Raw genomic sequence first — 42,152 nt, 5'->3', positions numbered from 1 at the left:
AACAAAGCAATCATGGGCGAGAAATCGATGGGAGCTCCTCCCCGAGGCATAAGTCGGCGAAATGGCGCTAAGATGGGTTCTGTAATCTCATAAATGAAACTAGTTAGTGGGTTGTGGGGATTGTGAGGTATCCAGGATAGCAATACCCGGATTATTATTAGAATCTCCATCACTTGAAAAGCAACTCTTACAACTGAATCGATTAATCCCAATGCCTCAACACCTTGCTTTCTTATTCGGGGCGACTCAGTTCCTGGGAACGCATAGTTGCCCGCTCGACCGCCCGCATTAATGCCCCCCTGACCCCAGAGGTTTCCAATTCGCTTAGTCCGGCAATAGTTGTGCCCCCAGGGGAGGTAACCTGATTCTTCAAAATCCCGGGGTGTTGTTGAGTTTGCTCTACCATTTTCGCAGCGCCAATAACTGTCTCCGTGGCCAAGGCAAGGGCTAATGAATGGGGTAGACCAGCTAATACCCCGCCGTCTGCCAAAGCCTCGATAATCAGATAGACGTAAGCAGGCCCGCTTCCGCTCAACCCGGTTACCGCGTCCATAAGCTTCTCCTCTACAGTCCAGGTTTTTCCCATAGAACCCAACACTTTTTCAGCCAATTGGTGATGTTTGTTCTCCGTTTTGCTTCCCAGGGCAATAGCAGTAACCCCTGCGCCAATAATGCAAGGAGCATTGGGCATAGCCCGAATAATGGGTATGCCAGGAAGAATCTTTTCTAAATGATTTATGGTAATTCCAGCAGCAATGGAAATCAAAAGTTGATCCCCAGAGAAAAAGGAGGTGAGCGGGCGGAGTACAGTATCTACTACAGCCGGCTTAACCGCTAAGATTACGCAGCTGCAAGATTTGACCAGCTCTGAGTTATTGGTAGTACCATTTATGCCATAAAGCTCTACCAGCTCCTGGATCCGTTTTGGATCTACGTCGCTTACTTGAATCTGGTTAGGGGCAAATACACCTGACCTTATCATTCCACCAACTAAGGCCCCTCCCATAGTGCCCCCACCAATGACTCCTATTGTGTACAATTACTTTGGCACCTACCTTACTTATTTCGCCCGGTCAGATAGCTCCAAGCGCCGGATTTCCTTTTTAGCTTCAGACGCATGCGGTATAACGTCTCCAGAAATATCCACATTATTCGGAGCGAAGAGGAAGATCTGGTTGGAAATCTTCCTGGTGTACCCATTGATAGCATAAGTGACTCCGCTAATAAAGTCCAAGATTCTTTTAGCTTCTTCCATCTCGAGTTTTTCCAAATTGAGTATCACTGGACGCCGATTCTTCAAGTGGTCAGCAAGGTTACGCGCATATTCAAAGGAATTTGGAGCGGCTACCACCATTTTTACCTGCCTAGCGGTTGGTAAATCAACTACATTAAGTCGGCCGGGAGGTTGCACCTGCCCTTCCTCAGCTGAAAACTCCTCTTGGTCCATGCCCAAAAATCCCAATATCTTATCCCAAAACCCCCTACCCAACACCATCACCTCCCGCGTTCTCCAAATAGAGCTCGTCCTATTCGTACCAAATTAGCTCCTTCTTCCACTGCCACCCAGTAATCATTGGTCATACCCATAGACAAGAATTGCACCTCCACACCTGGCAAATTTCGCTTACCAATTTCCAAGGCCAGTTGCGAGAGCTTTCGAAAGACCGGGCGCGCATCTTCGGCATTCTTAAATTCCGGGGCAATAGTCATAAGACCCCTGACTCTAATATAAGCGAGCTGGGCCACTTTTTCGGTAAAGGCCTCGAGTGCATCAGGGCTTACTCCATATTTAGATGCCTCGCCGGAAACATTGACCTGAATCAAGACTTCAACGGGCCTTCCCAAACGCTCTCCCCATTTATTGATTTCTTCGGCCAGCCTGAGGCTATCCAAGGAATGGATCAAGTTTACCGCTTGGACAACTGCCCTAACTTTGTTCCGCTGCAAGTGTCCTATGAAATGCCGCTCAACGCACGAATCTAAGTAAGGAAACTTAGTCATTGCTTCTTGGACTCGATTCTCTCCAACTATCCGAACCCCTGCCTCTATAGCCTGCCTCACCACATCGAGGGGAACATTCTTAGTCACAGCTACAATCCGTACTTCTTGTGGATCTCTCCCTGACTTCGCCGCCGCCTGGGCAATTCGTTCCTTGACTAGGTCTAGATTCGCCTTTACATCAACAGCCATCCTGAAGCTCTCCTCGATTAAATCACGGTCGCAACATTGGCCCTCCAGTTGGGTTAGACACCAGGTGCTATCCTGGTAAGAACGTTCTCTCTAGGCCCAAAAAATCCTGCTTTCGCTGTTGGTCGAAATTCGACGGCCTTCTCGAACCAGGCTCGGATTGAGAATGATCCTGGTACCGGGCTCCAAGCCATCGATAATCAGCTCTTCGCCCCAATCGGCAATCACCTTAATGCTCTTCCATTTAACCTTGCCTTCGTGGACAACATATATACCTTTGGCCATGTCTTTTTCGACTATGGCCGACTGTGGCACAAGGATCCCATATATCCGGCTATACACCAGCTCGACCTCAGCTTTTCTTGTCTCCTGAAGTTGGCTATTCCAGCGAGATAGCTTGAGGACTACTGCCTTGGGAGTAACCGTTACCACCTCTGCCTCTTCCAGGCGATCCTGTCCACTAACCCGGTACCAAAGTTGTTGGGCTGGAGCCACTGTAGGCTGGCCCTCCTCATCGCGGGGAATGTAGAGAAATAAAGGAGACAGATTGTCAATTATCTTGGCAAAGGGTTGACCTGAGTTAACCTTGGCCACAGGCTTGACTTCTAGAGTCCGATTAAGCAACTGATCAGGAACTATCTTATCTAAATTGCCTGGAGTCAGGATCTTTTCCAGGCCATCAGGGTGGAAGCATATGTAACCACTTGAGTCGACCATAATGTTGAGATGCAGCGGGTTGCCACGGCTATCTAACCCACCTTCAACCACAGCTATTTTGTCGCCAACCCTAACTCGTTCACCATCATTGATCAGTGGTTTTACCACCCCGCTTATCGGCGCAACGATGGTCTTTTCCTTACGCACAACCCAAGCAGTTGCAGGCACCTTTTTTTCGGCCCACGCGGGACGTACAACCTCGGTTCTGATGAGCAAATCTTTAAAGCTGGAGACTATTGAGGTGACAATCCAGACGGCAGCAACAATGACCACTACTGTGGTGAGCGCCCGCATTACCCACCTCATGCTTTTCACTGTGGACCCCTCCGCAATCAATAACTTTAAGTGCCCAAAACTAAAACTGCCGCCATTCTCCCTGTTTTTCCCTTATCCCGTCGATGAGAATAAAACCACTCAGGCAAACAAGACGTGCATAACCTACTCTGGATGATCCGGTCGGGCTCAAGTCCATAGAATTGCAGTATCCCGGCAATAATCAGCTTTAGATCCAAGGAATATCTGTCCGAGCTTTGATTCTTTGCTGCCGCCTTATCAAACGCCTTAACCGGTGAAGGTACATTTTTGGCTAAAGCACTTACAACTTCCGCTCCAACCTGGTAGCAGCACGGACCTATACTAGGCCCAATGGCAGCAATGCAATCCTTAGGCTCCGATCCCCAACGAGCTGCCATTGCTGCTAAGGTCTTTTCAACGATACCAGCCACTGTTCCCCTCCACCCGGCGTGAATCATGGCGCCAACATGCCGCACAGGGTCAACTACATACACAGGCACACAATCGGCATGGCTAGTACACAGCCCGGTTCCCTCCTGATCGGTGATTAACGCGTCACCGACCAGAACTTCACCGCCGGTATAGGTGTAAGAATATCGGAAGGGAAGAGAATCAATGATAACCGCCTGGTCACTATGCACCTGCCGTAACCAAATGATCGCATCCACAGCTAGGCCCAGCGCACCAGCGAAGCGCCGCCGGTTCATTTCCACATTCTCAGCGTCATCGCCTACCGACCATGACAAATTGAGCTGATCATAAGGAGGCTCACTTACCCCACCTATACGGGAGGAAAAATAAGCATAAGCTGAGCTTGAGCCCACAGCCAGCGGCAAGGCCAGAAAGTCTACTCCTCCGGAGCTTTGCCATGACCACGCATCCGCAAGTAGATGGCGCAACATGGCGAAAATCCTCCTTCACCCCACAAGGAGGTTCTTGCCCTCTATATTAAAGCAATCATACCGTTGGAGCAAGGGGAACAACGGCATGGCTCAGTCTCAAGTTGCCTATTCGGAGCCCGAACGGCCAAAGGCAGGTGACCAAAAGAAAAGAGGAGATAAGAAGGGTTGTTCACTTAGCCAGAATACGCTCATGCTTAGGCTCGGTCACTGTAGGTACCTCTACTAATATTACATCCACACCCACCACCTTAACCTTGTCCCACGGAACCTCCAGGTCATCGTTTTTACCCCAAAGACTCCAAAAACGGCTGGGAGTCGGAAGGATGAGGGATTTGATTTTGCCTGCTTCAACATCCAGGTCCACATCCTTTATCGGCCCTAGGCGTCGCCCATCAACCACGTTGACCACATCTAGCATCCGCAAATCAGAGACTCTGATCAAGCCCTCACCCCCTGCTTTTCTTTATTACCAATTATATGAGGGCTTGATCCACTTATTACTCCTGGTATCCCTCCTCATCAGGTGATGATTGCCACCCTAGCACCTGTTCTAAGTGCTGGGCTGAAGCCTGCAGCCAATCCCATAGCTTAAACCGAATAGTGAAGGCTGGACTACCCTTCCCCCCGGCGGCATAGGTTGGTTGTGTGGTCGCGTTTATTGATTCATTAGCCGCGCGAGCTGCGCTCGATTGCTCGCTGACTCCGCCGGCAATATCAACTAAGCATAACGGCGGAAAAATAACGCACCACCAGTTTTGCCCTTCCCCATTACCTATAGTAACCCGAACAGCTTCATAGCTTCCGGCCGGTAACACTAACTTACCGTAGCAACGCGTCGGGAACTGCCAACGCCCCATATCAACCTGAACCGGATAGTTATAACCGTGCGCCCGGATAACCTTTTCGGCGCTGACCCTCATAAGCTCTCGGTTGTCAGCCAATTTACACCAGGCCTCTTCGGCCGAACGCGCTTGGTTTAACTCTGGCGCTACCACTTTGAGAACTTCATCTCGCACTAAGAGCTTGAGTTTCTGATCGTCGGGGCAGTCGCTATTGGCCACTACATGAAAACGTATAATGTTCCGGCATTGAAGCGGTTGATCGCCACCCTCAGACCAGCCAAACGCACTATACATGACTAGGCCGCTCAAGCCTAGGAGGAGAACTGAGAGTAGTGCTACCTTCCATTTCCGCATAACCTGTAACCGTGCCTCCCTGACTACCAGCACATCTACATGTGCTTTTGCATATGCATCAGCGCTGCTTTCTCGAGTCTGGATACTTGAGCTTGGGAAATGCCAATCTCTTCAGCTACTTCCATCTGAGTCTTGCCCTCAAAGAAACGTAAGGTTAGAATTAATCTCTCTCTAGAATTGAGCTTCTTTAATGCCTCCCGCACCGCGATGTTTTCCAGCCAATTGATGTCGAGATTCTTTTCATCACCAACTTGGTCCATAACGTAAATCGGGTCTCCTCCATCGTGGTAGATGGGCTCGAACAATGAAACTGGCTCTTGGATTGCGTCTAAAGCAAAAACGACTTCCTCGCGCGGAAGATTTAGTTCGTTAGCTATTTCTGTTATTGAAGGTTCACGAGAATGCTTATTGATTAGGGCATCGCGAACCTGTAAAGCCTTGTAAGCAATGTCTCTTAATGATCGGCTAACCCGAATCGGGTTATTATCCCGTAGATACCGCCTGATTTCACCTATAATCATAGGAACAGCATAAGTTGAAAACTTTACATTCTGACCTAAGTCAAAGTTGTCAATAGCCTTGATAAGACCAATACACCCCACTTGAAACAAATCGTCAACGTACTCCCCGCGGTTGGCAAACCGCTGGATCACGCTCAGCACCAGCCGGAGGTTGCCGTTAATGAGCTTATCACGGGCACTCTGATCGCCATTATTCATGGCTTTAAATAGGTGGCGCATCTCGTCGTTGGTCAATACCGGTAGCTTGGAGGTATTCACACCGCAAATTTCTACCTTGTTGACCACATGCAACCTCCTTTCCTTGCAAGGCATTTTTCATTATTGCCAACGGCATATACTTTTATACTGCAAAGGAAAGGAGCAGAATTGCCTTCAGGTCCAAGCATAGCGAACATGGCAAGAACATACTCAGCCTCTTAGGAACGCAGGAAAAAGATCTTTGAAGAGGGAAGTGAAGGAAGAGGCAACGGCAGGAGATTTAAGTCAAGAAAAAGGTCCGGCAAAACCGGGCCTTAACTTACTCCAACCGGATAATCTCTCGGCGCAATCGTTTAATGATCCTTTTTTCTAGCCGAGATATATAAGATTGCGAGATGCCCAAAAGGTCAGCTACCTCCTTCTGAGTTTTGGCCCGACCACCCTTTAACCCAAAGCGGCATTCCATAATCTTCCTCTCACGTGGAGAAAGCTTGCTCATAGCTGCCTGTAGGAGCTTCTTATCCACCTCTTCTTCTACGGAACGGTATGTTGCATCGGTGTCCGTTCCTAGAACATCAGAAAGCAAGAGCTCATTCCCATCCCAATCAATGTTGAGCGGCTCATCAAAGGAGATCTCAAGTCGATTGCGACTGGTCCTCCTGAGGTACATGAGAATCTCATTTTCTATGCACCTAGAGGCATAAGTGGCCAGTTTAATCTTTTTGCCCGGATCAAACGTATTCACGGCCTTGATCAGCCCAATAGTTCCTATTGACACCAGATCTTCTATTGCTACTCCTGTATTCTCAAACTTCCTAGCAATATAGACCACTAGGCGCAAGTTATGTTCGATCAATGAGGCCTTGGCATTTGTATCTCCATTTCCCAGCTGATCTAACAAGGCAGCCTCTTCCTCGTTACTTAGTGGAGCCGGCAAAGCTTCACTGCGGCCAATATAGTAGATGTCCTTGAGCAAGCCAAGCCAGCGCAGTACCTTGAGTAGCCAATGCGGTAGCTCGACAGTTCTCATTGGTGGTACCCCCCTCCGAACAACCATTTACTTCCAGCCGCCAACCCTGCCCCCCTACCCTTGCGAACCTCGGTAGGGCTAGGTGGGCAGAGGCGGAATGGCTAATTTTTCGTTATATCCGGTTGTGCGGCCTGGCCGCATGGGGCGCTCCTCGCCCCTAACTATTAGGCTCCCATGGCTAACTCCAATATCTGAGGGTGAAGCAAGGCCCTATATTCGCCGCTGGGTGATAACTTTTTCCTGTAAACTCCAATAATCACCCCCCGAATCTTAATGGGCCTCCGATCATGAACTACTACTACCTCGTCTGGCCGAAGACCAAGGAGTAAACCCTGCGGTTTACCTATAGAACTAAAAGGAATAAGTCGAACTCTTGACGCCAAGCTCGTCTGGCCTAAAATGGCGGCAATCTTTTGGGCATCAGGCTCACCATCCGTTTCAAACAGCCTGCGAACTTCCTCAGGCAATATGGGACCAAGCAAATCGTACTCAACGATCATAACTGGTTTTTGGGTTAAAGGGTCCTTGAGGTTGTTTCCGGTATCTACCAGCGCGTAAGTTGGAAAGGCTTGCTTCCCAAACCGTAAAATGATCGGAACCCTAAATAAGCTTTGAAATACATTTTTTTGAAGAAAGGGAATGCCCAGGCGAGCAAAAAACCAGGCAGCGATGATACCCACCACTAGCCAAGGGTACTTCACATCAACCAAAAAAGAAGAAACCCCGCGAATGGCTCCTAGCCGATAGAATGAACTTGAAAACATGGAAATAGCACCCACTATAGCGCCGCCGATGAGAAAAGTCACCAAGTAAAGATAACCAATGCCGTAGAGAGCCTGTATCCATCCCAAGGGCATAAAGGTTACCAGTGTCATCACGGCAGAGACTATTACCTTCCAGTAGAGAGATTCCGGTCCCCAGATAGGAACTAACCCAGTTATGCCCAAAGCTGAGAATACTGATCCTACCAAAGCACCAGCTAGTAGACGGGTAGCCGAGACCCGAAACCGACCCAGTTTGGCCACCGTCCATAGGATGACATAGTCCATAGTCAGATTAATTAAGAAATATACATCTAGGTAAACAACTGGCGGCACTAAACCACCCCGTCCACACAGGGCTACCGTTAATTGTTACCATTGTATGAAGGTAGATGACCTTTGATAACACCATTGTACCTGTCAGGCTGGCAAAAAATTGTCGCAATCCCTTACCCGAAAACGAAAAAACCAGCAGTCACCCTGCCGGTTATCTCGCATAACCCAATATATTTGTTTAAGAATGCGCCCTAGCGCCGGCGTAGAAACGCTGGTATGTCCAGCTGGTCTGTGTCGAAACCCTTAAGTTCTAGTTCAGGCAGCTCCACTTTTTTGGAAGGCTTTTGGTCGAAGCCCGTAGCAATTACCGTAATGCGGATTTCATCGCCCAAAGTCTCATCTATTACCGCCCCAAAGATTATGTTGGCATCCCGGTCGGCAGCCGAGGCAATGATCTCTGCCGCCTCGTTTACCTCGAACAACCCCAAATCGTTACCTCCGGTGATATTAAGAAGAACTCCTTTGGCTCCCTCAATCGAAGTCTCTAGCAATGGACTCGAGATGGCCATGCGGGCCGCCTCTGCCGCTCTTTTTTCTCCGCTAGCTCTACCAATACCCATGAGGGCCGATCCAGTGTCCAACATAATAGCCTTGACATCGGCAAAATCCAGGTTGATGAGACCGGGAACGGCAATAAGATCGGAGATCCCCTGCACTCCCTGCCGCAATACGTCGTCGGCAATTCGGAAAGCTTCGGTTATGGAAGTTTGCTTGTCCACCACTTGAAGCAGACGATCATTGGGAATTACGATTAGAGTGTCTACTTTAGTTCTAAGTTCAGCAATTCCTTTCTCCGCTTGCTCGGCTCGTTTGCGGCCTTCAAAGCTAAACGGGCGGGTGACCACTCCTACGGTTAGGGCCCCAGCTTGTTTGGCTAACTCAGCTACCACTGGTGCAGCGCCAGTCCCGGTTCCGCCGCCCATGCCAGCGGTAACAAAAACCATGTCCGCATTTCGAATGGCCGCCATGATTTCATCGCGGCTTTCCTCGGCTGCCTTCTTTCCAATTTCAGGATTAGCCCCAGCCCCAAGACCCTTCGTCAGCTTAGCTCCGATCTGCAGCTTGCCCTCGGCTTGGCAGAGTTGCAAAGCTTGGAGATCGGTATTGACGCCGATGAATTCTACCCCTTGCAATCCCGCCTTAATCATCCTATTAACCGCATTATTTCCGCCTCCTCCAACCCCTACTACCTTAATTCCGGCGAATTGCTCCCCGCTCACTTCCTCCAATTCTAACATGGCAAAACCTCCTTCTCACCAAACGCTCAAACTGAAATCAGCTCTCTAAACCAACTAGAAATCTTGTCCCACATTCTTCCCAATGAAGAATGCTTCTCATTAGTCAAATGCAACTGACTTGAACGCTGAGCTCCATATACAACCAACCCACAAGCTGTCGCCAGCGAAGGAAGGTTAACCATATCAGCCAAGCCACCCACATCTACCGGTCGACCCAAGCGTACCGGGAGGTTGAGGTCACGAGCAAGCAGATCAGCCAGACCCCGCGTCTGTGACACACCGCCAGTAAGCACAATACCCCCAGGCACCAACTCTCCATATCCAGACCGCTGGAGCTCTTGCTTGATCAAGCCGCAAATCTCTTGGGCTCTCGGTTCCAGAATGCTGGCCACCATCTTTAGCGAAACTTGCCGGCGCTCCTGCATCCCAATGCTGGGCACTTCAACAAAATCAGCATCTGAGGTTTCGCTTACTAGTACAGTGCCGTGCTCCTGTTTGAGCCTTTCAGCTTCACTAAGTGGCGTTCTTAGCCCTACCGCCAAGTCGCTCGTCAGGTAACTTCCGCCAACCGGTAGCACCGTTGCAAACCACAAGCTGCCCTCATGGAAGATAGCAATATCAGAAGTCCCGCCACCAATATCAACCAAGACGACCCCTAGCTCACGCTCAGCTGGCATCAATACCGCCTCGGCTGTGGCTAGTGAGCTTGCTACTAGCTCTTGAACTTCCACTCCACCCTTATAGACGCTCTTCAACAAGTTCTGAACAGCGTTGCTTGCTCCAGTTATAATCTGGCTTTCTACTTCTAGTCTATTTCCGTACATTCCAACCGGGTCAACAATGCCTCCATAGCCATCAACCGTATAATGGCAAGGAAGAACATGGATTACCCTCCGGTCTGGCGACAGTGGTATTAGCTTAGCGGCTTGTAAGACTCGTTGGGTATCCTCACTTGATATTTCTTGATCCTCTCTCGACACCGCAACTACAGCCCGGTTTCTGGAACAAGCAATATGAGGCCCTCCAATGCTGACAAAGGCAGATTCGATTTCAATGCCGCTCATTTGCTCAGCCTTTTCTACAGCCGACCGTATGGCCTTGGCCGTTGCCTCGATGTCTACTACCATTCCTTTTCGTATACCTAGAGAAGGGGTCTGGCCAAGCCCAATGATGTTTATATGGCCATCCTCCATTACCTGGCCAACAATCGCGGCCACCTTCGTTGATCCCACATCCAGGCCTACTATCGTATTACGCTTGGCCAACCACTACGCCCCCTTGGCTGCTGAGCAGGATGTTCAACAATTCCACGTTCAACCTAATTTTCCCTGCAAAAGCCTAACGTCCACGCCAGCTTTTAAGGATTTCCCTTCGCATAATGGCCAAGTTTTGAAATAGGCGCACACCAAAGGCAAATACCGCCGCTAAGTATAGCTCCACGCCCAATTGATCGCCAATGTAGGCTAGTATCCCTGCTAGGAGAGCGTTAGTAAAAAACCCGGTAAGAAAAATAGCATTATCAAAACTGTCTTCCAGCCCAGCTCGAAGGCCGCCAAAAACTGAATCCAAGGCCGCTAAAACCGCTACTGACATGTATTTAGCATAAGCTACCGGAACATGAAACGGAAACAAAAGTCCTAACATGATTCCTACTACCAGTCCAACAATCGGTAACCACATACCCCTCACCTTCCTACTCCTTTAAGCTCACTTCACCCAGCGTCGGGAAGCCCTGGTGGCCAACATCAATGTACCGGGTGGTAGGAGGAAACTGCCCTTGGCGCCACAAGCCAATGATTTTCTCTACCATATTGACCTTTTCCGTTATTACTTCCGGATTTAAGGACCCAGCTTCCCCCAGCCTAATCTCAGGACCCCACAATAGGTAAATGCTGAGGTGATTAAGCTTGTCCAAACGTATCTCGCTGATTTGGCCTCTACTCGAGTCGGACACCTTAGCCGCTATGTTGAGCAGGATGTCCCATCCCTCACCGCGTAAGCGCCCCCCTAAACTCAAGTTCTCAATATCATTGGTGCTCTGGCGACTTAGAAGCGGCAATTTTAGAGAGCTCAGCCTATCAGCCTTAGCTATACAAAATCCCTCCTGGTCTAACGCCAGCAGACCGCTACTTCCCCTGACCACTGCTACTGGCCGTCTCTCCTGAACTTCCAATGTAATAGATGAAGGAAGGTGACGCTCAATGCTTACGCCAGCAATAGCTGGCAGGGTGAGAAGCCGACGCTTAACCTCCTCGGTCCGGATGGCAAAAATATTGGTGCCGGGTTCTATACCAGCTAGCTCAACCACTTCGGGCCCGCTTAAGGTTGATACTCCTACTACCACTACTTTTTGTACTGCAAAGAATGACGATTGTAGGAACAAGTAGATGCCCCCGCTTAAAAAGATTAGTGCAAAACCTATGATAGCTATTTTTGCCTTCAATTCCATCACCTTAAAAAGCCTATCTTGCTTCGTCTCGCCGCGATCAATTGGTCGCCAATCGCTCTATCTCGGCCCCGAGACTTTTCAGTTTGCTTTCGATGTCACTGTAGCCCCGATCTAAGTGCTGGATCTGTTCCAGCACGGTAACCCCCTCGGCAGCCAAACCAGCCAGGAGGAGGCCGGCCCCAGCACGGAGGTCAGTAGTTGTAACCGTGGCCCCAACCAACTTTTTTACACCCCGAACAATGGCACTCTGGCCCTCGGTTACAATCTGGGCCCCCATCCTTCGGAGCTCATCCACGTGTTTAAAACGGCTTAAAAAGATGCTTTCGGTAATCGTACTTGTCCCCTCAGCTAGAGATAGGAGAGCCATAATCTGGGGCTGTAGGTCTGTGGGAAAACCAGGATAGGGCAAAGTCTTTACATCTACTGCCCTGGGCCTAGCCGGTCCCACAATCTCAATATAGTCCGGACCAATCGCCAATACAGCTCCCGCTTCGCCTAACTTAGCAATCAGTGCACTCAAATGCTCAGGTACGACGTTTTCTACCCTTAGAGTCCCTCCGGTAATGGCTCCTGCAATCAGATAGGTTCCTGCCTCAATTCGGTCAGGAATGATTTCGTGCTCTGCCCCGCTTAATCTTTCAACTCCCTCAATTTTAATGGTGTGAAGTCCAGCCCATGGAATTCAAGTAATTTTGTAAATCTACTATCTCGGGTTCCTTGGCAGCATTGTGTATCAATGTTGTACCCTTGGCCAGGCTAGCTGCCATCATAAGATTCTCGGTAGCGCCCACGCTAGGAAAATCTAGGTGGATATTTGCACCTACGAGTTCTCTTGCCCTCGCACTAATGTACCCTCCCTCCTGGGAGATCTCTGCCCCCATAGCTGCCAAGCCTTTCAAGTGTAAATCGATGGGACGAGGCCCAATATCACATCCACCGGGATAGCTTATGCATGCCCAACCAAACCGACCCAGCAAAGGCCCAAGGCTCAAGCAAGAAGCACGGAGCTGCCGCATTAGCGGCGACAAAACCTTCCGAGGCTGTACGTCGCGGTTATCAATTAACATGGACTCTCCATTGTGAGTCACTCTAGCGCCCAGCAGCTCCAGAACATGGCCCATAACCATTACATCGCCCAAAGCGGGCACTTGGTTGATACGGCACTTCTCCTCGGTTAAGAGAGTAGCTGCCATCACAGGAAGCGCAGCGTTCTTGGCTCCGCTAATTCTAACGGTCCCGGAGAGGGGTATGCCTCCCCTGATCCGAATGGCATTCAATTAGAACCCCCCCTGGCTTTTAGTGTCAGCTAGCCAAGAATTTGAATCTCTGTTTCCAGGAGGATGTTAAATTGTTTTTGGACTAGAGCACGAACTTCATCGATAAGCCCTAATATGTCTGAAGCTGTAGCCCTGCCAGTATTAACGATAAAATTTGCGTGTTTGGTTGAAACGCTAGCTCCTCCTCGAGTCAGTCCTTTGCCGCCAGCCTTCTCGATCAAATAGCCTGCTGCCCAGCCCGGAGGGTTAATGAAGACACTTCCTGCACTAGGAGAGTTCAACGGTTGCTGTTTTCGGCGCATAACCAGGTTTTGTCGAGCTCTCTCGGTGATATGTGCACGATTTCCCGGTTTCACTCCTAGTTCGGCTGCCAGAACTATTTTTTGGGTACCCATCAAAGACGAGCGGCGATATTCAAAGTTGAGATCTTTCCGCTGGTATTGCCTAACAACCATATCAGGATCTAGTACCTCTACTGCTCGGAGTATTTCGCCTATGCATTGACCCATGGCACCAGCATTCATGATGGTGGCCCCACCGATGGTAGCAGGAATACCCGCTAGAAATTCGAGTCCCGCCAAGGAGTGACGAATGCAGTACCCAATCAGGCTTCCCACCATGGTCCCGGCATTGACCCGCACCTTGCCTTCGCCTATAGCTTCAACTCCCGTTAGCCCACCAGCAGTTCGTATGGTAAGTCCGCGAATTCCAGCATCCTTCACTAATATGTTGGAACCGTTCCCAATTACAGTGATGGGAAGGTCATACCTTCGTGCCAACTGGCAGGCATTGAAAACGTCTTCGGCATCATATGGAATCAACAAGATGTCAGCCGGGCCACCAACCCGCCAGGTTGTATACTGCACCATAGGTGCATTACACATCACCTGGCCGCGTACCATGCTCCGAAGCTCTTTGACTGCAAGAGTATTATTGCGCACACCATTCCCACTTTCTCTTCCAACGCTAATTCATTTCGAGAAACTCTTTGCCTACTGTATAGACATCTCCCGCACCTAAAGTCAGCACCATGTCGCCCGCCTGGCAGTTATCACGTAAATAAGGGGCTACCTGACCCAATTCAGGAATATAGTAAGCGCTGGGATGACCATTTTCCTTGATAGCTTTCCAAACCAACTCGCCAGACACACCAGCCATAGGTTTTTCCCCGGCACCATAAACATCGGTAACTATTACGATATCCGCTTGGTCAAACGCTTTTCCGAACTCTCGGTAAAGATAAGCAGTCCGGGAATAGCGGTGAGGCTGAAAAACCGCAATTACGCGGCGAGGAGAATCCTGCCGTGCCGCTAGTAGGACCATTCTAATCTCAGTCGGATGATGCGCATAGTCATCAATGACGGTCACTCCCCGCGCCACCCCTATTCGGTGATAACGCCGCTTCACCCCTTTGAACAAAGCCAAGGATTCTCGGGCTACGGAAAATGGTACTCCCAGGCGGTGGGCAACAGTAACAGCAGCTAAGGCATTAGCTATATTATGACGACCACGGAGAGAGAGTTCCAAATCACCAATCAGGTCTCCATGGTAATAGACATCGCACCTGGATTTGCTTGGGGCAAATTCCAAATTTCTAGCCACATAATCAGCTTCAGCATCGATACCGTAGAGGAAATGAGGCACTTGACAATGCCTAGCGATTCGAGCTACTACGCCATCATCTGCACACAGTACTGCAAATCCCCCGGGTCTGGTTTGACTCAAAAATCTTCGGAAGGCCTCCTCGATCGTATCCAAAGAGCGATAATAGTCCAAGTGATCGGCTTCAATGTTGGTTACCACTGTAACCCAGGGGGATAGCAAGAGAAAGGAACCGTCACTTTCGTCTGCCTCGGCAACCAAGTATTCACCGAGGCCTAGTTCACCATTGGTACCACTATCCTGTGGTTGCCCCCCCAACAAGATGGTAGGGTCTGCCCCCCAGGCCTGAAGGATCCTGGCAATCATGGAACTGGTAGTAGTCTTTCCGTGAGCTCCAGCCACGGCAATTCCTTTCTTGTTTTTCATCAGCAACGCTAAAAGCTGTCCCCGTTTAATGACCGGAAGGTTCAGCTCACGAGCAGCCTGAAGCTCAGGATTATCCTCACCAATAGCCGAGGAGACTACCACTAAATCAGTATCTGCAGGCAGATAGCTATGATGGTGCCCGATCCTGACCTTGGCACCGGCAAGAACCAGTTCGTTTATGATTGAGCTAGCTTTCAGGTCAGAGCCGGATATTTGATAACCATCTGCTAACAGTACTCTAGCCAAGGCGCTCATGCCAATACCGCCGATACCAATAAAGTACACCTTGGCACCTCGGGATAACAAAGTTCCCGCCCCTTTTTCCCCTGCCCTCAATTCAGCTTCTACTTTTGCTGACATCATTTTTCCTTGCGACCTCCACAATTAAATCCAGTATTTGGTCCAAAGCTTCTGGCTTGCCCAAGTTCAGCGAAGTTTGGCGCATCTTCTCAAGCTTATACTCGTCGTTGAGCAGGTTTTCCACTTCCTGCAATAAATGCTGCCCAGTCACCTGTCTATCGGGAATCACCACCGCTGCCCCCTGGGCAGCCAGGGCTTTAGCGTTATACTCCTGATGGTTATTGGTGGCATAAGGGTACGGTACCAGCACGGCGGGCACCCCCCGTACTAAAACCTCCGCCAAAAATGATGCCCCCGCCCGACCCACCACCAGGTCAGCGGCAGCTAATGGTATATCCATATCATGAATGAATGGTTCAATCCTAATATTACCTAAGTTGGTAACATCTATTCTATTTTGTCGCAATAGTTGGTTGAACTGAAGAAATCCCTTGCTCCCAACGATTAAAATGAGGTGTCTATCCTGGCGCTTTTGCCAAGCCCGCACTAATTCAATCGCAGCCTCATTGAGGGTTTTTGCGCCTCGGCTTCCGCCTACTACCAAAGTAAGACGGTCAGAGGTTCTCAGCCCCAACCTTTGTCGGGCTTCGTTTCGATTTCGCGCGATTATTTCCGGTCGAACCGGTAGACCTGTAACTTCAGTACGAATCCCGGCAGGCAAAAACCGTCGGGCCTCAGGGAAGCTCAACATTACCAGGGCAGCTCCACGAGAGAGAATCCGGTTGGTAAGACCCGGAAAAGCATTCTGTTCGTGCAAAACCAGAGGCACCCTCGCCAATAAGGCCGCCAACCCCACCGGGCCACAAACATATCCTCCCGTCCCAACCACTATATTAGGGCGAAATCCCCGGATCAACTCCCAGGCTTGAAAGAGCCCTCGGGGAACACGAGATAAAGCCACCAGGGTTGACCAAGAAAGCCTCCGTTCCAAGCCGGAAACAGTGATAGGCCTAAACGACAGACCCTCTCGCCTGACTAGGCTAGCCTCCATTCCCCGATCTCCGCCAATAAACAGCAGCTTTATTTCCGGGAAACGGTTTTTCAACCCTCTGGCAATGGCAATAGCTGGGTAGATGTGGCCGCCAGTACCGCCGCCGGCAAGTATTACCCTCACGTTCCGCACTTCCTCAATGCTTAATTGCAAAACGAGATATATTTAGGAGCATCCCCATCCCTGCTAAGGTAAATAACAACGATGAACCTCCATAGCTTAGAAAAGGTAAGGTGATACCAGTCACCGGCAAGGTGCCGGAAACTACTCCAATGTTAATGACAGCCTGGAGAAGCACCATGGTAGTCACCCCTGCAGCCAGCAGGGATGCAAAATGGTTGGGGGCGTTGATAGCGATCCGAAAGCCCCGCCAAGCCAGGACCGCAAATAATCCTATAATCAACATGGCCCCTAGGAACCCCAGCTGCTCCCCCAGAATAGCAAATATAAAATCAGTATGCCGCTCGGGAACGTAAAAGGCAACCCCTATGCCTCCTCCAAGTCCAGCGCCGAAAAAGCTGCCAGAACCCAAGGCTAAGAGTGATTGCAAAGTCTGCCATCCAGTGTCAGAGGGGTCGGCATGAGGGTTAAGAAAGGCTGTAAGCCGCTCCAGGCGGTATGGTGCAGTTATGATAGCTGCCATACCCACCGCAATTCCTAATAAAGCTAAAAGGGTGAGGTGCCCAGACCTAGCCCCGGCTAGGAACAACATGAAATACATGGTGCCGGCAATCGCCACTGCTGTCCCCAAGTCAGGTTGGGCCAGAACCAAACCACAGATTAAGCCTAGAACAAGCAAAAAGGGAGCCATGCCCTTGACAAACGACCGCAGTTGTTCTTGGTAATTGGTCAAATACCAGGCAGAGAAAATTACCATTGCTGGCTTGGCTAGTTCTGAAGGCTGAAACCGTAGAGGGCCAAAGCCAAGCCACCTGCTAGCACCCTTGATTGACAATCCCACGCCCGGAACCAGGACTAGGACCAACAATAATATAGTCATCGCAAGTATGGGAATAGATAGGCGCTGGATGCGATAGTAGTTGACGTTGGCTAACCAGAACATCACAACCAGTCCCATCAGCGCCCAAACTAGCTGTCGTTTTAGATAATAAAAGCTGTCGTTGAATTCCCACCTGGCACTATAAGCACTGGAACTAAATACCATGACCAAACCAATGCTTAAAAGAGCACCGACAGTCAATAAGAGGCCGAGGTCGATATTGCCCCTTCTTTTTTGCGGCACTGTTTGCCCTCCCGCAAGTTTGATACCAATTCCTTAAATTTATCTCCCCTTTCCTCATAGCTGCGAAACATATCCCAACTGGCACAGGCAGGGGATAATAGGACCACGTCACCCGGTTGAGCTAGCTGGTAAGCCTGATAGACTGCCTCCTCCAGACCAGAAACTGATATATACTGACGGTAGCCCACAGCATCTAAGGCCTCGATGATTTCATGAGCGGATTCTCCAAGTACTATTGCGTAACGCGCCCGTTTCTGCACTTCCTTCGCTAGCAACTCAAAGCTACTCCCCTTGTTCCTCCCCCCTCCAATCCATATGATAGGGCGCTCAAACGACTGCAAAGCCTTGATAGCAGCATCAGGGTTGGTTCCCTTGGAATCGTTTATAAACTCGATCCCTCCAAGGTTATCAACTGTTTCCAATCGGTGGGCCACTCCCGGAAAAGTTGCCAGAGTATGGGCAATAATGGCCGGGTCAATCCCTGCTGCCACGCCAACGGCAATGGCGGCCAAGCAGTTTTCAACGTTGTGGCTGCCCCGCAGCGAGAAAGAGGAGGTTGAAACGACTGAGTAGCTTTCGCCACCAAAGTTAACCTGGGCCCAACCCTGTTCGATATACACAGATGGAGCAGGGGGTATCGTTTGCCGGCTAAAATAGATAACTGTACCCTGAGTTCGATCCCTTAACTCACGTACGATAGCATCATCGTAGTTGAGAACGGCATAATCCGATTCGCTCTGATTTCTCAGGATGTTAGCCTTACAACGTACGTACTCTTGTAAGGAACCATGGCGATCTAAATGGTCAGGAGTTATATTGGTAATAACCGCAATCCAGCAGTGGAACCGGTCAACGGCTTCAAGTTGAAAACTAGATGCCTCAAGCACTGTTACCCCACCCACAGACACATTCCTTAATAGGGTAGACAGAGGAACGCCTACGTTACCAGCTACAATCACTGGATAACCTGCATCACGAAACAGCTGGCCCAATAAATGGGTGGTAGTAGTTTTGCCGTTAGTACCCGTCACCGCTACCACCTTGCCTTTCAGGTACCGAAAACCTAGCTCGAGTTCGCTCCATATGGGAATGCCAAGCTTCTTTGCTTTAGTCAGAAATGGAAGGGTTAACGGAACTCCAGGGCTAACCACTACCAACTGAAAACTATCAATTTGGTCCTGAAGGCTGTGCTGAGGAATGAAGTTAACTGCTTTGAGCCAGGCCGGCTTGTCGCCAAGCACGCTCGCCCCCTGGCTGTCGGTTACCGTCAAGTCAGCACCTAGTTCCCTTAGCAAGTGGGCTGCCGCTAGACCACTCTTACCTAAACCAACTACTAGTACCTTAGTTTTGGGTGCTACTAGCATCTATTGATCTCTCCTAACCATAAAGAAAGCACCAAGATTAGGTGGGAGTCGTGCCCCGCATCACCATTATGCTTACAACAGCAAAGACTATGGCCGTGCACCAAAACAAGTGAACTACCTTTCTCTCTGGCCAGCCTAGCAGCTCAAAATGGTGATGCAACGGACTCATCCGGAAGACCCTTTTTCCCCAGACTTGAAAGGCTATCACCTGAATGATTACCGATAGAGCTTCAATGACAAATACGCCGCCTAAAAGCGGCAGAAGCAGCTCGGTCTTGGTAGCTAAGGCCATGGTCCCCAGCGCTCCCCCCAGAGCCAGCGAGCCGGTATCGCCCATAAACACTTTGGCAGGGTAATAATTGTAGACCAAGAATCCAATACAACCACCCGCTATGGCGATGGCAAACATGGCCCATTCCCAATTTCCCGAACCTCCTACCACTACCGCCAAACCGACCATGGCTATGACCATCAGACCTGCAGCTAATCCATCTAAACCGTCGGAGAGATTGACAGCATTGGTAGTCCCCGAAAGAACTAATACTGCAAAAGGAAGGTACCACCAGCCTAACTTCCATTCGTAAGCTGTCCCTGGAAAGATGATTTCAGTGCCCCGCCCCAGGTTTCCGGCTACCAAAAGACCAAGTAATGCACCCAATAATACTTGTGCCCCCAGTTTATACCGCGCTTTTAACCCCAATGGTTGCCGGCGGACAACCTTGATATAATCATCCATTAATCCAATTAAGCCATAACCAAGGAAGCCTAAAAGTCCTACATAAAGGGCAGCAGCATATTGAGCTGCAGCAAATATGCCAATACTACTCCCCACCAAAAATAGCAGACCGCCCATAGTTGGCGTACCGCTCTTGGCCAAATGGGTCCTCGGCCCATCGTCGCGCACGCTCTGTCTGATTTTAAGCTTCCGCAAAAACGGAATAAGAACAGGACCCAATGCCGCAGTTATAAGGAAGCTGATTACTAAAGGCTTGAGCTGGTCCGGACCCATAAACGAGACTCTCCATTCGCTAACTATTGGACCAAACTGTCAACCAGCTTCTCAAGCTGCATAGCTCGAGAAGCCTTAACCAGGATTATAGCTTTTGGGCGGTTGAATTGCTGCAGGAAATTTCTAGCCTCCTGCCAAGTTGCCGCCCAAAACACCTTTTCGGGCTTCATTCCTACCTTTATTGCCTCATCGGCGATCCAACGGGCTCGCTCCCCGATGGTGACCAGGACATTAACCCCCACCTCCCAAGCATACCTTCCACAGGCACGGTGTGCCTCCTCCTCTCGCACTCCTAATTCCAGCATATCTCCCAACACTGCAATTCGAAAGTCTCCAGGAATTGTAGCCAAGAATTGCAAAGCTGCTTTGACAGAATCTGGATTGGCGTTGTATGCGTCATTGATTACCTGGGCCCCGCTGGCGCCAGTCAACCTTTGTAGTCGCATGGGTGGCAAAGCAATGCTTTCCAAGCCTGGCTCGATTGTTTCGGGTTCAAAGCCAAGCCCCCAAGCTACGGCTATAGCTGCCAAAGCATTATATACGTTGTGAAGACCAGGTGCTCCTATCCAAAACTCTCGCTCCCAACTGGGAGTCAACACCTCAACTCGGCTCCCGTGGATCTCAGAATCTATCACTTTTCCCCTGATATCGACTGGGCTACCTATCCCGTACCACATGATCCGGCCAGGATAGAGTTTGGCTATGCGGCGACACCACTTGTCGTCACCATTTAGGACAACAAAACCTCCAGCATCGGTTCCCTCCAAGAGTTCACCCTTGGCCAAAGCTATGGCTTCCTGACTGCCCAAAAGTTCCATGTGCGCCATACCAATATTGGTTATCAAGCCAACAGTCGGCCGGGCAATCCGGCAAAGCTCTTTAATTTGCCCGCGGCCACGCATCGCCATTTCCAAAACCACGGCTGAATGATTGGCTTCCAAGCCCAGCAGAGTTAGTGGCAACCCAATCTCATTATTGAAACTTCCTACCGACGCTAGCACTTTCCATTTAAATCTTAGAACTGAGGCTAGGATATCTTTGGTGCTAGTCTTGCCGGTGCTGCCAGTGACTGCTATTACCGGCCCATTAAACCTTTGCCGAACTGAATGAGCTAATGCCTGTAGTGCAATTAAAGTATTGGGAACTAAGATGGTGCGGGCCTTTTCCTCGCTAGTTAGCCCAGACCTGCTTTCTGGGTTGGAGATGACAGCAGCACAGGCGCCTGCCCTTAAGGCTGCCGCTACATAGAGGTGTCCATCGGTGTTTTTGCCTGGTAATGCGAAAAACAATTGGTTGGACCGGACTGTTCGACTATCAATGCTGACCCCTTTGGCCACCAAGCTGGATAGGTCCGGCCTTATGCCAGTACCACCTATAGCCTGAGCTATTTCCGCCAGTGTCAGATTCAATATTGGCTACCCCTTCCAAAAAATTCCCGTACCACTTCTCGATCATCAAACGGTAGTACTTGATCTCCAATGATTTGGTAGGTCTCATGCCCTTTGCCGGCAATAAGCACTAAGTCCCCAGACCGAGCACCCCGCAAGGCTTCATGTATGGCTTCCCGTCGGTCTTTGAGGACTTTCACCTTGGTATCGCCGGATCGAGCCAGTCCAGAGAGGATATCGTCAATAATTGCTATCGGATTTTCGCTACGGGGATTGTCCGAGGTAACTATTACTTGATCGGCATACTTGCCGGCTACCTCACCCATCAAAGGGCGCTTTCCCCGGTCCCGATCGCCTCCGCAGCCGAAAACACAGATCAGCTGGCCTGAAGTAATTTGCCGCGCTGTCTGCAATGCTTTCTTCAGGCTGTCGGGAGAGTGGGCATAATCAACGATGACAGTGAAATCTTGGCCACAATCCACTCTTTCGAATCGTCCAGGTACCCCGGGCAAACTTTCCAAAGCTGCCACCGTCACACCCAGGTCAAGCTGCTCCAGGTAGCCTACCGCCATAGCCGCTAAAGCATTGTATACGTTGAACCAACCAGGCAGCTGCAGATGAACTTCAACCTGACCCCAAGGACCATGGGCAAGAAACGTAGTCCCCTGAGACGAAAGAGAGACTTCGCCTGCCCAAAAATCAGCCGATTGGGTTTTAATCCCATATTTCCACACCGGAACCCGGCAATGATCGTGCATGAAATGGCCCCAGGGATCATCAGCATTGATGATAGCGTACGGCAAAACTCCAATAGCAGGATATAAACTAGAAAACAACAATGACTTGGCCTTAGCATATTCCTGCATGTCGGAGTGAAAGTCCAGATGGTCTTGAGTAAGGTTAGTAAAAACGGCACCAGAAAAATAGCAGCCAGCAACCCGGTTAAGTTGAAGCGCGTGGGAAGACACTTCCATTACCGCATATTTTGCTCCATTTTCAACCATCAAGGCCAGCAATTCCTGAAGATCGGCCGATTCGGGGGTAGTGTGGATCGCAGCCAGATGTCGATCGCCGATGCGGTTGGCAATAGTACCAATCAGACCCGCTCTTAAACCAGCTTTTTGCATAATCCGCTCAATCAGGTGGGTAGTAGTAGTCTTCCCGTTAGTTCCAGTTACCCCTATAAGCCGAAGTCTATGTGATGGGTGTCCATAGAAATTAGCAGCTAGCAGACCCAAGGTTGTTCGGCTATCCTTCACCTTCACTCCTGCTATGCCCAGGGGAACCTCCAGATCCTTTTCAAAGACCAAAGCTACGGCCCCACGTTGAAGGGCCTCGCCAGCGTATCGGTGGCCATCGGTCCGATACCCCTGAATACACACGAAAACATCCCCGGGTTTGACTTTGCGCGAATCGTAAGCAATGCCATTTACAACCGGATCTGCGCCACCGATCTTTTCGATTATCTTGACACCTTCCAGAACCTCGCTGAGCCTTGCGCCTTTACCCATCAACCAACTTGCCTCCTAGAGCTCACCATATGCCAGCTTACTTGTCTATCACTATTTATAACCATCCTGGCAAGATCTGAGAACTCCTCCTAAAAATTAGTACCTTCCAATTATCCATGCTGAAGGTCCAGCTGCTAGGATACTACTTCAATTAAACTCCCCGACTTGTTAAGGCTCTTTTAGTTGCTTCGACTGAGGGCCAAACCCTACCTGGATACTGCTCCCAACAGGTACTCGGCTTCCTGGTTCAGGGCTTATCTTTTGGGCAACCCCATCTCCGGTTGAAACCATACGCAAGCCCATAGCTTCCATTATTTCCGCTGCTTCTCGCAAACGATATCCGGTAACATCAGGCACCATAACCCAAGCACCAGGACTACCTTCGCCCAAAGACAGGATGACCTGAGTACCCAAAGGTTTCCTCTTTAACCCTTCTGGCGCCTGGCTGACAACGACCTGCCCTTTGCCAGTGAACTTGGGGAGCATGCCCGCCGCCCTTATAGCTATTTCGGCTTGCTCTTTGTTAAGTCCTATTACTGGCGGTATAGCAAAATGTGGAATTAGGTTGACATTCCCACTGGCAGGCTGGTCTTGCGGCAAAGTCGGCACCTGCTTTGGAACCTGTAAGTATTTGAGGGTATCCTCCACCACCGCTCGAAAAATCGGGGCAGCTACCGTTCCTCCAAAATAGGGGTAACCTTGGGGCTCGTCTACTATAACTATGGCAGCCACCTGCGGATCATTAGCGGGAGCAAAACCTAAAAATGAGGCTATGTACTTACCTTCTTGGTAGCCGTGAGGTCCAGCCTTCTGCGCCGTACCGGTCTTGCCAGCAACCCGGTAACCTTCAATGTAAGCATTGCGGCCAGTACCGTTACTGACAACCCTTTCCAGATCTAGACATAATTCTTTGGCTGTTTGGGAAGATATAATTTGGCCAACCGGTTCAGGATTAAAACTTTGAATCACTTTTCCCGATGGATCTCGGATTTCCTTTACCAGGTGCGGCCGGACCATTATTCCACCGTTGGCTACTGTGCAAGCTGCACTGAGCAGCTGCAAAGGAGTTACAGCTATGCCCTGGCCTATGGAAATAGTAGCAATATTAATATCCTTGATCTTATCGGCCGGTATCAGAATCCCATACTCTTCCCCAGGAAAATCTACCCTGGTTGATCGACCGAAACCAAAGGCTTGAATATACTTATAAAGAAGGCCTTGCTGTTTCTCTTCCAAACGCAGGCCCAAGGTTACAAACACCGGGTTGCACGAGTTTTGCACCGCCTCTTCGAAGGTCTGGCTCCCATGGCTATCAGGGTATAACCAACATTTGATCATATCCGAACCAACCCGGATATAGCCAGGATCATAAAACCGCTCTCCCGGCTTAACTACACCCTCCTCCATTGCTGCTGCAGCCGTTACAATTTTAAAAGTAGAACCAGGCTCGTAGTTTAGGGAGGTAGCTAGGTTGCGCCGGTTCTCCTCGGGATAGGCATTATAATCATTAGGATCAAATGCGGGGCGGCTAGCCATAGCTAGAATCTCGCCGGTTTGAGGTCGCATAACTACAATGGCTGCCCGCTTGGGACGCCGCGCACTCTGCATCAGCTTATCCAGTTCCCGCTCGGCAAAAAACTGTATATTCTGATCTATGGTCAAAACCAAAGAGTTCCCATCTTTGGGGGGAACAAACGATTCCCTGGTTCCCGGGATCTCATGCCCAAAAGCATCGAACCGAGCCATAATGCTCCCGTCCACGCCCTGCAAGAACCGATCATAATAAGCTTCCAACCCTCCCAACCCAATGTTATCTATCCCGACTATACCGAGAACTTGAGCAGCCAGCGTGCCATAGGGATAAAACCGCTTGCTCTCCTCGTATACCTTTATGCCGGGAAGTTTTAAGGTCTTGATTCGGTTGCCAGCTTGGAAATCGGTAAGTTGGCGCTTGACATATACAAAAGCCTGGTTGGAGGTAATCTTACTCAGCACTTCCTCTGTGGGCATCTTGAGAATACCAGCTAGCTGCTGAGCAATTTCAGTAGCTTTGCCCGACTTTTTTACTTCAGCTGGAAAAGCACCAACAGAATCAGAGCTTACGCTCAAAGCAAGCTTTCTCATCTTGGCATCATAAATGATGCCGCGCCGGGCCTTGACCGGTACTTTCCACGTACTTATGTTCTGGGCCCGTTCCTGTAAACGACCTCCTTCAACAAATTGAAGCCACCCCACCCTAAATAGCAAAACAAAAAGAATGGCCGAAAACAATATCCATAGCCCGGCAATTCTCTTTCGCAGGAAAACCTTAGTTTCCATAAGGCCAATATGCCTCCAGCCGAGTCAGAGTTAGTTCTGGACTGCTATCACCTCTGAAACCAAGCTCAGCTTGTGGAGAGCTGCAGCCAGTTTGTGGCTAGCCTGAGCCCGCGGCGGGGCCAAATTAACCACTTGCACCTGCTTGGAAGGTGGTTGTTCCTTTGGTGTCGGCGCTTGGCCGGCAACATAAACGTAATCTTTGGCACCAGGAGGTTGCATACCTAATTTTTGGCGAGCCAACTGGCTAATCCTCTCAGGGGATTGCAGCTGGGCTAAGCTCAGCTCAAGTCGCTCATTCTCCACCCGTATCTCGTGGTTAGCTCCTTTCAACTGGTTAATCTGGTACCCTTTCTCAACCAAGGCAGCGTGAATTGAGGTAATAACTAAACCTATCCCCAACGCTAATAGAATTTCCAACGCTAAGAGCAGGCGATCTCCTTTGCGTTTCTTCTTGGGCCTGGGTAATGGCTGGGAAGCTACAGGCAGTCCGGCCAAGGCTTTTCGTGCTGTTACCAAAATTATGCACCCCCTGTTTTACTTAGAACCCCTCAACCTTCTCGATTACCCTTAAGCGAGCACTCCGAGCCCGAGGGTTAACCTTGGCTTCCAATTCTTGCGGGCGAATCGCTTTCTTGGTGACCATTCTCATCTTTAATCCCGGCAGAGGTTCAACTGCAGCCCCACGAGAAAGTTCTTGAAAGTACCTCTTTACTATCCGGTCCTCCAGAGAGTGAAAAGATATCACGCAAATCCTCCCGCCCAAAGCCAAGTATCTTACAGCTACCTGTAGGCCCAAGGGTATCGCGTCCAGCTCTTGGTTCACGGCTATCCTTAGAGCCTGAAAGGTTCGTTTGGCCGGGTGCGGACCCCGGCGGCGGGCTCGAGCCGGAATAGCTTCCTTAATTATGTCCACTAGATCCTTAGTGGTAGCGATGGTTGCCCGATTCCGCCTTAGGGTTATTTGGCGCGCAATCCTCTTGGCCCACCTTTCTTCTCCATACAGCTCGATTATTCTAGCCAACTCATCTTCTGGCAATTGGTTGACCAGATCGTAGGCGGTCACTGATAAGCGCTGGTCCATGCGCATATCTAAGGGACCAGAGTGCATATAGCTGAATCCGCGACCAGCATTATCTAGTTGGAGAGAGGACACTCCTAAGTCAAAAAGAAAGCCATCAACTTTGCTAACACCCTTATCGTCGAGGACTATCCTCAGGTCGCGAAAATCGGCTCTTACCAGCTCTACCCGGTCCAGGAATCTGGATAATCTTTTTCGAGCTACTTCTATAGCTTCTTGATCGCGGTCAATGCCAATTACTCTACCTTGGGAGCCCACTTTTTCAGCAATCCTATAACAATGGCCGCCAGCCCCGACAGTGCAATCCACGTATGTGCCGCCCTCTTTCACCTGCAAGTAGGCCAAGACTTCTTCTAGTAAAACCGGAATATGTTTGGCATCGGCCAGGTCGGTGGACATCAAATAGTTACCTCCATTTTTTCAGCCAACTGGGCATATTGTTTTCCCGCCTCCTGGCTATAGGCTTCCCAACGCTCCTGGCTCCATATTTCCACCCGGCTACTTACTCCAATTATCACTACGTCCTTGGTCAAACCGGCGTATTCGCGCAGGTGTGGGGGTAGAACACAACGCCCCTGACGATCCATTTCACATTCGGCAGCTCCAGAAAAGAACAACCGCAAAAAGGCTCGATTCTCTCCTTTGGTAAAAGGTAAAGCTTTAAGCTTCTGTTCTATGGCCCTCCATTCTGCTTGCGTATAGATAAAGAGACATTGATCCAGGCCCTTAGTGATGATAAAGCGGTTACCAAGAGCTTCTCGAAAACGGGCCGGGATAATTATCCTGCCTTTTTCATCGATGCCATGCAAATACTCACCAATAAACATGGACTCTACTCCACTTTGTGGCACTATCATCCACTCTACTCCACTACACCCCAGTAATTCGCTAGAGTGGAAAAAATTCCTGCAGGTGCAGAAGTTAAGTTTCAATTTTATCGAAAGAATTTTCAAAAGGGTTGCTAGAAGGGTACGTGGTGGGCTCGAGATAGCTGAGATTATTTCAGCTGGCGGGCTAGGGTTACATCTTGCGATATCTGCTCTAACAACTGCTCGGGCGTGGAAAAGCGGATTTCTGGACGAATATATTTCTCCAATTCCAGCCTAATAAACTCACCATATATGTCTTCCTGAAAATCCAACAAATATGTTTCTACCGTAGGCACCTTGCTACCACCAAAAGTAGGGCGAAGTCCAATGTTGGTTAATCCTCTATACCATAGGCTCCTTACCTTGACCCGGGTAGCATAGACCCCGTACCTAGGAAGCAAAAGGTTAGGCCACAATTCAATGTTGGCGGTAGGAAATCCCAACTGGTGTCCCAACCCTTGGCCCCTGATGACTTTTCCCTCCAGGGCCGGCGACCGCCCTAAGAGCTGAGAGGCTAGATCTAAATCGCCTTTCTGCAGGGATGAACGGATGAGGCTGCTACTAACCGGTAGGTTACCCACAGTAACCGGAGGAACCACCATAGAAGCAAATCCCAGCTGCTGACCCACTTTCTTCAGTAGAGAAGTAGACCCCATGCCAGACCTGCCAAAGGTAAAATTGAAGCCTACTACTGTTGCCGCAGCCTTGAGTTCCCTGAGAAGCACTTTATCAATAAACTCTTGCGGATCCATATCAGCAATGGCTTTGGAAAAGGGATAAACTACTACTTCGTCTACTCCGGCAAGCAGGAGTAAACGTATGCGTTCTTCCACTGTGGTAAGATAAGGGAAAAACCTCGAGCCCTTTAAAACCTGACCGGGGTGAGGGAAAAAGGTGAGGACGGTGGCGTAGCAGCCAGAAGTCTTCGCCGTTTGAATGGTCAGCTTCAACAACTGCTGGTGGCCAACGTGCACCCCATCAAAATTGCCAATGGCTACTATGCGCCGTTTATCGATGGGATGGGCTCGTCCCATAAATACCCTCATAATATATTTCTCCCCAATCGTTTCAATCGTTAGCGCAGCATTTTCCTCACTTGTACCGCAAGCTGTTCGTTGTTTGGTGACACCCAGCCAATACCCAACAGTTTTCCGTCAGGCCCGTAGATTCGACAATATTGCTCAGGAACTAATTTGTCTTGGGAGTAGGGTCTAACTAAAAACACTTTTTGGCCTTGAATTAACCTGGCCTCCTCCTCAGGTGTAACCCAAAACACCGGCCAGTTACTAAGAAACACATCTGGACTCCGCAAGGCTTCTTGAAGTCTCCCAGCCTTGGCCAGGTGCAGCACCTCCTCCAAGCTAAAACAATCGCCAAGTCCAAGGTTTCCAACCCGGACTCGGACTAAAAACCCTAGAGTTGCACCGCATCCCAGTACACCCCCAAGGCTGTCAGCTAGAGATCGGACGTAAGTTCCAGAGCTACACTCAACTTCAATTATGGCTCGCGGATGAAAGGGTGAACAGAAGAAATCCAGCACATCAAAACGATAGATAACGACAGCGCGAGCTGTTCGCGGAACCACCGCTCCTTCTCGAGCCCACTGGTAAAGTCTGCGGCCCTGATAGCGTATGGCTGATACCATAGGAGGGACTTGCAAGATTTCTCCCCGGAGAGTCATCGCCGCCCGGACCACGCTTTCGGCCTCCAACTTACTTCCCGGCTGGTACTTCACTATTCGACCTGACAAGTCCTGGGTATCAGTAGTCAGTCCAAATATTACTTCGGCCCGGTACGTCTTGTGCAGACCAAGGCAATACTCCAAAGCCCTAGTTGCCCGGCCAAGGCCTAAAATCAATACCCCTGAAGCCTCAGGGTCCAAAGTTCCACCATGACCTACTTTGCGTACGCCCTTGAGTATTCGTTTTACCTGCCGGATGACGGCAAAAGAAGTCATTCCTGGAGGCTTAATCACCGGAAGGAGGCCGCTAAGGCCGTCCATGGCCAGCACCTTCATCCAATAACTTTTGAGCCGCTGAAGTTACTTGCTTTATCACCACCGGCAGGCTACCATGGATAGTGCATCCGGCTGCTCGAGGGTGGCCACCGCCACCAAACATAGAAGCAAGACGATTGACATCGGCGTACCTTTTCGACCGAAAGCCCACTTTGACAGTGGAATTGTCGATTTCTCGAAAAAAGATGCCTATCTCCACTCCCTTGATGGATTTAGGATAATCAACGAAGCCCTCGCAATGTTCCCCATCAGCACCTAGTTCTTTCAAGGTTGGCGCCGATAGCGCTACCCATGCAACTCGCCCATCGTCAGTTAGCGACAAAGTTGACAAGGCTTTTCCTAACAGTTCCATACTTACAACTGACTTATTCTCCCAGAGATGTTCGCGAATCATGGCCAAATCTGCGCCCGCTTCCAGCAAGCACGCTCCTACCCGCAGCGACTGAGGCCTGGTATTGTCATACCTGAAAAACCCACTGTCAGTGGTTATGGCTGTTAACAGTGCCGTTGCTATCTCCCTATCAATAGCAACCCCCAAGAGCTTGACTAATGAATATACCATTTCCCCGGTGGCCGCAGCTCCAGGTTCAACCCAATTATAAGCACCAAAGTATTGGTTACTAACGTGGTGATCGATATTAATTAACGTTTTGCCGGCGATTCTATCTGCCATTCCCTCTCCCAAGCGTGACAGGTCGGTGCAGTCCAAAACCACGATTACTTCCGGCAAGTTATCAGGAACGCCAGCCCAAACCCTGGACTGAGCCGCATTAGAACCTAATAAAAATTGGTAGGTTTGGGGAACAGGGTCAGCCAAAAAAACCTCAGTCTTTACGCCCAGCTTTTTTAGTGCTAGTTCCAGCCCTACTACGGAACCAATAGAATCACCGTCAGGCAAAACATGAGATGTTAGCCCTATGGTCTCGCTTCGGCTTAACGTTTCACTTATCTGGTGTAGGATTGGGTTTTTCATAACTTACCTAGTTATCTTCCTTCTTAACCTCACTGAGAAGCTTGGATATATGGACCCCATGTTCAATAGAAGAATCAATCTTGAAGGAGATTTCGGGCACATACCGAAGCGCAATGCGGCGGCCGAGCTCTCTGCGGATATAGCCGGCAGCGTTCTCCAACCCCGCCTGAGTATCTCTCTTAGCCTCTTCGTCGCCCAACACGCTTACAAAAATCTTAGCATAACGCAAGTCCGATGACACCGTAACCTGCGTAACCGAAGCAAAACCAATGCGTGGATCCTTGATCTCGTCCTGAAGCATGTGGGCTACTTCCTTTTTTATAGCTTCAGCCAGTCTGTCAGCGCGGCGGGAAGACAACTGGGCCACCCCCTACAGCTCCCTCTTGATTTCTTCTATGACAAATGCTTCTATTATATCTCCTTCTTTAATATCATCGAAATTGCTTAATCCTACTCCACACTCAAAGCCTTGGGCCACTTCCTTAACATCATCTTTAAACCTTTTCAAAGATGCTATACGACCCTCATGAACTATGGTCCCGTTGCGTATTAAACGGGCTCTGGCATGGTGCTGTAGCTTGCCTTCCACCACGTAAGCCCCGGCGACCACGCCGACCTTGGGAACCCGGAAAGTAGCTCTAACTTCAGCTCGGCCCAGGTGTACCTCTTTAAGTTGAGGCTCAAGAAGACCAGACAATTTGCTCTTGACTTCATCCAGCGCCTCATAAATGATCCGGTAAGTTCGGATTTCTACCTTTTCCTTCTCTGCAGCCTTAGACGCATTCATGTCCGGCCGGACATCAAAAGCTACGATCATGGCACCCGAAGCAGATGCCAACATGACATCGGTTTCAGTAACCGCACCTACGCCCGAATGGATAACCTTTACCCTAGCCTCCTCATTACCCAGTCTAGACAAAGCTTGCGAAAGGGCTTCCGCCGTACCCTGGGTATCGGCCTTTACGATAAGGCTTAGCTCTTTGACAGATCCTTTCCCCATCTGATCGAAAAGATCCTGGGTGCTAAGTCGACCAGCCTTGGCCCACTCAATTTGTTTTCGTTCCTCGTGCCAAGCCTCAGCAATTTGCCGTGCCACCCGTTCACTATCCACTACCCTCAACTGATCGCCGGCCTCAGGTACCCCAGACAAACCCGTCACCTGTACTGGCGTTGAAGGTTCAGCTTTTTTCAGCCTTTCTCCCTTGAAATTCACCATCGACCTTACCCGGCCGTAGACAGGGCCAGCCACGACATAATCGCCTAACTGGAGCGTGCCGTTTTTGATCAGAACCGTGGCTACGGGACCTTGCCGACGGTCCAGTTCGGCCTCAATAATTACCCCTCGCGCCGGCCGATTGGGATTAGCCCTAAGTTCTGCGAGGTCGGCTACTAAGAGTATCATCTCCAGCAGCTGGTCGATGTTGGTCTTATATACGGCAGAAACAGGCACTACTACGGTATCTCCTCCCCACTCTTCAGGAATCAATCCGTAGTCTGATAACTGCTGTTTGATTCGGTCGGGTTGAGCATCAGCTTTATCGATCTTATTTAAAGCCACTACGATGGGCACCCCGGCAGCCTTAGCGTGGTTAATAGCCTCCACTGTTTGTGGCATCACCCCATCATCAGCCGCCACTACTAATACAGCAATATCGGTAGCTTGGGCACCCCTGGCTCGCATGGCTGTAAATGCCTCATGGCCTGGCGTGTCTATAAAGGTTATCTTCTTGCCTTGGACTTCGACCTGATAAGCGCCTATGTGTTGGGTGATGCCGCCCGGCTCTTCTTCGGTAACGTTGGTTTGCCTAATAGCATCAAGAAGAGAAGTTTTGCCATGGTCCACGTGACCCATGACTGTCACCACCGGTGGCCTTGGGACCAACTGTGAAGGATCATCAGCCTCCTCCGTCAGCTCCAACAAGTTTTGCCTTTGCTTGATCTCAACTTCAACACCCAGTTCGCTAGCAACCACAGCCGCAGTATCTATGTCAACGATCTGGGTGACTGTTACCATAGTACCAAGCTCCATCAGCTTGCTAATGACCTGGCTGCTGGTTTTGCCAATAGCCCTTGCCAGCTCTTGAACACTAATATCGCTCTCGAGGGTTATTTTCTTACGTACGGTAGGAATGGGTACTTGTGCCCTCAGCTTTTTTTGATGTGCCTTACCCTTCCTAAAACCCCTTTCCTCAGAAGGGCGTTTACGAATTCTTTGTCTCCGAGGCATAGCCGGCTCATGTTCGTCATGCTCGAAATCCTTGTTATGGAAAAGGGTAGCCAAGGGCTCGCTCTTAGCCGGCTTCTTGCTCACGCTTGTAGTTAGCGCTCTCGGGTTTCGGGTTTCGACTCGCTTCATTTGTTGGTCCTGGGTAGAGACTTTCGGCTGACCTGGGCTTTTACCGGCGGCTTCCTTTTCCCCTTTTTTTTCTTTTTCCTCAGCCTTTTCTTGGATCAACGCATCTTGATCGCGGCCGCCTGCACGGTTCCTAACTAGTTCAATTTCGTGCTCTTCAAGGGTGCTCATATGGCTTTTGACGGTAATTCCTAGGTTGTGCAATAAGTTCATCATCTCTTTAGTACTTAGATCCAGCTCTCGGCCAAGCTCATAAACCCGAGTTTTAGCCATTCAATCACCTCCTTGGAAATGTATGCTACTTCATGGGAAGTTTCATCCCCTCTTTGGATTTAATCTTGACTAACTCGCCAATTTGCTTAGCCAAGTCTTCGGCTGTATCCGCAGCGATGGGCACCATCAATGCCTTTTCCAAGATTTTAGCTTTCAGGGATTTGGCCAAGCACTCTTCTTGTAGGCAAAGGTAGGCCCCTCTACCTGAACGTTTTCCAGTCGGGTCAACAACCACCGCTCCCTCTGGGGTTCTTACTATGCGTACTAAATCCCGCTTGTTGTAGCGTTGCCGGCACCCAATGCACATTCTCTGGGGAATTCGCCTTGACCTAGACATCATCACCTTCCCCTTCGTTTTGACGCTCCTCTAGCGCCTTAGATTCGCTTTTGATATCGATACGCCAACCGGTTAACTTGGCTGCCAACCGAGCGTTTTGCCCTTCCTTACCAATCGCAAGGGACAATTGGTAATCGGGAACAATGACTTGGGCCAATTTGCTATCTCCGTCAATACGGACCGAAACTACTTTGGCTGGACTTAAGGCATTGGCAACATAAGTGGCTGGATCAGCATCCCACCGCACTACATCGATTTTTTCGCCCCTGAGCTCGTTTACTATTGCCTGCACCCGCATTCCTCGATGGCCTACACACGTGCCTACTGGATCCACCAACTGGTCCCTTGAGGCCATAGCTACTTTGGAACGAGCCCCTGGTTCTCTGGCAATAGCCTTTATTTCAACTATCCCGTCCCGGATTTCCGGTACCTCCAACTCAAACAGACGTTTCACTAGTCCAGGGTGAGTCCGAGACACAAGGATTTGCGGACCCTTGCTAGTTCTCTTTACTTCCGTAATATATACCTTGAGCCGTTCACCCTGCCGGTACCTTTCCGACGGAATCTGGTCGCTGGGCAACATTACGGCTTCAGCTCGCCCCAGATCTATATAAACGTTGCGCATTTCATACCGCCGCACAACTCCAGTCACAATGTCAGCTTCACGATTGGCAAACTCCTCATAGACCAAGGCCCGTTCAGCCTCTCGAATTCTTTGTACTACCACTTGCTTAGCAGTCTGAGCGGCAATGCGCCCAAAGGCCTTGGGAGTGACCTCTATTTCCACCACATCACCAGGCTCGTAATTGGGGTTAATAGTTCTAGCTTCCTGCAATGAGATTTGATTGTTTGTATCCTCAACCTGGTCTACCACTGTCTTGGCGGCCAACACGCTGATCTCACCACTATTGCGGTCCATTGTAATGCGGATATTTTGTGAGGAACCAAAATTCTTTTTGTAGGCGGACATCAAGGCCGCCTCCACCGCCTCCAAAAGAACGTCAGCAGGAATGCCCTTATCCCTTTCAATATCCCTTAATGCTTGTATGAATTCCGCGTTCAATTGTGGCCGCCTACCTTTCTCAATAAATTGCCAACCGAGCCGAGGAAATCAGGCCGTATGGTATCTCCATCTCGACATCGCCTGTCCTCAACACTATGCCTTCTTCATGAGCGCTTACTATTTGCCCCTTCCACTTACGGTGCCCCTCAAGAGGTTGAGTAGTCTTTAAAGTTATCATTCGTCCAGCGAATCTGGCGAAATCGGACGGTTTCTTTAGAGGCCTCTCTAAGCCGGGAGAAGAAACCTGTAAATTGTAAGCGTGAGGCACAGGGTCTTCACGGTCTAGGAGCTCGCTCAAGGTGTAGCTGAGCCTTTCGCAGTCATCTAGTGTAATTCCTGATGGCGAATCTACGTAAAAACGGAGAAACCATTCCTTGCCTTCTTTGGCGTATTCCACGTCAACTAGCTCATAACCCATGTTACTAATAAGAGGCTCTGTCATTGATCGGATACGATTTTTTAAAGAACCCACCCTGTCCACCTCCTGAGCCGCTTGATCCCGACAGCCTTTTAATGAAGTAATAAAGAGTGGGAAAACCCACTCTTCTACTGAGATCCATCCTCACGCAACGTCATTATAACATACTGCACTTGCTCGAGCAACAGTTTAGCAATTAAGCGATTTGCGTTGCCCATAAAGTTTCAGGATGCCCGAGCATCACCCTGCAGAAATCTAGCCAGTTAGCCCGTTGACAGCCCGCTATGGGGCACCTAAAACGCTTAATCTGGCCAACCGCCTTCCGAACGCCAAAAGCTCTACTTGCCCAACCTCTCGGTAAAAGCATAAGGCCACCTTCTTGATCCAGATTAAGATGGCATCCGCTGAAGGGGAGACACCAAAGAGGTGGCTTAAGATGGCGGAAGAGCTATATACCCACTAAAGTATAAATAGCCACAGTCTTTTTAGAGTAGCGCATCCTTCGAAAGTGAGAGGAGCCATATTCTAACAGTCCGAATGAACAAACCAGGTCCTCTTTGGCAAAGGACGGCAGGTTGAGCTTATGGCAGCAGGGAGAAGACCGGCTTTTTTCCCGGAAAGCGGTCTCGATCTGGTCTCGGGTAGATGGGAGCTCTCCGTCCTCAAAGAGGGCCTCATCCAGGGGGTAGCGGTAGGCGAGCTGGCCTTCGATGCTCTTCCGGTACCCGCAGGGTAGTAGGTGATCTCAAGGTCAAACAGGCTAACGATGGTCCTCTTCCTTTTGCCTATGGACTCCCACCCCCGCATGGTATAACAAAGTTTGTTCCTTACCGCCAGGGCCTGGTCCATGGCGGTTAAGAGATGTCCTATATGGCGGGCAAAGGATTTTGCCACCATCCCGAAAACCCACTGTAAAATATCCTTGAAAGTAGCGGCCTCATGCGGTATTCTGGTTTCAGAAAAGTTATTCATGAGACCTCATTCCCCCTTTCAATTCCCACTTCGGAGTGAGGTCTCAACTTTTTTAGGCCCTTAGCTTTCCATGGGAGAGAATGGGAAATCCCATGATTATTTTACGCTAAGATTTAGGTTATTACTTGCTAGCTAATAAGCCCTAATCTCACCATAACCTCCCGGATGGAAGCGATCTCTTGTGGGCTAGCCTCCACCAGCGGCAACCTCGGGATGCCCACGTCTATGCCAATGAGGTTGACAGCAGCCTTAATTGGAATGGGGTTGGTATTAATAAAGATTACCTTGTAAAGGGGGAAGAGTTGAGAATTGATCTGGGCCGCCTGTTTTACCCTTCCGGATACGTAGCTGCTTATTACTTTTTGAATCTGGACGCCAGCAACATGGGAAGCTACACTGATTACCCCATACCCACCCACCGACAAGATGGGCAAGGTCAAAGCATCATCCCCAGAGTAGATCAAGAAATCCTCCGGTAACAAAGAAGCCAATTCCGTTGCTTGGTTCAAGTCTCCGCTGGCTTCCTTCACTGCGACAATATTATCTACTTCTGCCAGCCTCACCAGGGTTTTGGGCTCTAAGTTGCGCCCAGTCCTGGAAGGAACATTATATATAATACAGGGTAAGCTAGTATTGCGAGCAATGCTAGCAAAGTGTTGGTACAAACCCTCCTGGGAAGGACGGTTATAGTAAGGCACTACCAAGAGAACAGCATCCACATCCAGAGCCTCTACTTTTTTGGTCAGTTCAATTGAAGCGCTGGTAGAATTGCTGCCCGTACCAGCTATTATTTTCGCTCTTTGGCCAACCGCTTCTTTGACTGCTTTAATCAAGTCCAGCTTCTCCTGGGCAGATAGGGTAGGAGACTCTCCAGTCGTCCCCGAAACCACGATACCATCGGAACCATGTTCCACCAGATAGGCTGCTAGTTCCTGCGCGGCTTGATAATTGACGCTTTGTTGCTGGTCCCGCTTGAACGGCGTAACCATAGCAGTAATGACTCGTCCAAAATCCTTCATCTTGCTTGCAGCCTCCTTCATTCGCCCAGCTTAAAGTTGTCATGCAAAGCCTGTACGGCCGCCTCTAAATCCCCCTCATCCACCAAGCACCAGATGGTAGTGTAAGAGTCTGCTGATTGCAAAACCGTAATACCCTTATTGCGTAAAGCCTCAACTATTCCTGCCATAATTCCGGGTAGTCCTGTCATCCCCGCCCCTACGGCAGCTACTTTAGCGCAATTGGGCCTGGATCTAAATCTTAATCCATGCCTATTCAGGACCTGTTCTGCTTGTGAGGTTACCTCATTGGCAACCGTAAAAGCAATCCACTCGGGTGTTAAGTTGATAAAATCAATACTTATTTTAGCCTCAGCTAGAAAACGAAAGCAGTCTAAGAATTGCGGACCACTGTTATCTTCCCTTCTAAGGGTTATCTGGGTGATATTTCGAACATAAGTAATGCCAGTAATAGGTCGGTCTCCTCGTATTCGCGCATAGGCACTAATTTCCGGTATATTGGTAACCAAAGTACCCGGGTCGTTATTGGGCGCAAAGGTTGATTTAATGTAGACAGGGATGTTGCCCTCACTAGCGATTTCCACCGCTCGCGGGTGAATGACTTTGGCACCTTCATAAGCTAAGTTCACTATTTCGTTGTAAGTCACTACCGGCAAGGTCTTAGCTTCTTTGACAAGCAAAGGATCGGCCGTCTTAACGCCGTCTACATCAGTATAGATCTCGATGGCCTGAGCTTGCAACGCAACTCCTAGCGCAGCTGCAGTTATATCGCTACCTCCCCTACCTAGGGTAGTAACGTTCCCTTCCCTGGTTGCCCCCTGGAAGCCAGTCACTACGGGAATTATGTTTCTGGCCAGCAGATCACGTAAGCGAGTAGGCTGCACCTCCATAATACGGGCTTGCCCATGGTTATCATCGGTGATAATGCCTGCTTGGCTGCCTGTCAAAGCTTGGGCTTGATACCCAGCTTCATTGAGGGACGCAGCGATTAAAACGGCAGCAATGATTTCGCCACAAGACAACAAGAGATCAAGCTCTCGCTCTGGAAAAGCCGTAGTTACGCTGTTAGCCAGGGCCAGAAGCGTGTCTGTGGCATAGGGGTCCCCGCTTCGGCCCATAGCAGATACTACTACCACCACTTGGTGCCCAGTTTCTACCCCATGGATGATTTTTGCCAGCACCTGTGAGCGGGCCTCCGGGGTGGCTGAAGACGTCCCGCCAAATTTTTGTACCAGGATAGGCACGACACTCACCGCCTCTTCAGCTGATGAGCAACTCAGCTATCTGTATGGCATTGGTGGCAGCGCCCTTCCGTAACTGGTCTCCCACAACCCAAAGAACCAGGCCGTTAGAGCAGGAAATATCTTTGCGAAGGCGACCTACCAGTATATCATCTTGGCCCGAAGCATCAATAGGCATGGGGTAAGATAACTGATCCGGGTTATCTATTACTCTAACCCCAGGGGCTTGCGATAGCAGCTCTCTTACTTCCTCTAGGGAAATGTCCTGGTTAATCTCAATATTAATGGCTTCCGAATGACTGCGCAGAACTGGTACTCTGACTGTAGTCGCGGATATCCTAATATCAGGATCGTGCAAAATCTTCTGGGTTTCTTTTACCATCTTCATTTCTTCTTTGGTGTAACCATTCTCCATAAAGACATCGATATGGGGAATGAGGTTGAAGGCGATTTGGTGGGGGAAAGCCTTGGGCGTAAATGGCCGGTCAAAGATCACATCTTGGGTCTGCTCCCAAAGCTCGACCATGGCCTCTCGTCCAGCCCCAGAAACCGCCTGATAGGTAGAAACCACTACCCTGCTTATACCTACAGCATCATAAATTGGCTTTAGCGGCACCACCATTATGATTGTCGAACAGTTGGGGTTGGCAATTATGCCATGGTGCTCCTTAGCATCATTGGCATTTACCTCCGGAACTACGAGAGGAACCTCGGGGTCCAAACGAAAGGTGCTACTGTTGTCAATGACCACCGCCCCTGCCTCCACCGCAGCATGGGCAAATTCTTGGCTAGCTTTGCCGCCAGCAAACAGGGCAATGTCAATGCCACGAAAGGAATCCTGTTCAGTAGCTTCAACTGTATGCTGTTCTCCCTGAAACAAGACCTGTTTACCGGCCGACCGGGAGGTAGCCAAAAGCTTAAGATGCTTGACAGGGAAGCGCCTTTCTTCTAGCACTTGTACCATTGTCTCCCCAACAGCCCCAGTCCCAACTATTGCAACATTATATAAAGACATCAGGTGCAAAACCTCCTGCAAATTGGTTTCCGGGCCCAAATCCACCTAGTTCAAGCCGATTCCTGCCCAACCGCATACTGAATCAGCACTGGCTGGATTTGCTTCCCCTGTAAAGCGTACTCTATGGTATCGATTATCAAATCCATCCTAGACATTAAGGAATTAGCTTTATTATAAGGGTCGTCTTGCCCAAATGGAACTAAATAGATGTTTTTGGTATTGAGAAGCAAGCCAATATTCTTGGCGTTGTTGCCCAGGCCATCATTAGTCGCTATAGCCAAGACCACTGGCCGGCGATTCCGCAGTTGGGCCTTACAAGCCATCAAAACCGGGGTATCGGTAATCCCATTGGCAAGCTTTGCTAAGGTATTGCCTGTACAAGGCGCTACTACCAGAACATCCAATAGTTGTTTTGGTCCAATGGGCTCAGCATCTACGATAGTAGTTATAACCTTCTCTTCGGTAAGCGCAGATAGCTTACCGAGCCATTTCTCGGGACTCCCAAAACGAGTTGCGTTAGAACTTACGCTTTCCGAAAAAATAGGGTAGATCTTGGCGCCGTCAGCTACAATTCTTTCAATCTCCGGAATCACTTTGTCCAAAGTACAGTGAGACCCGGTCAAAGCTACTCCTATTCTCAATCCCTGAAGTCTCATTATTCCCTCCCCCTGTACTAACCAACGTACTTGAGGATCAAGGGAGGAATCGTCTGCGCTAAGATTCGCCCTGCAGTTAAAGGCGCCACTTTTCCTGGCAATCCCGGAGCTAGAATAGCCTTTATGCCCAAGCGGTCAGCGGCGCGAAAATCTGTACCTCCTGGTTGGGTTGCAAGATCCACAATTAAGGCACCGCTTTTTACATGACCCAGTAAGCCCTCGGTGAGGATGAGTGCCGGTACCGTATTGAATATAATGTCAGCAACGCCAATACGCATCTGCAATTGTTCAAAGGAAATAACATTATGTCCTTGCGCAAAACCACTGGCCCGCGCCGTAGGGCTCCTAGCCACAACGGTAGTCTTAGCTCCCAACGCCTTCAGGGTTCGTGCCAGAGTTTGTCCAACCCTTCCAAAACCTAATACAAATGATTCAGAACCATGAATGGTTATTGGCACTTCCTGCATAGCAATTTGAATTGCACCTTCAGCGGTAGGAATAGAATTGTAGATGGCAACATCATCCAGCTCCGCCACTTCAACTAATTGGACCTGATACTTCCTAGCCCATGCCCGCAGAAATTCTTTGGCAACTCCAATTAAGATGAGGGCCCCGGGAGTCACTGACTGAATGTGAGTTTCCTGCAGGATAAGTTTGCTGGATGAGTAGACGGCTCTGATGACTCCTTCCCCATCAGTACCGGGCATTGGCAAGATAACAACCCTAGCCCCGCGCACAGCCGAATCGAGGTCAGACAAGCGCACTCCGCTAAGACTATTTGCGGCTGAATCAAATCCCGCCACCCAAACCTCGGCACCAAGCTTCACCAATTCCGGGATGAGGATTAATTCCCTTTCATCACCACCTAGTACGGCTATTTTCTGACCACTTAGCGCTGGCGTCACCCTGAGAACCTCCCGTTTGCATCCTCAGCTTGCTACCACCGATAGCAATATATGAAGTTAGCAACCGGGAGGTGCAGCGCTTAGAGCTCCATAAGTTCTTCCAGCCCATACACGAAACGGTTAATCTCCATTACCTTTTGAATAGCCATGACTACACCTGGAACAAAAGCCTCCCTAGATGTGGTGTCATGCCGAATGCTTAAAGTCTGTCCCGTACCGCCAAAGATGACCTCCTGGTGAGCTACCAAGCCCGGAAGCCTGACACTATGAATAGGGATACCCTGAAAACAGCCACCACGGCAGCCAGGTGTACTTTCTGATTCCCGGCCATTCGGCGCCCCCTCTTCTCGCGCCTGAGCATGAGCAATAATCTCGGCCGTCTTCAACGCTGTGCCCGATGGTGCATCCTTTTTGCCATCATGGTGTAATTCAATTATCTCTACACTATTAAAGTAACGGGCTGCCAAAGAGGCAAAATGCATCATTAGAATGGCGCCTATGGCAAAATTCGGCGCCACGATAGCGCCGATCTGCTGGGTCTCGCATAAGCTATGGAATTCATCAAGGTCGGCTAGGGTAAAACCTGTGGTCCCCACCACCGGCCGTACCCTGTACGCCAGGGCCAACCGGAAATTAGCCCTAGCGGCTTCGGCCGAGGTAAAATCAACCATAACCTGGGGACGAAAACGGGAAAAAATACCCTCCAGGTCTGGCTCAATGGTAATGTTGTTTTTTCCCGACCTAATCTCTTGGCCAACGCCCACTCGATCGACTGCCCCAACTACATGAAATCTCTCATCACCAAGAAGCGCCTCGGTCAGCACCCGACCCACACGACCACTAGCACCAGTCAAGGCTACTTTGATGACCTGCCCCATAACCTTGCCTCCCATATGCCACAACCAAGTTTTCATCCATAAAGTACTATGCTCACCAACTAGTGTAAACCGCCCTTAACGCCACTTATCCCGAGTGCTTCAGCCAGTTTGGAGATTAGTTCCTGCTGGATAACAGGTGTACCATTCACGCTTAAGCCCGCCACCACTGTCATTACCCGCCTGTCCTTCTCAGGTTTAGTGGCACAGTCTGCAGGGCACCCGCTTATAACCAATACCTTGTCTACTTTTTGCCGATTACCATTTGCCAGGTGTACGAGCTTTATACCCTTAAACCGAGATTGCAGCTCCTCCAGTAACCGGGCAGCATCTAAGACTGGATTGCAGTTCCCGCAGAACTTAACTCCAACGGTAATGCTTGGCCGTATTATTACCCCCATCTCCACAATCACGAGCCTTAGAAAAGATTACCTTGGGCATCAAAGCCAAGCGGTTGCGGTTCAGAGACGATTTCCACGTTGGGCAGCTGTTTGGCCTGGCTTAAAAGGGATGGTGAAATTAGCATCTCCGATAGTTTCAAGGTATTCTTGATCCTTACCATTTCCACTTGACTTTGGTCTAAGCGGTTGCAAGTCTTGATGGCGGCTTGGATGGCCAGCCTATCGCTATCTAAAACCATAGGGATCCGAACAATATTGGTCACGGTGGAAGTAATGGCATTGGGATAAGTCATAAGAAAATCAAACTTCCTATACGCCCGCTGGGTAGTAAAGTCGGCCATGCCCAGACCATTGCCGTTCCCGTGGGATTC

41 protein-coding genes and 3 pseudogenes (1 of these 44 running past the window's edge) are annotated in these 42,152 nt (G+C 49.8%); 1 reads left to right on the top strand and 43 read right to left on the bottom strand.

Annotated elements, in window-relative coordinates; translation table 11 throughout:
* From H5U02_02550 to H5U02_02375, 36 genes and pseudogenes are all read right to left on the bottom strand, one after another.
* A pseudogene (locus H5U02_02550) lies at positions 1-212 on the bottom strand (YggT family protein) (it extends 67 nt beyond the left edge of the window).
* Between the two features lie 20 nt (positions 213-232).
* Positions 233-1,006, bottom strand: coding sequence for a pyrroline-5-carboxylate reductase (proC, locus tag H5U02_02545; protein ID MBC7341320.1), 774 nt, complete (start codon positions 1,004-1,006; stop codon positions 233-235).
* Between the two features lie 50 nt (positions 1,007-1,056).
* Positions 1,057-1,495 (bottom strand): annotated as a pseudogene (locus H5U02_02540) (cell division protein SepF).
* Complete coding sequence (locus H5U02_02535) at positions 1,495-2,190, bottom strand: YggS family pyridoxal phosphate-dependent enzyme (protein ID MBC7341319.1); 696 nt, start codon at positions 2,188-2,190, stop codon at positions 1,495-1,497. The pseudogene H5U02_02540 and the gene H5U02_02535 overlap by 1 nt, the downstream one beginning before the upstream one ends.
* Positions 2,191-2,280: 90 nt before the next feature.
* Positions 2,281-3,219, bottom strand: a complete 939-nt coding sequence (locus tag H5U02_02530; protein MBC7341318.1) for a hypothetical protein — start codon at positions 3,217-3,219, stop codon at positions 2,281-2,283.
* A 26-nt stretch (positions 3,220-3,245) separates the two neighbouring features.
* A complete protein-coding gene (pgeF, locus tag H5U02_02525; protein ID MBC7341317.1) occupies positions 3,246-4,100 on the bottom strand; it encodes a peptidoglycan editing factor PgeF in 855 nt (284 codons plus the stop codon).
* A gap of 169 nt (positions 4,101-4,269) precedes the next feature.
* Positions 4,270-4,539: a YlmC/YmxH family sporulation protein gene (locus H5U02_02520; GenBank protein ID MBC7341316.1), complete on the bottom strand. Its 270-nt coding sequence runs from the start codon at positions 4,537-4,539 to the stop codon at positions 4,270-4,272.
* Positions 4,540-4,597: 58 nt separating this feature from the next.
* Positions 4,598-5,296 carry a stage II sporulation protein R gene (gene spoIIR, locus H5U02_02515; GenBank protein MBC7341315.1) on the bottom strand — a complete coding sequence of 233 codons (699 nt, stop codon included), beginning with the start codon at positions 5,294-5,296 and terminating at the stop codon, positions 4,598-4,600.
* Between the two features lie 35 nt (positions 5,297-5,331).
* Entirely contained in the window at positions 5,332-6,129 is a 798-nt protein-coding gene (gene sigG / locus H5U02_02510; GenBank protein MBC7341314.1) for an RNA polymerase sporulation sigma factor SigG, read from the bottom strand.
* Positions 6,130-6,334: 205 nt separating this feature from the next.
* Entirely contained in the window at positions 6,335-7,045 is a 711-nt protein-coding gene (sigE, locus tag H5U02_02505) for an RNA polymerase sporulation sigma factor SigE (protein ID MBC7341313.1), read from the bottom strand.
* Positions 7,046-7,209: 164 nt separating this feature from the next.
* Positions 7,210-8,142 carry a sigma-E processing peptidase SpoIIGA gene (gene spoIIGA / locus H5U02_02500; protein ID MBC7341312.1) on the bottom strand — a complete coding sequence of 311 codons (933 nt, stop codon included), beginning with the start codon at positions 8,140-8,142 and terminating at the stop codon, positions 7,210-7,212.
* Between the two features lie 191 nt (positions 8,143-8,333).
* A complete protein-coding gene (gene ftsZ / locus H5U02_02495; GenBank protein MBC7341311.1) occupies positions 8,334-9,380 on the bottom strand; it encodes a cell division protein FtsZ in 1,047 nt (348 codons plus the stop codon).
* 26 nt (positions 9,381-9,406) lie between these two features.
* The gene (gene ftsA, locus H5U02_02490; protein ID MBC7341310.1) at positions 9,407-10,645 is read right to left on the bottom strand and encodes a cell division protein FtsA; all 1,239 of its coding nucleotides are present in this window, start codon (positions 10,643-10,645) and stop codon (positions 9,407-9,409) included.
* A gap of 73 nt (positions 10,646-10,718) precedes the next feature.
* The gene (locus H5U02_02485) at positions 10,719-11,060 is read right to left on the bottom strand and encodes a small basic family protein (protein ID MBC7341309.1); all 342 of its coding nucleotides are present in this window, start codon (positions 11,058-11,060) and stop codon (positions 10,719-10,721) included.
* Between the two features lie 13 nt (positions 11,061-11,073).
* On the bottom strand, positions 11,074-11,823 hold the full coding sequence (locus H5U02_02480) for an FtsQ-type POTRA domain-containing protein (protein MBC7341308.1): 750 nt from the start codon (positions 11,821-11,823) through the stop codon (positions 11,074-11,076).
* A gap of 43 nt (positions 11,824-11,866) precedes the next feature.
* A pseudogene (murA, locus tag H5U02_02475) lies at positions 11,867-13,106 on the bottom strand (UDP-N-acetylglucosamine 1-carboxyvinyltransferase).
* 29 nt (positions 13,107-13,135) lie between these two features.
* Positions 13,136-14,047, bottom strand: a complete 912-nt coding sequence (gene murB / locus H5U02_02470; protein ID MBC7341307.1) for a UDP-N-acetylmuramate dehydrogenase — start codon at positions 14,045-14,047, stop codon at positions 13,136-13,138.
* 25 nt (positions 14,048-14,072) lie between these two features.
* Entirely contained in the window at positions 14,073-15,494 is a 1,422-nt protein-coding gene (locus H5U02_02465) for a UDP-N-acetylmuramate--L-alanine ligase (protein ID MBC7341306.1), read from the bottom strand.
* Positions 15,472-16,608, bottom strand: a complete 1,137-nt coding sequence (gene murG, locus H5U02_02460; protein MBC7341305.1) for an undecaprenyldiphospho-muramoylpentapeptide beta-N-acetylglucosaminyltransferase — start codon at positions 16,606-16,608, stop codon at positions 15,472-15,474. Before murG ends, H5U02_02465 begins: the two co-directional genes overlap by 23 nt.
* A gap of 13 nt (positions 16,609-16,621) precedes the next feature.
* A complete protein-coding gene (ftsW, locus tag H5U02_02455; protein MBC7341304.1) occupies positions 16,622-17,728 on the bottom strand; it encodes a putative lipid II flippase FtsW in 1,107 nt (368 codons plus the stop codon).
* Positions 17,683-19,092, bottom strand: a complete 1,410-nt coding sequence (gene murD, locus H5U02_02450; GenBank protein MBC7341303.1) for a UDP-N-acetylmuramoyl-L-alanine--D-glutamate ligase — start codon at positions 19,090-19,092, stop codon at positions 17,683-17,685. The genes ftsW and murD overlap by 46 nt, the downstream gene beginning before the upstream one ends.
* A 37-nt stretch (positions 19,093-19,129) precedes the next feature.
* The gene (locus H5U02_02445) at positions 19,130-20,101 is read right to left on the bottom strand and encodes a phospho-N-acetylmuramoyl-pentapeptide-transferase (protein ID MBC7341302.1); all 972 of its coding nucleotides are present in this window, start codon (positions 20,099-20,101) and stop codon (positions 19,130-19,132) included.
* 23 nt (positions 20,102-20,124) lie between these two features.
* Positions 20,125-21,510 carry a UDP-N-acetylmuramoyl-tripeptide--D-alanyl-D-alanine ligase gene (locus tag H5U02_02440; GenBank protein MBC7341301.1) on the bottom strand — a complete coding sequence of 462 codons (1,386 nt, stop codon included), beginning with the start codon at positions 21,508-21,510 and terminating at the stop codon, positions 20,125-20,127.
* Entirely contained in the window at positions 21,507-23,000 is a 1,494-nt protein-coding gene (locus H5U02_02435) for a UDP-N-acetylmuramoyl-L-alanyl-D-glutamate--2,6-diaminopimelate ligase (protein ID MBC7341300.1), read from the bottom strand. Before H5U02_02435 ends, H5U02_02440 begins: the two co-directional genes overlap by 4 nt.
* Positions 23,001-23,168: 168 nt before the next feature.
* A complete protein-coding gene (locus tag H5U02_02430; protein MBC7341299.1) occupies positions 23,169-25,319 on the bottom strand; it encodes a PASTA domain-containing protein in 2,151 nt (716 codons plus the stop codon).
* Between the two features lie 30 nt (positions 25,320-25,349).
* Positions 25,350-25,835 carry a cell division protein FtsL gene (locus tag H5U02_02425; protein ID MBC7341298.1) on the bottom strand — a complete coding sequence of 162 codons (486 nt, stop codon included), beginning with the start codon at positions 25,833-25,835 and terminating at the stop codon, positions 25,350-25,352.
* Positions 25,836-25,857: 22 nt separating this feature from the next.
* Positions 25,858-26,796 (bottom strand): 16S rRNA (cytosine(1402)-N(4))-methyltransferase RsmH, encoded by a 939-nt coding sequence (rsmH, locus tag H5U02_02420; protein ID MBC7341297.1) that lies wholly within the window; start codon positions 26,794-26,796, stop codon positions 25,858-25,860.
* Positions 26,796-27,224, bottom strand: a complete 429-nt coding sequence (gene mraZ, locus H5U02_02415) for a division/cell wall cluster transcriptional repressor MraZ (GenBank protein MBC7341296.1) — start codon at positions 27,222-27,224, stop codon at positions 26,796-26,798. Before mraZ ends, rsmH begins: the two co-directional genes overlap by 1 nt.
* Before the next feature lie 170 nt (positions 27,225-27,394).
* Complete coding sequence (locus H5U02_02410) at positions 27,395-28,312, bottom strand: bifunctional riboflavin kinase/FAD synthetase (protein ID MBC7341295.1); 918 nt, start codon at positions 28,310-28,312, stop codon at positions 27,395-27,397.
* Positions 28,313-28,341: 29 nt separating this feature from the next.
* Entirely contained in the window at positions 28,342-29,268 is a 927-nt protein-coding gene (gene truB / locus H5U02_02405) for a tRNA pseudouridine(55) synthase TruB (GenBank protein MBC7341294.1), read from the bottom strand.
* A complete protein-coding gene (locus H5U02_02400) occupies positions 29,255-30,256 on the bottom strand; it encodes a bifunctional oligoribonuclease/PAP phosphatase NrnA (GenBank protein ID MBC7341293.1) in 1,002 nt (333 codons plus the stop codon). Before H5U02_02400 ends, truB begins: the two co-directional genes overlap by 14 nt.
* 7 nt (positions 30,257-30,263) lie before the next feature.
* Entirely contained in the window at positions 30,264-30,614 is a 351-nt protein-coding gene (gene rbfA, locus H5U02_02395; GenBank protein MBC7341292.1) for a 30S ribosome-binding factor RbfA, read from the bottom strand.
* Between the two features lie 12 nt (positions 30,615-30,626).
* Entirely contained in the window at positions 30,627-32,882 is a 2,256-nt protein-coding gene (gene infB, locus H5U02_02390) for a translation initiation factor IF-2 (GenBank protein MBC7341291.1), read from the bottom strand.
* 25 nt (positions 32,883-32,907) lie between these two features.
* Positions 32,908-33,219 carry a YlxR family protein gene (locus H5U02_02385; GenBank protein ID MBC7341290.1) on the bottom strand — a complete coding sequence of 104 codons (312 nt, stop codon included), beginning with the start codon at positions 33,217-33,219 and terminating at the stop codon, positions 32,908-32,910.
* The gene (gene nusA, locus H5U02_02380; protein MBC7341289.1) at positions 33,212-34,282 is read right to left on the bottom strand and encodes a transcription termination/antitermination protein NusA; all 1,071 of its coding nucleotides are present in this window, start codon (positions 34,280-34,282) and stop codon (positions 33,212-33,214) included. The genes H5U02_02385 and nusA overlap by 8 nt, the downstream gene beginning before the upstream one ends.
* A 19-nt stretch (positions 34,283-34,301) precedes the next feature.
* Positions 34,302-34,724 (bottom strand): ribosome maturation factor RimP, encoded by a 423-nt coding sequence (locus H5U02_02375; protein ID MBC7341288.1) that lies wholly within the window; start codon positions 34,722-34,724, stop codon positions 34,302-34,304.
* 559 nt (positions 34,725-35,283) lie between these two features.
* Between H5U02_02375 and H5U02_02370 the strand changes: the two genes are divergently transcribed.
* On the top strand, positions 35,284-35,436 hold the full coding sequence (locus tag H5U02_02370; GenBank protein ID MBC7341287.1) for a hypothetical protein: 153 nt from the start codon (positions 35,284-35,286) through the stop codon (positions 35,434-35,436).
* Between the two features lie 364 nt (positions 35,437-35,800).
* On the opposite strand, the gene dapA is transcribed toward H5U02_02370, so the two are convergent.
* From dapA to H5U02_02335, 7 genes are all read right to left on the bottom strand, one after another.
* Positions 35,801-36,712 (bottom strand): 4-hydroxy-tetrahydrodipicolinate synthase, encoded by a 912-nt coding sequence (gene dapA / locus H5U02_02365; GenBank protein MBC7341286.1) that lies wholly within the window; start codon positions 36,710-36,712, stop codon positions 35,801-35,803.
* Positions 36,709-37,932 (bottom strand): aspartate kinase, encoded by a 1,224-nt coding sequence (dapG, locus tag H5U02_02360; protein MBC7341285.1) that lies wholly within the window; start codon positions 37,930-37,932, stop codon positions 36,709-36,711. Before dapG ends, dapA begins: the two co-directional genes overlap by 4 nt.
* Positions 37,933-37,948: 16 nt before the next feature.
* Entirely contained in the window at positions 37,949-38,944 is a 996-nt protein-coding gene (locus H5U02_02355; protein ID MBC7341284.1) for an aspartate-semialdehyde dehydrogenase, read from the bottom strand.
* 50 nt (positions 38,945-38,994) lie between these two features.
* On the bottom strand, positions 38,995-39,600 hold the full coding sequence (locus tag H5U02_02350) for a dipicolinate synthase subunit B (protein MBC7341283.1): 606 nt from the start codon (positions 39,598-39,600) through the stop codon (positions 38,995-38,997).
* Positions 39,601-39,617: 17 nt separating this feature from the next.
* Positions 39,618-40,505 (bottom strand): dipicolinate synthase subunit DpsA, encoded by an 888-nt coding sequence (gene dpsA / locus H5U02_02345; protein ID MBC7341282.1) that lies wholly within the window; start codon positions 40,503-40,505, stop codon positions 39,618-39,620.
* 80 nt (positions 40,506-40,585) lie between these two features.
* Positions 40,586-41,383 (bottom strand): 4-hydroxy-tetrahydrodipicolinate reductase, encoded by a 798-nt coding sequence (locus H5U02_02340; GenBank protein MBC7341281.1) that lies wholly within the window; start codon positions 41,381-41,383, stop codon positions 40,586-40,588.
* Between the two features lie 415 nt (positions 41,384-41,798).
* A partial coding sequence (locus tag H5U02_02335) for a hypothetical protein (GenBank protein MBC7341280.1) occupies positions 41,799-42,152 on the bottom strand: 354 nt, incomplete at its 5' end.

The sequence above is a fragment of the Clostridia bacterium genome, from assembly GCA_014360065.1.
In the GTDB taxonomy this organism is placed as follows: domain Bacteria; phylum Bacillota; class DSM-521; order Neomoorellales; family JACIYF01; genus JACIYF01.
The sequence above is the reverse complement of the archived record's forward strand: the minus strand, read 5'-3'. Positions and strand labels throughout refer to the sequence as shown.

What these genes read in the sequence shown, in the direction of transcription:
- H5U02_02385 (MBC7341290.1), bottom strand. Translation starts at nt 33,219, where the DNA reads ATGTCTAGGTCAAGGCGAATTCCCCAGAGAATGTGCATTGGGTGCCGG.
- proC (MBC7341320.1), bottom strand. Translation starts at nt 1,006, where the DNA reads ATGGGAGGGGCCTTAGTTGGTGGAATGATAAGGTCAGGTGTATTTGCC.
- H5U02_02355 (MBC7341284.1), bottom strand. Translation starts at nt 38,944, where the DNA reads ATGTCTTTATATAATGTTGCAATAGTTGGGACTGGGGCTGTTGGGGAG.
- mraZ (MBC7341296.1), bottom strand. Translation starts at nt 27,224, where the DNA reads ATGTTTATTGGTGAGTATTTGCATGGCATCGATGAAAAAGGCAGGATA.
- H5U02_02485 (MBC7341309.1), bottom strand. Translation starts at nt 11,060, where the DNA reads ATGTGGTTACCGATTGTTGGACTGGTAGTAGGAATCATGTTAGGACTT.
- sigG (MBC7341314.1), bottom strand. Translation starts at nt 6,129, where the DNA reads ATGCCTTGCAAGGAAAGGAGGTTGCATGTGGTCAACAAGGTAGAAATT.
- H5U02_02435 (MBC7341300.1), bottom strand. Translation starts at nt 23,000, where the DNA reads ATGGGTAAAGGCGCAAGGCTCAGCGAGGTTCTGGAAGGTGTCAAGATA.
- spoIIR (MBC7341315.1), bottom strand. Translation starts at nt 5,296, where the DNA reads ATGCGGAAATGGAAGGTAGCACTACTCTCAGTTCTCCTCCTAGGCTTG.
- ftsZ (MBC7341311.1), bottom strand. Translation starts at nt 9,380, where the DNA reads ATGTTAGAATTGGAGGAAGTGAGCGGGGAGCAATTCGCCGGAATTAAG.
- H5U02_02375 (MBC7341288.1), bottom strand. Translation starts at nt 34,724, where the DNA reads ATGACAGAGCCTCTTATTAGTAACATGGGTTATGAGCTAGTTGACGTG.
- sigE (MBC7341313.1), bottom strand. Translation starts at nt 7,045, where the DNA reads ATGAGAACTGTCGAGCTACCGCATTGGCTACTCAAGGTACTGCGCTGG.
- H5U02_02535 (MBC7341319.1), bottom strand. Translation starts at nt 2,190, where the DNA reads ATGGCTGTTGATGTAAAGGCGAATCTAGACCTAGTCAAGGAACGAATT.
- dapA (MBC7341286.1), bottom strand. Translation starts at nt 36,712, where the DNA reads ATGAAGGAGGCTGCAAGCAAGATGAAGGATTTTGGACGAGTCATTACT.
- rsmH (MBC7341297.1), bottom strand. Translation starts at nt 26,796, where the DNA reads ATGTCCACCGACCTGGCCGATGCCAAACATATTCCGGTTTTACTAGAA.
- infB (MBC7341291.1), bottom strand. Translation starts at nt 32,882, where the DNA reads ATGGCTAAAACTCGGGTTTATGAGCTTGGCCGAGAGCTGGATCTAAGT.
- H5U02_02465 (MBC7341306.1), bottom strand. Translation starts at nt 15,494, where the DNA reads ATGTCAGCAAAAGTAGAAGCTGAATTGAGGGCAGGGGAAAAAGGGGCG.
- H5U02_02445 (MBC7341302.1), bottom strand. Translation starts at nt 20,101, where the DNA reads ATGGGTCCGGACCAGCTCAAGCCTTTAGTAATCAGCTTCCTTATAACT.
- H5U02_02410 (MBC7341295.1), bottom strand. Translation starts at nt 28,312, where the DNA reads ATGAGGGTATTTATGGGACGAGCCCATCCCATCGATAAACGGCGCATA.
- murD (MBC7341303.1), bottom strand. Translation starts at nt 19,092, where the DNA reads ATGCTAGTAGCACCCAAAACTAAGGTACTAGTAGTTGGTTTAGGTAAG.
- truB (MBC7341294.1), bottom strand. Translation starts at nt 29,268, where the DNA reads ATGGACGGCCTTAGCGGCCTCCTTCCGGTGATTAAGCCTCCAGGAATG.
- H5U02_02400 (MBC7341293.1), bottom strand. Translation starts at nt 30,256, where the DNA reads ATGAAAAACCCAATCCTACACCAGATAAGTGAAACGTTAAGCCGAAGC.
- H5U02_02430 (MBC7341299.1), bottom strand. Translation starts at nt 25,319, where the DNA reads ATGGAAACTAAGGTTTTCCTGCGAAAGAGAATTGCCGGGCTATGGATA.
- H5U02_02340 (MBC7341281.1), bottom strand. Translation starts at nt 41,383, where the DNA reads ATGGGGCAGGTCATCAAAGTAGCCTTGACTGGTGCTAGTGGTCGTGTG.
- pgeF (MBC7341317.1), bottom strand. Translation starts at nt 4,100, where the DNA reads ATGTTGCGCCATCTACTTGCGGATGCGTGGTCATGGCAAAGCTCCGGA.
- H5U02_02350 (MBC7341283.1), bottom strand. Translation starts at nt 39,600, where the DNA reads ATGAGACTTCAGGGATTGAGAATAGGAGTAGCTTTGACCGGGTCTCAC.
- H5U02_02370 (MBC7341287.1), top strand. Translation starts at nt 35,284, where the DNA reads ATGGCAGCAGGGAGAAGACCGGCTTTTTTCCCGGAAAGCGGTCTCGAT.